Below are 53583 nucleotides of genomic sequence, written 5' to 3'. Positions count from 1 at the left end.
AACCTTTGGGCTAAAGCCCAACTACGAACCTTTGGGCTAAAGCCCAACTACGAACCTTTGGGCTAAAGCCCAACTACGAAGCTTTGGGCTAAAGCCCAACTACGAAGCTTTGGGCTAAAGCCCAACTACGAACTTTGGGCTGAAGCCCAACTACAAACGGGGTGGGAAATCACCCTTCAGTTCAGTTTTTCGCCCGCGTGATTTCAACGGTAATGTTGCCGGTAAAATCGGGGATGGGGGCAGCCGGCTTGCTCAAACGGACTTGGACTTGCCGCACCCGTTCGTCTTCCAACATCGCCCCGGCAATTTCCGCTGCCACTCTTTCTATTAAAGCAAACTTAGAGGTTTTTAGCAAGTGCTGCACCGTTGAAATCGCCTTGCGGTAATCGAGGGTGTCTTCGATGCGGTCGCTTTTGCCTGCCGGCGATAAATCCAGCCACAGGGTGACGTCGGCTTCAAACCACTGACCGAGGACTTGCTCCTCTGGCAAGTAGCCGGTGTATCCATAACAGCGAATGCCGGTGATTTGAATTGAATCCATTGCTAGCACTCTTAGGTCGGGAGCAAATCACTTGTATTTGAGCTTTCTAGCGCCACAAGCGGCGCACTTAAATCTTCAATATTGCCTTGGATAGTCTTGCAAAGGTCATCCAGGGGCAGGTCATTGGGGTCGTAACCGAAAGGATTTTCGATTTCATTGCCAATTTCTTCTACCCCAAACAGAACAAAACTAATTAAAATCACCATCAAGCAAGTCCCAAACTTCAAGTTTTCCACAAACTTAAAAGGCAAAGCAATGCAATAGATCAGCAAGACGCGCTTGAGGTAAATCCCGTAAGCCGGTGGGATTGGGGTGGTCAAAATCCGCTCGCAGCCGGTTAAAGCCTCGACCAGACTGTCGAGCAACTTATTCATAGCCATCAGCTGGTTGCTGTTCAAGCAATTGCGGTCGTGCTGCTGCTGCAGGTAAGCCCCAACCCAGCGAATTACTTCTAGAGGTGGGCTTTTCACACTGTTGAGCTGGAGAGAGAGGGAGGCGTCCACCAACTCCTCTAACTCGCCGCTCACCGGCTCTTGTCGCAAGCGCAACTTAGTCGCTACGGCAAAAGCCGCCAATACCCGCAGGACAGACGCTTTCTTCTCTCGGTCTGCCGGTTCAACTTCCGCAACCCCCACCCAGATTTGCCGCGCTAAGTTGCGGACACTCACAACAATAGTCCCCCAATTTTTCCGCCCTTCCCAAAATCTGTCGTAAGCCGTATTCGTGCGAAACACCAACAATAAACCTAAAATCAGATTGAAGACCACATTGCTAATGACACTCCCCAAGGCGCGCCACTCTAAAGGGACTTCAAAATAATAGAGTAGAGAGACGATAAATCCAAACCCCCCACACAATAGGGCGCGAGGAAAAACAGTAACAGCGACTGATCCGCGCAACTGAAAAGCAAGTCGAAACCATTCCATTTTACAGGTTTTAAGTGTTAGTTGTTAGTCGGGGTAGGAATGGGATAATTTGGCTTTGGGCAGGGGAAGTCAGGAACGGAAACAATTCCCAATCCCCAAATCCCCAAATCCCGGCTCAATTTCCAATTCCCAATTCCCCAATACCTATCTTACAGATCCTTGTGACAGAAAGGCTTAGCATCCTTACCCGAATAGGTAGCCACAACCTGACCGTCACCGGCAAGCTGGTATTTGTACGTCACCAGACCTTCCAAACCCACAGGTCCGCGAGGCGGCATCTTCTGGGTGCTAATGCCCACTTCTGCGCCAAAGCCGTAGCGGAAGCCGTCCGCAAAGCGCGTTGAGCAGTTGTGGAAAACACCGGCAGCATCCACTTGCGCCAGGAACTTGCCAGCCGCTTCCCTGTCTTCCGTAACAATCGCATCCGTGTGTTTCGAGCCGTAAGTATTGATGTGGTCAATCGCCTCTTCCAGAGAATCCACCACCTTAATCGCCAGAATCAAATCGCTGTACTCCGCCGCCCAGTCTGCTTCTGCTGCCGGCGAGACGCTGACAGTGGCGCGGGTGCGCTCATCCCCCCGCAACTCGACGTGGCGCTCTCGCAGCGCCGCAACAGCCACCGGCAAGAAATCGGGGGCGATGCGGGAGTGGACAAGCATCGTTTCAATGGCGTTGCAGGCGGCAGGGTACTGGGTTTTAGCGTCAACGGCAATATTCACCGCCTTTTCGATGTCAGCGGACTTGTCCACATAGAGGTGGCAGATCCCCTCAGCATGTCCCAGCACGGGGATGCGGGTATTTTCCTGCACGAAGCGGACAAACGAATTAGATCCTCTGGGTATAATCAGATCCACACACTGATCCAGTTTCAGCAGCGCCAGAGTTTCCTCTCTGGTGGCCAGCAACTGCACTGCAGCGGGGTCAACCGCACTTTCCGCCAGCCCTTGGTGGATCGCCCGAACCAGCTGGGTGCAAGAGAGTGCTGCTTCCTGTCCGCCTTTGAGGATAGCGCCGTTGCCCGACTTAATCGCCAGACTGGTAATTTGAATCACCGCATCGGGGCGAGCTTCAAAGATGACGCCCAGGACACCGAGCGGACAGGCGACGCGCTTGAGGACGAGCCCATCATCCAGCTGCCGGTGAATCCCCACCGCACCGACGGGATCGGGGAGTCGCCCCACATCTCGCACGCCGGCAATCGCGGCTTTTAGCTTGGTTTCATCCAACTTCAGCCGGTTGTAGAGCGGTTTGGGGATGCCGGCGGCCTCAGCAGCTTGGCAGTCCGCTGCATTGGCGGCCAAAATCTCATCAGTGGCAGCTTCTAGCGCCCGAGCAATGGCAACGATTGCTTGATTTTTCTCGCTGGTCGAGAGAATGGCCAGCCGCCGCGCCGCTTGACGGGCCTGCTGAGCAAGTTTAACTAGGGGAGGGGTTCCAACTTGGACTGTGGTCATGGTTTCGCAATCAGGGCAAGCGCATCACCCAAAGTTTAACAAAAGATGAAAATTTTATGGCTGTCCCAGCGATAAAAATTCAGTATTTTTTAAGTTTCTGCCAGCCACTTTTCACCGTGATAAAGCCCCCGCTAGCCGGGGGAGAGAGGGGGCAGGGTGAGGGGAGCATGCCAATGGAAAGATCTTCTAAAAAGTCGCCAAACCCGGTTGTAAAGCGGCACAATAATCGGCAGGGAGGAGCCACTTATAGATAAGTTTAACAGCCCGCCTATGTCTTTAGACATAGAGTGGTTCTAGCTAGCGAGTGAGGCAAAAAATATGTGCGGTATTTACCATTTATAAATAAGGGTGTCTGCCAGTGGAAAGAGCTTTGCCCCGGGAGTTACTGATGAGGCTAATTGGTGCGCTGTCAGGGTTGCCAAACAATTTTAGAGAGAGTTTCACAAGTTATTCAGTTTTGAGCGCTAAGCAGGAAAATAGAGCCTGGAAAGGAACAGGATTGGACGGGAGTGGCGAGGTGGGCTGGGGACGGACCCTTTGAGGGGAATAGAGATCCCTCATGAAGCTCGGTGAAATCTCACTCGTTCAATGTCTTGAGCCGCCCCAAGACAATTGAGATTCCCGAGGTGCCGGTCGGGGAGTGGGCAAGCTGAACTGGTGTCACTTAACTGTCGCCTCTCACGGGTCGATCGCTACTCTAAAAGTTTGGGGAGGGGCGGGAATCTTGCAGGATATCTGGTGGTGGTAAATGATAGCTGCACCCCCAACCCTACAGATCGCCGGCAGCAATTCCCCACGAAACGGGCAGCCGGCAATATACCCAAAAGAGGGTGCCACTCATCTACCGCTCGCACACATCCTCATCACTGGCAAAGGAGGCCAGAAAAACAATGATAGCCCTTTCTGAGAGTAAATTAGCGAATTCTTCTTGCCCACAAATTAAGTCGATGGATTCTCGCTCAGTTTGGACTTCCCCGAAGCGCATCCTCGTGATTGATGATGAGGAGGATATCCGGGAAGTGACCAAACTGTGTCTGGAAATCATGGGAGGGTGGGAAGTCAGCACGGCAGATTCCGGCAGACAGGGGCTGGCACTAGCGGCAGCCGAGCAGCCCGACGCTATAATTCTAGACCTGATGATGCCCGAGCTGGACGGAGTGGCCACCTTGAGCCGGCTGCAAGCCAATCCCACAACAGAACACATCCCCGTGATTTTCTTAACCGCCCACATACAGGCATCTAACCGGCGCGGCTTCTCCCATTTGGGAGTGGCAGCGGTGATACCCAAGCCCTTCGATCCGATCGCCCTCCCTAGCCAAGTGGCGAGAATTCTCGGCTGGAGCCAGTCAGGCTACCGGTAGTGGCCAGTCCCCGCTGGCTCTGGCGGCAGGTGCCAAACGTGCAAATTTTTGTGAGCATTCCTGGTGGCTTCACAAGGGTACTGAGAAAACCGGGTTCGCCGAAGTTACCGGGTTTCTGGGCGTTGAAGGGCGGGGCTGCAGGGGCGGGTTTTGCCGGAAATTTTTTACGGGAAGCTTGCTTTGGGCCGGTGCTGCCAGACCCACTTGCCAGACAGCGAGAAATACCAGTAAACCGGCCCCCCAGCGCGGCTCCGCTGTGCGAAGTTATTTAAAGCAAATCGAAAGATTATCTAAAGGCAAGCGGTTTCGCTGTTAATTTGCTCAAAGCTAGGAGAAACTTCCCTTAATAAAACCAGAAGAAGAACGTCATGGTAACCGCCACCGCAGCAGAAAAGCAAGTAAAAATCGGCCCGACCCAGCTGCTAATAAACAACGAATGGGTAAACAGCGTCAGCGGTCGCCGGTTCGAGACGCTCAACCCCGCCACCGGCGAAGTTATCTGCACCGTCGCCGAAGCGGACGCCCCCGATGTCGATAAGGCAGTTCTGGCCGCCCGGGCGGCGTTCACCGGCGGCCAATGGCCAAAGATGACGGCCTCCCAGCGCGGTGAATTGCTCTACAAGCTAGCAGACCTGATTGAGCGCAACAAAGAAGAGCTGGCGCGTCTGGAAACCCTCGACAACGGCAAACCGCTGAGCGAGGCGCTGTATGACGACTTGCCGCTGACGATCGCCTGCTACCGCTACTACGCCGGCTGGGCGGACAAAATCCACGGCAAAACCATCCCCATCAATGGCCCCTATTTCTGCTACACGCGCCACGAGCCGGTGGGCGTCGTTGGCCAAATTATCCCCTGGAACTTCCCGCTGCTGATGCAGGCGTGGAAGCTCGCCCCAGCCCTGGCCACCGGCAACACCGCCATCCTCAAAACCGCCGAGCAGACGCCCCTGAGTGCGCTGCGTGTCGGCGAACTGATTGTCGAAGCCGGCTTCCCCCCCGGAGTGGTCAATATCCTCTCCGGCTACGGGCCAACTGCCGGTGCGGCTATCGCCCACCACAGCGATATCGACAAAGTAGCCTTCACCGGCTCGACAGAAGTGGGCCACCTGATTATGGAAGCCGCCGCCCGGAGCAACCTCAAGCGCGTCACCCTGGAACTGGGCGGCAAAAGCCCCAACATCGTCTTCGCCGACGCCGACCTGGACGCCGCCATCGAAGGCGCTCACATCGGGCTGTACTTAAACCAGGGGCAGTGCTGCTGCGCCGGTTCGCGGCTGTTTGTCGAAGAAAAATGCTACGACGAGTTTGTCGCCAAAAGCGTTGAGCGCAGCAAGCAGCGCACCGTCGGCGATCCCTTTGACCCCAACACCCAGCAAGGCCCGCAAGTTGACCAAACCCAGTTCGACAAAGTGATGAGCTACATCGAGTCCGGGATGCGCGAAGGTGCCCAACTGCTGTGCGGCGGCAAACGAGCCGGCGACCGGGGATTTTTCATCGAGCCAACCGTCTTTGCTGATGTGCGAGACGGCATGAAAATCGCTCAAGAGGAAATATTCGGGCCGGTGATGAGCATCATCAAATTCAAAGACATTGATGAAGTCATCCAGCGGGCGAACAGTACAATGTACGGTCTGGCCGCCGGTGTGTGGACAAAAGATATTACCAAAGCTCACGCGATCGCCAACAGCGTCCGCGCCGGCACCGTCTGGGTGAATTGCTACGATGTTTTCGACGCTGCTGCTCCCTTTGGCGGGTTCAAGCAATCCGGCATAGGCCGAGAACTCGGCGAGTACGGCTTGCAGCAATATACCGAAATCAAAACCGTCACCATCAAACTGTAGCGAATTAAAGAAACCCGGTTTCTTCAATAAACCGGGTTTCTTTGCGGTTTATTTATGAAAAACTAGAGGGAATGAACTCAAAACTCCCTATGTCTTACGATCGAGAAAAACAAGTAGCTATCTCGGCAGTTTTGGCTGCAGTCAAACTGTGCGAGCGAGTCCGCCGCGACATACCGGCTGCCATCGAAAAGAAGGACAAAAGCCCGGTGACAGTGGCCGATTATGGCTCCCAGGCGGTAATTTGCCAAGCCTTAGGGGAGGCGTTTCCTGACGACCCGGTGGTGGCGGAGGAGGACGCCGCTGAGCTGCGCCAGCCGGCAATGGCAGAAACCTTGACAAAAGTCACAAATTATGTTAAGGATTTACTTCCCGATGCCACACCTGAGAAGGTGGTGAGCTGGATAGATCGGGGGAATGGCCAGGTGGGCCGGCGCTTCTGGACGCTAGACCCGATCGACGGCACGAAAGGGTTTTTGCGTCAAGACCAGTATGCGGTGGCGCTGGCGCTGGTGGAAGCAGGTTCGGTGAGGGTGGGGGTGCTCGGCTGTCCGGCGCTGACTGTCCTGGGTGAGACCGGCGTGCTGTTTGTGGCGGTGCGGGGGGAGGGGGCGTTTGCGCTGTCGCTTGCCGGTGGGGAGCCGCGCCGGATTCAGGTTTGTGGCGCTGATGCAGATAATCTGCATTTTTTGCAAAGTGTGGAAGCGTCTCACGGGGACCCGTGGCGACAGGAGGCGGTGGCGAAGGCTGCCGGGATTACTGCGCCACCTATCCGCATGGACTCTCAGGCGAAGTATGGGGCTGTGGCGTGCGGGATGGGAGCTCTTTATTTGCGCCTGCCGTGGCAAGAGTTGCCGGACTACCGGGAGAATATTTGGGATCACGCGGCGGGGGCGATTGTGGTGGAGGAAGCCGGTGGGCGGGTGACGGATATGTACGGCAACCCGCTGAATTTTTCCGCCGGCACTAAGATGGTGGAGAATCGGGGGGCGATTGCGACTAATGGGGCGATTCACGATAGGGTGCTGGCGGCGCTGCGGGAGTTTTGAACTGATTGCTAAGCATTGAATTTACTGGGCGGTTGTAGCCGCCCTTGGCGGCTTCCCGCAGGGTAACCGCAGCTATACAGACAAAACCCGCTTCGGCTTGGGTTTTTAGATTCTAGCTCTTCTCTTAAGTCCTTGTCATGCGGACTTGGTTGTAGTGCCGCGATTTCAAGAGACTGTTGGCGAATTGATAGGGGGTCTGACCCCACCCCCAACCCCTCCCCGTTAACGGGGAGGGGAGCTTTCGAGAGAACCTTTCGTCCCCCCCTTTCCTCGTCTTTCCTCGAAAAAAACCGCGCTTTGGAGTGAGAATCTTGCTCTACTCTTAGCCCGCGTAGGCGGGCTTCGTCTGTATAGCTGCGATTTCAATCGCCAGGAACCTGGCCAACTAGCCTGAGGTCTAACCCCTCACGCATTCGCCAACAGAGTCTTTCAATCGCCAGGAGCTTAATTTGACACCAGTGGCACGGGGGCCCGCCCCTACAGGCTGGTAACGCCAAGCAAGCCGGCTCTGTTTCCTTCCAATAGATAAGCAAATTAAAAGTCAAAGAGCTTGCTTTTGCTTTGCCAGTTGGGCTTTGGCTCGCTCCCAAAGAACGTCTAGCTCTTCTAGGGTATAATCTGTGAGGGGCCGGTCGGCAAAGGCTTCGACTTTTGAGAGCCGGTGGATAAATTTGTGGTTGGTTTCCTGTAAGGCGGCTGACGGATCTAAATTAGACCACCGGGCGAGATTAATTAACACAAATAGGATATCTCCCAATTCGGCTTGCTGCTGGGCTTTATCTTCGTGTTCGAGGGCGTGTTTGAATTCTGCGAGTTCTTCTTCAAATTTCGCCCACACGCCGGCAATGTCATCCCACTCGAAACCGGCTGCTGCGGCTTTTTGGGAGATTTTCATTCCGGCTGTCAGGGGCGGGAGGGTGCGGGCGTACCGGCTGAGTTTGCGACTGAGGAGTTGGGATTGTTGGTCTGTTTCTCCTTTCTCTGCGGCTTTGATTTGCTCCCAGTTGTGGCGGACTTCCGCAACGCTGCTGACTTCGACATCGCCAAAGACGTGGGGGTGCCGGCGAATGAGTTTTTCTGCGATGCCGGTGGCGATTTCTGCGAGGGTAAATTGATTGGACTCACCGGCAATCTGCGCTTGCAGCACGACTTGCAGCAGCAAATCGCCGAGTTCTTCTGCGATTGCATGTTTGTCGGCGCTGCGAATGGCATCGACTACTTCATAAGCTTCTTCAATGATGTAGGGAATTAGGGTTTCGGGTGTCTGGGCTAAGTCCCAAGGACAGCCGCCGTCGGGGGAGCGCAATTTGGCGACTACTTCAATCAGGCGCTGGAGGGCGGTTAGGGCGGGGGAGAGGGTTGCGGGAATGGAGGTGTCAGGGCTGGACATGGGGGAATTTTCCGATTGGACTGCTTTTAATAATTGTTAACGCGATTTTGGGCCGGTGCCAATCTTGAGGGCAATTTCGCTTGGGGGAGGCAGATTAAGATGTTAGGCTTTTAATCTGTTGGTAGGAGAAAGGAGGCAGAGCCTCCTGCGGGGCGTTCCCAGGCTCTGCCTGGGAACGAGGGATAGAGGGGGATAGCGCAAATTAAATGGGGAATAGCTTAATTTTTGTGGCGGTGTTTGACCGGCACGGATTTCGACCGGCGGTTCTGGGGACTCTTGGGGGAGTGCCGGCGCTTGCTGGGTTTGGCTGCTGGGGTGAGGGAGTGTCGCTGTGTTTTGAAGCGCTTATAGGCTGAGCCGGCCCAGTCGCTGAGGTAGTGGCTCATTGCGCCGAGCTCTAAACCGGCAAACAGGGCGATCCACTCGCTATAGTGCTGCTGGAAAGACTGGATAACGGCAGTGCCGGCTGAGTGCCAGTTCCAGTGCCAGCCCCAGAAGAGTTTGCCGGCGGCGGCGGCAAAAATCCACAGGGCGGCGATCCAGGAAGCGAGGTAGAATACTCGCAGGGCGGTGCCGATGAGTGGCCCGTGGGAGAGAAAGGAGCGGTGGCGCAGGTTCTGCTGGTATGGCTGCCAGATCCAGCGCAGCCACCCCCAGCGCTGGTATTGCCGGGAGTGGATATCGAGGTCTGGGCCAAACATTAGGCCGCCAAATAAGAAGCCGGTGGCAACTAATAGGGTGAGGTTGCCATTGCGGGTGAGAGTGAAGCTCAAACCGGCCACTGCCGGCAAGGTCCACAGGGTAATGCGGTCATGGGTGCGACCTGAGGGCATTCAGGAGTTTGGGGGGTGGGACTTGGGGCGGGATTGTTGGGAAAAAATTAGCTGGGGGGTGCTTGCTTTTTTTCGTACAGTCTGTTATATTATCCTTCTGTGAGTCAAAGATGCTGTTGGCGAATTCCTCAGGGGTTAGACCTGCAGCTAGTTCCTCCGCGATTAGCCCAGGTTCCTGGCGATTGGAAATCGCGGCTATACAAACGAAGCCCGCCTTCGCGGGCTAAGAGTAGAGCGAGACTCTCACAATCTGCGCGGTTTTTCCTCCTCCGAGCTTGAGCTGGGAACGAGGAAACTTGGGGGTGGGATCTGAGCCCCCTATCAAGTACGCCAACAGTCTCGTCAAATCGGGCGGTTAGCTCAGCGGTAGAGCGCGTGCCTTACAAGCATGATGCCACAGGTTCAAATCCTGTACTGCCCATAAGTGTGTGGAAGGTTGGGGACAGGCGAGACGCCTGTCCTACGTCTATATTTTGGGACAGGCGCAGGACCGGCGGGACGCCTGTCCTACGTCTAGGAGAGGCGAGACGTTACGGTTTGCAGCAATTCTTCAAATAAGGGGTCGGCAAAACTCATCAGTCGCAGGGATGGCATTTGGTCAAATATTTCTGGATAAAAGGTAACTTTGCAGTTATAATTTCTGTAGGTGAGCTGCCAGGTGCGTTCGCCCGCCGGCTCAAAAATGGCTCCGCAAGTTTTTAAAAGTTCTGAATTGACGAACAGCTGCTCAATGGATTCTGGGGTGAGGGGTGCGGGGGGGATTTGCCGGCGAATTTCTTCCAAGTCTGCTTCCACATCCATTGCTGCGATTTCATCTAAATTTGGCCGCACCGGCGGGGCTTGGAGGATGTCCTCAAACTCCGCCAGCAGCACGCCTTCTTCTTCGGGATCGGCACTCATGGCGGCGCGTTCGATAAATGTGGGCACTTGCGCTAAAATGGGTTGCAAATTTCCCACAACTGCGGTAAAGATATTAATTCTTTCGCGCAGTTTCCTGTACACTTTTGCCTCTACTGTGCCATCATAGTAGAAGTTGTGAATTCTGACGGTGGGGTGCACTTGACCGATGCGGTCGATCCGCCCGATGCGCTGCTCGACTCGCATGGGATTCCAGGGCATGTCATAATTGATTAGGACGCCGCAAGTTTGCAGGTTCAGCCCTTCGCTGGCGGATTCGGTGCAGAGGAGGATTTTTATCTGCTTGTCTCGAAACCGGCGCTTGATTTCTTCTTTTGGCACCGCACGCCAGCTGCCCTCTCGGTACAGTTCTCCCCCTCTACCAGAATAGCACGCTACCTGCGGTCCGTACAGCTGCTGCAGGGCTGACCGCAGGTAGTCCATTGTGTCGGTGTACTGGGTGAAAACAAGGGCGCTTTCCCGCTGGGTGAATTCCTGGCGCAGCAGGGCGATGAAGTGGGACAGTTTGGTATCTTCGCCGGTGGTTTCAAACCGGCGCAGCAGGTTTTCCAGGTATTCAATCTCTTGGGGGTCGGGCGCAAAATAGGATTCTAATCCTTCTATTATAGCATCACCGGCATCTTCTAAATCGCCTAAGTCGTCGGGGGTGATGCTGATGCCTTCCAGGCGTCGCTGCAAGGATTCTTTAATGGCGTAGAAGGAACTGGTTAAGCGCTTGCGGTAGAGAGTCATCAAAAATCCTAAGGCTTTGCGGCTCTCTTTTTGCGCTAATTTGTAGAAGTGGCGGACATAATCGCTGACGGCTATGTAGAGAGGAATTTCGCGGGTGGGTTCGAGGGTAATGGCGCTGTCTCGCACTTCGCGGATGGGTATATCGCTGTCGAGGATTCCGCGCCGGCGGTACTCGCGCAAGGTGTGGCGGGTGTGGCGGAACATTAGGTCTTTCAGGGGGGTGTTGGCGGTGAGGTACTGGCGCGATGCGCTGAGGAAGGGGGTGTCTTCTAAATGGTGTAAATCGTGCCGGCTGTTGGCTATTTTCTGCCCCCGCATCCAGATGTCTCGCATTCGGTAGGCTAAGAGGCGGTCGGTTTTTTCTTGGTATTTCTGCAATCGCGGACAGGGCGATCCGCCGCGATTAAAGTAATCTTGGGACATCTGCTGCCAGAAGTCTAAAATGTCGCGGTTGGGCTGACCGGCAAGGGTGGTAAAATAGTTGCAGAAGTTGTCGCCATGCGCCCAGTGTCCTTGGAGTCCCAGCAGCTGCAGCAGGTCGAATATTTCTATGGGATCTATCTGCATGGGGGTGGCTGAGAGCAGGATGAGGGAGCGGGTTTTGTGTTTGAGCTGCTGCATTAATTGTAGCAGGCGATTGGGGGTTTCTTTCCGGGATTGGGGGGTTTGCCGGCGGGCGTGGTGGGCTTCGTCTAGGATGACTAAATCCCAGGGTTGTGCTGACAGCAGTTCTTCCATTCTATCTTGCCGGCGCACGAGATGGGAGGAGGCGAGGATTAGGTTTTGGGTGTTCCAGGGATTGGGATTGAGAAACCCGGTTTCTTGAAGAAACCGGGTTTCTTTCTGGCAGGGGGCTTTAAATTCGCCCCGGGTATAGCTCCAGAAGTGGAGGTTGAATTTTTCCCGCAGTTCTTCTTGCCACTGGGGCTGAACGCTGGCGGGGGCTAAGATTAATACACGGGTGGCTTTTTTTGTCAAGAGGCCGTAGCGCAAAATTAGGCCGGTGACAATGGTTTTGCCCAAGCCAACTTCATCGGCAATTAGGAAATTGTGGGGGAAGTGTTGCGCGACGCGGCGAAGTATTTTAAGCTGGTGAGGCCAGGGTTTTATGGGGATTGATTTCAGGCAGAAGTCGAGGCATCCGGGGTGCCGGTGGAGTTCGGCAAGTTGGGTAAAAAGCTCGCTCTCTTTTCTTGTGCCGGCGGGGAGGGGGTGAGGGGAATTTGGCAGGGGGGTGGTGTCGAATTCAGTGTGCCGGCTCCAAGTGGGTTGAGTTGCCGGTGCGTAGCGCAGCAGTTTTTTCTGGATGGCTTCTGGGATGTCAAACACGCGCACGTTGGGGGCAGAATTGCTCCAAAGCTGCTCAAACCGAAGGCTTTCTTCTCGCACTCGCTCCAGTTCTCGCCCTTCTTCCCAACTGCAATAAACGTGGAAGGATTCGACATTGGTTTCCCATCCGCCTAGGGATTCGTTGTTGGAACCGCTGAAGGCTAATTGCTCGCCGGCGGTGTCGGTGAAGATGCCGGCTTTTTCGTGGAAGATGTGATGGGGTTCGAGCTGGCGCTGGCTGTCTTCGGGGCTGCCATCTGCTGTGAGGGGAATGGCAATTTTGATATCTAGGCTGCAGGTTTGAATCAGCCAGCTGAGGATTTCAAAGTGTTTGAGCTGGGCGAGGTTTTCTGGCGGTTTTAAGTCTGCATGGAGGCGGGCGATTAGGGTGTCTCGCAAGGAGTACCCGCGCCGGATGGCTTGCAGGTCTTCGGGTGTGAATTGGCAGCCGAGAATCAGGCGCATTCTGCCTTTATTGTAGAGCATTGCGCCGATTCCGCGAGCGACTTTGCTGAGAATGGCGCTGCTGAAAAAGCCTGATTTGCGGTCGTACTGTACGGCGCATTCTAGGGCGGGGATGTAGAATTCGGCGACGGGATTGTTCTGGTTGCTGGCATAGCTGATTTTCCAAGGGCGATCTCGCAGTAAGGGGGGCATAGTATTCTGGGGAGACAGGAGTTACGCTAATCAATTGCTTGGAGCCGGTAGACTTTGAAGCCGCCGCCTGTTGGCAGGGGTTGGCGATCGGGACCCATCGGATAGGCTACCATTGGACTCTGGGGGATGAAAGGTTTGGGGGCGACGTATTCCCCTTCTATTATAACGCGCTTTCCGATATATTGCTGGAATATTTCTTTGGAAATCTGGTCGGAAGTCCGCAGGATGACTCCCTCCGCTGCTGTTGGCTGTTCGATTTGTTCGATGTGGGCGTCTCCTACGTCGAGGACGTAATACTGGTTTGAGCCGGCCATCCAAGCTTCGGGGGTTGGCATGCGCCTTTCCAGGTCTTTGAAAATAATCGTGCCGGTCAGTGTAACTAGAGATTGACTTTCTTTCATTTTAACTTCTTTTTGGGGTTGTGTGTGCGCCGGCGCGGCAAAAGAGCACCCCGCCTGAGTGCCGGTCAGCATGAGCGCCAGCAATAGCGTCAGAGACGGGAGGCGATAAGCGTTAAGTCTATTTTTGGCAACCATTTGCTGTTTTTTCACCTTTTTCTAAATATAGCGTTTCTCAGATTAGCGTGCTACGGAGAAACTGCTCCTAACAGAGCCGCTACGCTAACGGTATGGGCGGGCACGGGGGCATTAGTGTCAACTTAAGCTCCCGGCGATTGAAATCGCGGCTATACAAACGAAGTCCGCCTACGCGGACTTAAGAGAAGAGCTAGAATCTTAAAACCCTTGCCTTGCGGGTTTTGTCTGTATAGCTGCGGTTACCCTGCGGGAAGCCGCCAAGGGCGTCTACAACCGCCCAGAGACTACCGCCCAGAGACTACGGAACACAGCTTAAGTTGACACCGATGTCGTGCCGCACCGCCCCTACGAAATCCTCGTTCCCAGGCGGAGCCTGGGAACGCCTGAAAGGAGGCGGAGCCTCCTTTTATGGAACCTATTACATTGTGCGGTGGGTTCCCCTGGGAGGGGAACCCACCCTACTCTCCGGCATCAAAATTGAAACTCATTTGCCCGTACTGCAGGGGCAATTCCAGCTGCTCAACTGTGACTCTAGCCTTAATTTCATCCATTGCCAGCCACAAATCTAACAGGAGTTTCTCTTCCGGGATGCGCTTTTTCTCGTCCCCAATTCGGGGGATGACTTTCAGCGCTACCTCAATTGTGCGCATGAACATGTCATTGCTAACTAAGCCCGTAGCTTTCATAAACCGGCGCACCGGCTGGATGTCCTGTTCTTCCTGGTAAATCGCTATAATTGCGTGCAGTCCATCTACGAGATAGCGGGCGGAAAATTCCTGATCGCTCACAGAAAAGGCGCGTTTTTTCAGCCTCTGCAGGGGGGTGAGGAGTTTGCAAGTGCCGCTGGCGGAGTCGAGGAGTTTGTAGGTTTTCGCTAAATCTGCGACGTTGAAACCGCCAATTGCTAATGCCAGCTGTCGCGCTTCATCGAAGGGGAATTCGCGGGCGCGGAAGGCATCCCAGGCGAGGAAATACCACTGGGTTAGGGGGTCAAAACCGGCAGTGTCGGTTTGCGCTAATTTGCGGAAGCGGTAGGAGGCGATGGCTTTTCTCGCTTCGGCAAATGCTTGTTCTGGGCGCACTTCGTCTCCGCTGCTGCTGAGTACCGGCCAACTCCGGCTAAATACGTTCAAAGCGGGGCCAAAAGCGCTTAGATATAAGTCGATGCCGGTGATGTCGCTGGCTTCAAATTCGGGTGCTCGCTGTTCGACGAGATTGGCGACTTCCGGGCGCAAATCATCCCACCACGCTTGTCCTGCATTTAAGTCGCGCTTGCGGCACACTAAAAGCACGGTACTGGAGACAGAATTTTTCTGCGCTTGGTGCAAGTTTTGCGGGTTTTCGGTGCTCACCGCCCAAGAAGCGGTAATCTCGAAACCGGCATCGATGAGGGATTTTGCCAGCACATCCCACGCGCCGGAATCTTTGTGGTTGAACTGCACTGTCATTACGCCGTCATCGCGCAGCACGCGGTAGTGTTCGGCAAAGGCGAGCGCCATTTTTGCCTCGTAATCGCGGTTGGCGAGTTCTTCTGGGGATGCTCCCATATTGCGGAAGCGCCCGGGATTGGCGATAGCTTCCTTATCTTTATCTGTTAGTTCGTTTAAAAATAAGTTAGGGAAAATATCTAGTAGGTTTACCCTAAGCCACACATAAAAAAAATCGGATAATTCACCATATCTAACTGAGTCATAGTAAGGTGGGTCGGTGACGATGGCATCGACTGATTTATCGGGGATGTGATAGAGGCTGTCTGCTGAGGCGGCGTCGATTTGGATGGATTTTGGCTCGCAGTGTTCGATTCCCGGAATGCCGGTGGCGCTGGGTTGTGTGCCGAACAGTGAGCAAAGTTCTTTATACTCTGATGCAAGAGCATCAGCACACCAGTGCCACAGTTCACCAGCGCCACTAACTTCTGGATAATTCCAGAATAGATTAAGTGCGTGCTGTCCTGATGCAGCTTGTGCAAAAGCTCTAGATGCTTGCCAATGAGATAATCTTGAGTTTTTATCTATACATCTATCCAACACTAAAGCCAAGTAAGTCGCGATAGCCTCCGCCTTCTCCCACTCACACTCAGCCTGAATCAGCGCCTTGGCCTCATTGATAATTTCCATATAGGTGACAAGGGTTAAAAGCTGGCGCGGGTTAAACATCTCATGCCAGTGATAAATTCCATAGAGGTACATATCTGGCCCTCGATGGGTATTGGAAGGGATTTCCTGAATGGGTATAAATCCGGACGTTCCCCACTCAGTTCTTTTCTCTTGGAAAAACTTAGCTGCTTTTTCCACGGCATCCAAATCAATTTTGGCAGGTTTTTTAAACTCTAGAGATGCGTTGCCTTTCCGATAAGCAACTGCATACAATAGATGTCCAAGACCGCCAGACTGAGCTTGAGCTTTAATCACATCATCTTCAATCACACTCCCACAATTAGGACATCTGCCCACACCCCGGCTAATCGTTGTTGTCGTCTCCGGATCGTACTCACCCTCAGCGGTTTTAATCGCTGTGCCCTTCCCCTTCTTGCCCCTCACCACTTCAAAATCAACCCGCTTCTTCTCAGGGTTAGGAATTGGCTTCACCGCATACCAATCACAGGTAATTTTTCGCGCTTGTCCTTTCCCTGCATAATTGCTAGTCTTGCTCAGCCACCAATTCGGACTCAGCGGCACCACAGACTCGCACTGAGGGCACACCACGGTATGCGCCCACAAGTAATTCTGCACCGTTTCCCCCGGCAAAGATGGGAAAAACTCAGCTAACCGCTTTTCCGCCTCATCTCCCACCCACTTCACCCACTTATCAATATCCTGCTGCAAATCTGGCCCAAATTTCAGCGGATATTCCATCGCCGCTTTCATCGTCACCACCGCCACAGGATTTAAATCCGACGCCAGCACATTCAACCCGTATCGCGCCGCCTCAAAGGGAATACTCCCGCCGCCGGCAAAGGCATCCAAAACTGTAGGGGTGCGAGTGCCCCAAACTGTCTCGCAATACTCCCGCACTTTATTTATGCGCACCGGCGAGGGAGGGGTTTTGTAGAGCTTTATTTCCTTTCCGGGTTCCAACCCCAGCAGGTATTCAAACTCTTTGAGGGTTACAGTTGCCGGGAGTAGGGAACCGAGCACGCTGGCGCGACTGAATGACAGGGGTTTGCGCGAGTACCAGCGGTGCAACCCCTTGAAGGGATTGCCCCCATGTTCGTAATAAACCTGCTCGTTGAGCAGCTTCACCGGCATGATTTTCTCGATAAATACAGCGGGGCGTTTGGGTGTGGGGTTGGACATGGGTTGAGAGAAGTTGTTGAACTTGAACTGCTTGCGTCTACTATAGCACAATTTTCAGTTGGGTGCGTTAGGCGGAGCGTAACGCACCCAATTTTTTTCGGGAGTTGGAGGAAGGCACCCCCAATTCTTTTTCATGGGGGAGTTGTGGGGTGCGTTCCCTCCTTTTTTATGGGGGTGTGGGGTGGGTTCCCCTGGGAGGGGAACGCACCCTACTCCTCTACTGTAACACAATCAAAGCGGCTGTCAAGGGGGCGATAATATAATAATTCCATTCCGATGGGCTCCCCTGTTTGGGAATCTTTAATGAGAATCACCCCATCTCCGAGTTCCGTACAGATTTGATTGGAGCGAGGGGCTTGCCAAAAAACGGTTAGCAGCTCCATTGCCGGTTCATAAAAGGCTTTGATATGGGCCATGTCCTTTCCCCTTATTGCATCTCTTTCTAAATCTGTTTAAATAGTTGGCGAAAAGTCTCACTCATACCTCTCGGATTTTCATGGACTGCACCTCACCCGTTTCCGAATCGATTTTAAAGATTTTGTACTCTCGCTCATACTTAGGAGAGTCAGTCAGGTCAGCCAGAGGATTTTTTGCTTTGTATGCCGGTCGGCTGAAACCTAATGTAATCAGCCAGAATTTTTTATCATCCGACAGTTCGACTTCTTCAAGCCTTAAGTCCTCGATTAGCATCCCTATCTGATCTTTCAGAGACTGCAAATATTCCTTGGCCGCAATCACAGCTTGGCGCACATCAATTTTCATGTTTAGTTAACTCCCACCGGTTGTTTTTACCTCGTTCCTAGGGCAGCAGGGGGCATCGGTGTCAACTTAAGCTGTGTCCCGTAGTCTCTGGGCGGTTGTAGACGCCCTTGGCGGCTTCCCGCAGGGTAACCGCAGCTATACAGACAAAACCCGCAAGGCAAGGGTTTTAATATTTTAGCTCTTCTCTTAAGTCCGCGAAGGCGGACTTCGTTTGTATAGCCGCGATTTCAATCGCCGGGAGCTTAAGTTGACACTAATGCAGCAGGGGGCTGCCCCTACTGCCTGGTAACGAGAGATTAATCTTCAGGCAATTCGCCAAAGCGCTGGCGATAGCGATCTAGCAGTTCTTCCGGAGTCAAATACCTGACTCCTTGCTGATTGTACCAGGAAAGCACCTCCCGCTCCAATCCGCCGGTTTGGGTGCGGGTGCGCCCGATCCCCAAGCCGATTTCTGGCATCCAGAAAGGCTCGCCAATTTGCTGCCGGTAACTGCCATCAACCAGGCGATACACTTCAAAAGGCTGGTGCCGGTCACGCTGCCAGTAGTCGGGGCTGTACACTATATAATAGAGTACCCCCAACCGGGCATAAATTTCCATTTTCTCGTCGTACTCTCCCCCCGGCGTGCGAGAGACGACTTCCAGGGCAAGAATCGGGACAGTTCCATTTTCCTCCCAGACGACGTAACTTAAGCGGGAACCCCTGCCCTTGCGGCGCTCAACTCCCAAGCTCAAAAACCCATCGGGAACAACAGGAACAAGGGGGTTGACTCCCGTGGTGTGATAGAGCGCCATATCGACGCCAAAGAACCAGTCTTGGCGATTGCCCCAAATAAATTCCAGCAGGAATAACAGGAAATTCGGAATAAAATTTTGATTTTCGTTGTCCACAGGTCTGTCATCCGAACAAGGAAGTTCAGCGCTAGTTGGAAGGCGCAGCCCGAACTCAGATTGTACCATAGTTTCACTCTCCCAGTAGTATCCGCATTGCCTTGAGCGCCGCAGAGCGTTTGCCGCCGGCAATCTTGGCAAACCAGTAGTGGGCCTCCTCATCGCTCATGGCCATCACTCCAGCAGTGATATTAGCAATTTTATCAGGTTTGGAGAGCCGCTGCAACGCCTGGAACAGCAGCGCCAGATTCACGCCGGAGTCCTCAGAAAGAACGTAGGGAGTTTGCCGCTTGTTTGTCAGGGTTTTGGGGTCATAGTTATTCGCTTTTAATGCCGCATAAATGGCCTGTCGCGCCCGCACCAGAGCCTCCCCTTTGAGCCGGCCAATCCGCTTAGCTGCTGGGCGCTTCTTCTCCCCCGCTTTTTTGTAGGCGCACTGGTACAGTTCCAGGGCAAAATTGTTGTTATCCGTAGCCACTACCCGCAGTTGAAATTCTTGCATAATTCCTGGACATTATTTTTCTCGTTACCGGATGGGATATAGCGGTTCTGAGGGGCTAGAAACCCGAGGGGCTAGAAACCCGGTTTCTTAAAGAAACCGGGTTTCTTCATTTGGAGCGCAGTAAACCGACCTACTTTCTAGCTCCCCCTCCCCGCAAGCGGGGAGGGGGTTGGGGTGCCGGGTTCTCCAATCTAATAAGTAACCCGAGCGCTCAAAGAAAGCCGGTCTACCGGATTGCGGTTGAGCGCCTGTTTAATTGTGCTCATCTCCGCGCCTTCTGGCAAGACTGCCGGTTGAAACTCAAAAGTGAGTTTCAAATTCACATTCGCTTGCGCATCTGGGGTGTTGAGCAAAGCATTGACGGGGGGAAAGAAACTCTGGAATCCCCGTATTCCGCCCTGGTATTCCAAGCGCACAAATTGCTCGCCGGACTGAACCGTTATCGTCTGGTCAACCAGCAGAGTGAACCGGTTCAGAAGCGGCAAAGCTGTGCCGAGTTTGCGGTAGTCCACCACTTGCCCGACTGATAGCTCTAATGCTACAATACCCTTAACCTTACTGTCAGCACAGCGGTCGCTCAGAGCCGTAAAAGCACTGTTAATACTGCCCTCCAACTCAAAGGTTTCGGGTTTAACCTGGAAGAGGCTCAACTGCTCACCGGCAGCTGAACAGATGCCAGCGCCACCCGTTGGATAAAGGAGAGTGTTGGGCGCACCGGCACCCAGCACCACCTGGGTTTCTTTCGCCGCCGTCTCGCCATTTCCCCAGTCAGCCACCACGCGAAAAGAAGTGGTTTTCCCCACACTCCCCTCCCACTCATCAGAAGGGCGAAATAAACCGGGAACCGCCACCCCATCCTGATAAAGCGTGACAGTCAGCGCTCCTTTTGCTTTCCACCTGACGCGCACCGGCTTAGCCGGTTCCGCACTCGGCATCACCTGAGCGCTCAATTCAACCTCTTTCGGTGCCGGCGGTTGCAAAATTCCCCGGCGATATAGTACCATACGATCGGAGAATTCAATGGTTTCTGGCAGGCTGGGGTTGCTGCTATCCGTCTTGACAAAAAAGCGCTCGCCGGCTTTCATATCCCAGTGCCCGCTGAGCAACCCCTCGCGGACAGTATCCCGCAGTTTTGCCACTTCCGCATCCAGCAGGATATGCAAGCTCAAATCCTTGGCAAAAGCTTCTCGCAGCGCCTTCGATGTCCAGGAGTCCAGCCCCGCCGGCCACACCTTTTGCAAAATGTAAGCCGGTGCGTAAGGTTTATCCCCTTCCAGGCGAATTTTCTGGCACTCCTTGAGCGCCTTCAAAATCACCTCCTGCTGGTTATTCTTCCCCTTGACAGTGCTGCAATCTTCTGCCGGCAAGACATAGTGCATCAAGCCCTTGGGCGCTTTCACCGGATCGCTAGCGGGATAGAAAAGGTGCCGGTAGGCATTGGTTAAAGACACGCGCACCGCCAAATCCATCTCCCCTTCTTTTTGCCGCAATTGCTTCTGCTGGCTTTCCGACAAATCGGCGAGCCGGTTGGGACTCCTGAGGATATTCTGAATCGCCTTATACTCGCGGGCGTTGGCAATCGCCCGCTGCAATTCTAGCTTATTCGCCAGCAAAAACAGCAGCCGGTTGCGGAAAATGCGGAACTTCCCCGAATCGCCGGTGCTATTGAAAATCCGCTCCACTAAAGGCGTTGGGCCATCCGTCGAAGCCGACACGGTTTCCTCATCAAAATCAATGACGCACAGGGCCACATCCTCAGCGCTATCCCCCACATCAGAAGCCGTTTCCGGTGCGGGGACGAGGGTAAAAAACTTGCTGGCAAAAATGCTGTCCCGGCGACTCCTCAAATCCGCTTTCGCCTCACTTATGCCCACAAGATCCTTTTCTTCTGCTATAATTTTATTCAGAGAAGGTTCTTCCCTGAACCGGCAAATCGAAGTCACCGGGTCTTCGTCCAAATACCAGGCGACAGAACCCAGCTGCTGAAGGGCGCGGTCAACAAAACCAATTTCCAATCCCGGCGTCAGCAGGGATAAATTCAACTCAGCCCGCCGGATTCCCGATGAAATTCCCTGAGTCAGGGAGTGCAGGAAAATAGTCCGCGCCACCCAGGTAGAGAAAGGGGGTTTACCGGCAGCCAGCCATTCCTCATCTTGCACCTGAGCGTAAGCTTTCCTGCCATCTGGGTTGTAGATATCCGCTTGCACCGGCAAGCGCATCAGCGAGCGCTTCAGGCGAGAAGTTAAATCATCAGTCACCTTATTATCCAGCCCCACTGGAATGTGATGCGTGTGAATTGCCGGCACCCAGTCAGAGGGATTTTGCCAGAGGTAGCGCACCACTAGGGCGAACAGCCGCAGCGCCCCCCGAGTTCGCTGAAAATCAGGAATTGAGGCAATCTTTTTTGTGAGCAGGTTAAACAGTTCTGGATGGAAAGGGTAACTGGCAGAAATCGCCGCCGCATAGCTAGCATCCTTGCAGCCATCCGGCAAATTAATCCGGCTGGAACGGTAGGTGTTTAAATACTCCTTCGCCGCCTCTGCAGCAGCTTTTTCGCTGACACTAACAAACATCCGCTGCTTGACGATATTGTAGATTTCCACATCCGTGCTGGGATTCAAAATGCGCTCTTGCCGTGCGGAAGCGCTAACTAGCTCGTTGAGATCCGCTGTCTCTTCCCCGAAGGTATCCGACCTTGTGGCGAGGGAGTAGACAAACACCAAATTATTGCTAGCCGCCGCCAAATCCATCAGCGAGAACAGGAAAGCCACAACCTGTTCGGATAGGGTGCTCTCAGCAATCTTTTTCGCTTTAGCCGCTCGCAAGTGGCGGGCGATTTCATCTAAAATAATTAGAGTGGGTTTTCCCCCTGCCAGCCGCTCCAGCACCGGCGTGCCCGGACTGATCCCCTTCTCATCGGAGCCGCGCAACAGCTGGTAGCCCTCAATCCCGCCTATCTGGTAGGCAATTTCGCCCCAAAGCGTGTGAGTGGTGATGCCGGTTTCGGGATGGTAGACCCCATTTTCCGGGTCTAAATCGCGCCCGTCAATAGCGGCGACCTGAATGGGCCGGTCGGGAATTAAACTCAAATCAGCAAACTGTTCCAACTCCTCAATTTTCCGTCCCTGCTTGCAGATGTGCCAGAGGGCGATTTTATCGTGAGTTTTTCCGCCCCCAAAGCTAGTTTCCAGGCGAATAACCGGCGAGCCGGCAGAAGCCCCGCACAGGCGTCCGAACACTTCGCGAATCAGAGTTTTTAGACCCTCAGTCGGGAAAGTATTGGCAAAAAAAGTATTGGCCTCCCCATAAACGCGGGGGGCGCTGCCTTTGACAACAAACCGCAGTTTGGCTGCAAAGATTTCCTCCGAGATTTCTCCTAGTTGGATTGACTCTCTAGGAGCGCAAGTCTTAAAAATTGATGGCAGCATGTCAAACTCCTAACCCCGTACAGTGCAATATTACACCGGCTCGCCGTTCCTGGCAAGGGGGAGGGAGTGGGGTGAGTTCCCGGGGGTGCGCACCCCACTTCTGCTTATTCCGGCAAAAACCGGCAATCGCGCGTAGATATTAGCACAGCGAGGGAAAATGTTATGCTACAGCGGATTCATATTAACCAGCACCACATCAAAGCCAATGCCAAAGGCGCAAATAAACCGGTGATTTCCGTGAAGGCCGGCAAGTCCAGCACTTACGGAAATCAAGTAGAAATTCTCGATGAAGCCGGCAATGTAATTGCTACGGTAGTTTACCGCCCCGACAAGCCTCTGAGCTGTGGGGCGAGGGTTTGGATTGAAACCCGGGCAAACATCCGAGTTGACGGACAGCCGCTGGAGTGAGCCGGCAGCCCGCACAACTTAAAGAAACCGGGTTTGTTTAAGAAACCCGGTTTCTCACCCCCATTCTGCAAACCGGGCCGGCTGCCGGTGCAGCCGCCAACTGTGAAAATAATCTAAAATTATCCCACAAAACAGTCTTGAGGAGAGAGAATGAGTGAGAAGTCACTTATGTTTGAGAAAATACAGCCAACCCATGAATCGCCCTCTCCACACTCTAGGAGTTCCGCCCAATGCCTGGGCAGTTGATGACGCGATCGCGGATATCACTCGCCCTCCCCTCGACGCGCGACCGGTTACTTTGGCAACAGAAACAAAGACATTGCGCCTGGACTTGGCGAAAGCCGCGATTCTGGTGATTGACATGCAGAATGACTTCTGTCATCCTGATGGCTGGCTGGCGCATATTGGGGTGGATGTCACACCGGCACGGGCACCCATTGGCCCACTGCAGGCGCTGCTGCCGGCACTGCGCCACGCCGGCATTCCGGTGATTTGGGTGAACTGGGGCAACCGCCCGGATTTGCTCAATATCAGTGCCGGTTTGCGCCATGTATACAACCCGACCGGCACCGGCATCGGGCTCAACGACCCCCTGCCGGCAAATGGCGCTAAAGTCCTGGCTGCAGGCAGTTGGGCCGCCGCCGTAGTGGACGAACTGGAACAGCTCCCGCAAGATATCCGGGTGGACAAGTACCGCATGAGCGGTTTCTGGGACACCCCCCTGGACAGCATCCTGCGCAACCTGGGGAAAACGACCTTATTCTTCGGTGGAGTGAATGCCGACCAGTGCGTGATGGCCACCCTGCAAGATGCGAACTTTTTAGGGTATGACTGCATCTTAGTACAAGACTGCACGGCCACAACTTCCCCCGAGTATTGCTGGCAAGCAACCCTTTACAACGTCAAGCAGTGCTTCGGTTTTGTAACAGATTCTCAAGCCATTTTTAAGGCAATAAAAGAATGATAACAAGGGGCGCAGCCCCCGAATGAATGACAGCTGTATCGCCAAAAAATCCTTGCATTAAAAAGGGGAAATTAATATGATTACATCTCTGCGCTGCGTGATTCCGGTGGTCAAATCTCCTAGGGACTACCAAGCTTATCGCATTAGCCCTCGCGACACCAACCGGCTGGCGATTGTGTTTGAGCCGTCGAGCGCAAACGCCTCCCTAACCTATTGCGTTGAAATTTTCGATGTCGGCGGGAAGACACCCCCCAACCGGCATCTCTACGCAACTGAAATGTTTTTCATCCTCAAAGGAGAGGGGCGAGCCACCTGTGACGGCAAAAGTGTGCGGATAAAAGCCGGAGACAGCATTTTAGTTCCGCCCACCGGCACCCACGTGATTGAAAATACCGGCTCCACTCGCCTGTACGCTTTGTGCATAATGGTGCCCAATGAAGACTTTGCGGAACTGATTCGCAGCGGGACGCCGGTGGAGCTCGACGAGGAAGATTTAGCTGTCCTTTACCGGAAAGACGACCTCGTTGCATGCTAGCATGATTCAAGGAGCGAGAAACCGGGTTCCTTCCAGAAACCCGGTTTCTTGAAGTTGCGAAGAGGAAAGGCTGTGAGCGTTATTTTGCACATCACAAAGCGGGAAGAATGGGAGCGAGCCAAATTGGCGGGAGTCTATCGAGGCGATACGCTGGAATCTGAAGGCTTTATCCACTGTTCGGAACCGGAACAAGTTATCCCAGTGGCAAATACCTGGTTTTCGGGTCAAAAGGGACTGAAACTCCTTTGCATTGACTCGCAGAAGGTGGGAGCGGAGATTCGATATGAAGGGGTGGGAGGAGGAGAGCGCTACCCTCACATTTATGGCGCGCTGAACCTGGATGCGGTGTTCCAAGTTCTTGACTTTGAACCGGCAGAAGATGGTAAATTTGTAATGCCGCAAGAAATCAGCAATATCGCCTGACAGAAAGTATGAGCGAAAAGATGTTCGATCCAGCTGAATATGTGGAGCAAATGGCTCGGTTGGTGGATTTGCCACTGCAGCCCGAACACCGCGCCGGTGTGGTGGAGAATTTTGCCAGAATTCAGGCAGTCGCCAAACTCGTGACAGAATTCCCCCTGCCAGAGGAAATTGAAGCCGCGCCGGTGTTTGAGCCATGACTTTAGATTTAAATCGAGCTGATGCCGTATCGCTTGGCGCTGCAGTCCGCACAGGACAAGTCAGCGCAAAAGACGCTGTTTCTGCTGCGTTGAACCGGATTGCTGCAAGAGATAAAGCGCTCAACTGTTTTACCTCTGTAACAGCGGATACCGCTCTGGTAGCAGCTGAGGAAATTGACCGGAAAATTGCCAGGGGGGAAGACCCAGGTCCGCTTGCCGGCGTGCCGGTTGCTGTCAAGAACCTGTTTGATATTGCCGGTATTACCACTTTAGCCGGCTCGAAAATTAATGCCGAAAAACCCCCAGCGACTCAAGATGCCACAGCTGTTGCCCGACTGAAACAAGCCGGTGCGGTGCTGGTTGGCGCACTGAATATGGACGAATACGCCTACGGTTTTGTCACCGAAAACGCGCATTACGGCGCAACGCACAACCCGCACGATTTGACTCGCATCGCCGGCGGTTCCTCCGGGGGTTCGGCGGCGGCGGTTGCCGGTGGGCTGGTGCCGCTGACGCTGGGTTCGGACACAAATGGCTCAATTCGCGTGCCGGCTGCCTTTTGCGGGGTGTACGGGCTGAAACCGACTTACGGGCGTCTGTCGCGTGCCGGCACGGTGCTGTTTGCCGGCAGTTTCGACCACATTGGGCCGTTCGCCCGCTCGGTGCGCGATATTGCCACGGCGTTTGATATCCTGCAAGGGCGGGACGATCGCGACCCCGTTTGCTGCGATCGCCCTGTGGCGGAGACGCAATTAGCCGCGTCTTTGCAAGAGATTGCCGGTGCCCGCATTGCGATCGCAGGCGACTATTTCACCAGAGGTGCGGAGCCGGCAGCGCTGGAGGCGGTGGCACAAGTCGCCCGCGCTCTGGGCGCAACGCAGTATGTCACCTTGCCCGAGGCGCACCGCGCCCGCGCGGCGGCGTTTGTGATTACGGCTTCCGAGGGCGCTTCCTTGCACCTAGATGACTTGCGATCGCGCCCGCAGGATTTTGACTTCGCCACGCGCGATCGCTTCCTGGCCGGTGCCCTGATTCCGGCAAGCTGGTACATCGGGGCGCAGCGGTTCCGCAGCTGGTTTCGCGATCGCGTGCGCGAGGTGTTTCAGGATGTGGATTTGATTTTAGCTCCCACTACGCCTTGCCCAGCACCGGCAATCGGGCAGCAAAAGATGATTTTGGATGGGGTTGAGATTTTAGTCCGCCCCCATCTGGGGTTATTTACGCAGCCTTTATCTTTTATTGGGCTGCCGGTTTTATCGGTGCCAATTCAGCGCCCCGGCGATCTGCCGCTGGGGGTGCAATTGGTAGCAGCACCTTACAATGAAGCGCTGATTTTGCGGGTTGCCGGTGTGCTGGAAGCGATGGGGGTTGTCTCCGCGCCGGTGCCGGTGGTAGAATAGCGATATAGCGCGTCTAAATTCTTCTTGTAAATTTCAGAAACCCGGTTTCTTTAAGAAACCCGGTTTCTAGGCGCAACTGAAAAATGAATGTCAAAGAAGTCAAACTTGGCAAATACCTCACCCTTGAGGATTTCTGCACTTGCACGCAGACCTATCAAAAGTATGCCGGCAAAATCAATCCCTTTCCAGAAAACCTAGAGGAGACGATTCTTGCCATCCGAGAGTTAAACCAGTTTATCCTGGACCCGATTATTGACCAGTTCGGATTTGACAGCTTCCGGCTGACTTATGGCTTTTGCTCCAAAGATTTGAAGCGATATTTGGAGCAAAAAGACCCAGAGACAGGTCAGAAAAATGGCCGCGTCGCACCGGCACTCGACCAGCACATGGCCCATGAGGTCAATAAGAATGGCAAGTATTACTGCCAGAGACTCGGCGCGGCGTGCGATTTTTTGATTGCCGGACTTTCCACGCGGCAGGTTGTCGAGTGGGTGTTAGCCCAGAGATTGCCATTTGACTCTCTATATTATTATGGAGAGGACAGGCCGGTGCACGTCAGTTATGGCCCGCAGCACAAGCGAGATATACGGACATTTAACGCGCAAAACCTGCCCACCCAAAAAGGAATTGAAGATTGGGTTAAGCTAGCCAAACAGGTTTGAGATTTTCTCGTTACCGGCGAGCCTCCGGTAACGAGACTTTCAACTAATTGCTCTCTCCCGCTTCCCTGTTTTTCCGACGCGCCTTCCTAGCCGAAAGCAAATATTTAACGCGGTAGGGGTCAGCATCTTTGCGCCAATAAACCTTATGGTTGCGAATTTCCGCGCAGTGTTCTTGCAAACATTTCAGCCACCCCTTGCGCGTGCGAATGGCACTCAAATCATCGAGAAGCCCCCAGTTTTCTTCCTGGCGGGTGAGTTGGGCGAAGGTCTTGTAAAGCGGGTAGTCGGGAGTGACGCAAGCGTCTTTGCGGTGCAGTACCGGCGGATTGTCGGAGGTGTCGCAATCCCGGTAAGTGACGCGCCGGTGTTTCAAATCTATCTGCATGCTGGTGTGCAAGGCTGGATGGGCGTCTGTGTCGAAGTCGGGATAAAATAGGTAGGAGATTTTCAGCGCGTCGGTGTGAAATTTAACCAGAGTGGCTTCATCCATGCGCCCAATTGTGCTGCAAACCACGCCTTCGTAAATCCTCAGGATGGCGTGGAGTTCTTGCAGGGCGGAAACGTGAACGCAGAGGGCGTTGGGGAGTTGCTGACCGATTTTGCTGTTCTGACAAATTTTAGCGATTATGCTGAGAATGCCGGTGCTGTGGAGCAGTGCGGTAGCGGTGTCACACGCTTCTTGGTAGGTGCCGAAAAGTCCTTTGATGTCGTTTTGGATTTCGGGGGCGTGGTATCCGGGATAGGCGAGCGACCGGTCTTCGCCCAGACTGATTTGTTTGAGGGCGAGATACACCAAGGTGTCTTGCCGGCGGCGGTCTGCGATCGCTTCCCACTCTTGGGGGTCAGTGACTTGTAAAATCGTCTGAAAAGCGCGGCGAAAATAGCCAAATTCCGCCAGCAATTCCGCCTCACCGGCAAGTTCGCCTTTAACAGGCAGCCTTCCGCGCTCGGTAACAAAAGCCATCAGCGGTTGCAGCAATTCCTGATAATCTTCAAAGCGCTTGCTGGGGATTCGCACTCGGGGCGTAATGGCGCGGGAGCGGAAGCGCGACATCCGGAATATTTCGGCTTCCGCACTGTCGCGGAAGACAAAATAAATCCCCAGTGCCGCTGGAATTGCGTCAGTGCCTAGAATTCGGTCGATGTAGATTTTCAGCTCTTCCTGGTCGAAATATTTCTGGAAGGTGTTGCGGCGGGTAATTACGCCGTCACCGTAGGCAATTTGTCCGCTGTTTTCATCATTGATAATAACTTGGGCGGCGACGAGCAAAACTCTGCCGGTGAGCTCCCACGCTTGGATGAGGGCTTCCCTGCGCTCTGACTGGATTTCGATGACATTGATGACGTAGCCTATATTGACAATATCAGCGGGGGTGCGGGAATTGTTGGGGAAATAGTAGGGGTCCCAGCCGGCAGCGCTGTATCCTTGCTGCGCGATGCGCTCAACATCTCCGCCGTACCCGCAACCGTAGTCAAAAAATGTGGTATTTTCGCTAAAAAGACCGGCTTCCAGGGAGAGGCGCACGGGGCGAGAAAGTTCGCTGCGGACAATGGCGGCTTTGTGGCGCTCTATTTGGGGCACCAAAGAATTTGTTGAGCCATCGGGCGCGTCTCCAGCTTCCACCGGCACGCCTTCAAGCCGGCGAACAACGCGATGTTCCTGTATTTCTAACCCGTCGTCTTGCAAGCATCGCAGCCAAACCTGACGAGTTCCAATGGCGCGGGCGGGATCTAAAAGCCCCAAGGCTTCTTCTTGGCGGGTGAGTTGGGCAAATGTTTCGTAGTGCGGGTAGTCGGGGGTGACAAAGGCATCTTTGCGGTGCAGCACCGGCGGATTGTCGGAGGCGCTGTAGTCGCGATAGGCGATCCGCAGATCCGGGAGGTCAATTTGTAGGCTAGCCTGCAATACGGGATGGGGGTTTGTGTCGAAGTCGGGGTAGAATAGATAAGATATTTTTGGTTTGTCGGTGCTGAATTTAACGACGTTCGCACCGTCAATGCGTCCCGTGCTGGCGCTGGCGAATCCTTCGTAGATCCTCAGCAAGGGGTTGAGTGCTGGGAGGGCAGAAATATGGACGTAGAGGGCACCGGGAAGTTTTTTGCCGGTGGGGCTGTTTTGGCAGCAGGAGGTTATTATATTAGTGTCGCTCAAACTATTGAGCATTTCCCCCACAATTTCACCGGCTTGCTGGGGGCTGTCGAACAGGGCGCTGATGTCGTTTTGGATTTGAGAGGGCAGGGTTTCTATCGGGCGGCGCGTGCTGGCAAGGTAGACGAGGATATCTTGCCGGCGTTTGTCGGTAATGGCATCCCACTGTTGGGAGCCGGTGGCTTGCGAGATGAGTTGGAAGGCGTCTTTCAGGGTGCCGAATTTGGCAATCAGTTCCGGTTCTTGGGGGAGTTCGCCCGCGATGGGGAGACGCCCGCGCTCGCTGAAAAATGCCATTAAGGGGGCGAGAAGTTGGCGGTTTTCTTCAAATTGCTGGATGCCGTTTCTGGCTGCCGGGATGGGGATGGGGGAGCGTAAGCGGGAGATGCGAAAGGTTTCGGCTAGGCTGGAGTCTCGGAATACGAAATAGACGCCCAATCCTGCCGGTACGGCGTCAGTTTGCAGGACTTTTTCGGTGTAGGTTTTTAGCTGCCGGTGCTGGAAATATTTCTCGCCGGCTGCGCAAGGAGTGAAAGTGCCTTCTGCACAGACAAGTTTGCCGGTTTCTCTGTCATCTATGAGAACTTTTTCGGCAACGATTAAGACTTGGCGTGCCAGCGCCCAAGCGTGCTGCAAGGTGTTGCGGCGCTCATCTGGGGATTTGATGGAGTTGAGGGTGTAGCTGAGGTTGACAATATCTGCCTGGGTGCGGGGGGTGTCCCTGTCGCCAGAGCAGTCGAGGAAGGTGGTATCTTGGTTGAGGATGCTGGCTTCCTGGGCGAGTAGCACGGGGCGAGAGGGGGGAGGGCTTTCTGGGGGCAGAGGAGTGGGAGCAGCCATAGTCGTTTGACGGGGTAGGCGCAAACAGAGGGACAGATTATTGCATACCATAAAAGTGCTCCCCCAGGCTGAAAATCTCGCGGGATTGGTTGGGGAGTGGGTGGGCTGTACCGGGGCGAGCCAAATATTTCGGATGTGAGCGGTATGCTGTTGCCGGTGTGGATGGAATAATAGAAGTGAGCGCTCTGGCGGTATGTGGCTGCTGACGCCGGCCCGATGATAGGTTAGAGTTGGCTGTTAACCTGAGAGGGGTACTCCTCAACGAGTTGCATTTCTTTGCAAGGTATTGACAAAGGGTGCGACAGGAGAGATAATTGTTATCTGCCAATTCAAGATAAGTTTTGGCGAATCTCATCTCTATCGCAACCAAGTAGCGGATCTTAATGGGCAACGAATCCAGTCAGGAAAAAATCTATCACCCTACCGTCCTCGATTTATTCTGCGGAGCCGGTGGGATGAGTTTGGGCTTTCAGAATGCTGGCTGCGAAATTTTAGGAGGGATTGATAGCAACCCCCACGCAGTTAGAACTCATCATAAAAATTTTACTAACTGCAGGATGAGGCTAGTAGCGCAGGATATTACTTCTATTGACATCCAGAAGCTCCCTGTTAAACCGGGTGAAGTTGACATCGTGATTGGCGGGCCTCCCTGCCAAGTATTTTCCCTGGTGGGCGTGGGTAAAATCAGGTCTTTGGGCAGGATAATTGAAGAGGACAAGAGGAACTTCCTGTACCAAAACTTTGTGAGCTTTTTAGGCCACTATCGCCCCCTGTTTTTTGTGATGGAAAACGTTGACAGTTTAACGAAAAAGAAGCAGATATTTTCTCAGGTACTCAGCAGTCTTGAATTCGGACTGCCACGGAATCGAGAGAACTATCCTGGCTACAGGATTTACCATCGAATATTAACTGCTTCCGATTATGGCGTCCCTCAAATTAGAAAACGTCTATTTATCGTTGGCGTGCGCCTAGATTTGGATATAAAATTTGAGTTCCCCCAGCCTCTGACAAAAAAACCTATTTCCGTGGGTGAGGCCATTAGCGATCTGATACCGCTCACACCTCCGTACATACGTCTGAGCGAAAAAAGTAGTGGCCCGAAACAGACAGACATGAAACAGCCTTATCTTTGTCCTCCCCAGTCTAGCTACCAAAAAGAAATGAGGCGGGAAATAAGCATACGGCCAGAGCCGGATGGCGTAATGAATCATATATGCCGGTCTCACAACCCAGTTGATATGATTTGTTTCGCCATGCTCTCGCCCGGGGGTAAATATACGGATTTGCCTGAATTTATGAGGCGGTATCGGTGGGATATTTTTGATGACAAGTACAAGCGTTTACCCTGGGACAGGCCAGCTTGGACATTAACCGCGCACATGCAGAAAGATTGTCTGGCTTACATTCATCCAAAGCAGACTCGGAGCATTTCTGTGCGAGAGGCGGCTAGACTTCAGAGCTTCCCCGATCATTTTGTCTTTGACGCACCTATGACAAGAATGTTTGAGTTGGTTGGGAATTCTGTGCCGCCTCTCTTGGCTGAAGCGATCGCCAGACCGATTGTTAAAGAAGTACAGGCTTACCGTGAGGCTAACTAGAAAGTGTTCAACTCAGCTTATTCTAGTATGTAGAGTTAGAAAAAAAGGCTGGTCTGCCTGTGATGTTACAGGATAGCAATCATGGTCGGCAAGCAGACTGAGGGGAATGGCGACTGCTGCACACCGCTGCTTCTAGTTCGCAAGATCGGCTGGCAGATTTGGACAATATGAAAAGCGGGACGGTGGTGCTGTGGGAGTGTGTGGATCGGGTCGCCGGCGGGACAAAAACAGACGACCGGAAGGCTCATAACCGCTTTCTCGAACTTATTGAAGATGTGGAGAAACACCTAGCTATGGTGTTCCACAGATTCTTGGAGATCCGCTTCAGAAAGAAGAGCATTACAAGCTGGCTCGCATTCAGGTAGACCTGCCGAATTCAATGGACAGTGACTGGAATATCGATGTCAAGAAGTCTAGGGCGCGTCCCCCTTCATCTCTGAGGGAAGACCTCAAGCGCATCGCACGGCTGACCAGGCAGAAAGCGGCAGACATATATCGGCACCGGGGAAAGGCGATCGCCAGACAGTCCTCTGAAAATTACGTCTTTCCTTGGATTAGGAAGGTTAAGCAGGGCACCGACCAGCATCAATAGTCTCGATCAGCTCACAGACGAGATTCTCGAACGCTTGGAAGATCCCCAACGTGCAGGTGCTTGGGATCGAAGAGGAATGGTTGTGGGACAGGTTCAGTCTGGAAAGACAGCAAACTATACTGGTCTGATCTGCAAGGCAGTTGATGCTGGATACAAACTGATTATCGTTCTGGCTGGTATGCAAAACAGTCTGCGGAGCCAGACGCAGTTGCGTTTAGATGAGGGTTTTCTCGGATTTGACTCACAGTATTTCCAGCGAACGGCAGCTGGATGATACCGGCATTGGTCAGCTTATCCTGCTGCACTTGTCTCTCGATGCGGGGCAAGGGCGCGGTGAGTCTTTGCCAGAAATAGTTGCCAGTGTAAGGTCGCTAGTCGAAAACGATCCGCTAGCCAAGGAAGAACTGGAAACACTTCTCTTTGAAGTCGGCTATCTGGACACACACGCCTCGCGCTACGAACAAATTGGCTACACCCAACGAGAGGTCAACTACTTCAAAGTCGAGGGGGATTTTCCCCGAATTGTCGAAGCGGACTTGCGCAATGGAGTCGGCGATGTGCGATACACCATCAGTGTCGCTGAGTGCCGGCGTTTTTCCTTACCGGAATCCGAGGTTGTGTCTGTGATTGGGTGCGGCAATGAGTGATGAAACAGGATTAATCCAGTTTGCGGAAAACCTCAGACAAGAGGTGATTATCAGCTGTAATGGCGGAAGTGACGCAGAAGGTGGAGAGGGGGATTCCTTCCGGGAGGATGAATTCACCCGCCTGATGGTGGAATACCTCACCGAGGCGGGGGAACTGGAAGACGGAGAGGTATGCTACCACAGAACTCGCGGCATTAAGGTCAATGGCTACAGCGTCAACCAAGACGAGGACTGCCTGAATCTGTTTGTGTCGATTTATACGCAGATCGTTCCGCCTGTTACCATCAAAAAACAAGAAGTTGAAACAGCTTTTAGCCGGCTCGCCAGTTTTTTAAACAAGGCACTCAAGGGATATCACCAAGAACTTGAGGAAGCGTCCAGCGCCTTCGATATGGCGATTCGGATTCACCAGCTGAGACAGCAGCTGAGTCAAGTCCGGCTGTATTTGTTTACAGATGGTCGCACGACCCTTGAGCTGAAGCCTCACGAAACTGCAGACGGTTTAACATGCTCCTTTCACGTCTGGGATATTGAAAGAACTTACCGCTGTGTGAGTTCAGGGAAGCAGCGGGAACCCATCGAAATCGACTTTGAGGCTAAGTACGGTTTAGCGATTCCCTGTCTGGAGATGCCGGCATCTAACTCAGACTACAGCGCCTATATGGCCATCATTCCCGGTAATGTACTGTACCAACTCTATGCCGAGTACGGTTCGCGCCTGCTCGAACGCAACGTGCGCTCCTTTCTGCAAGCGAGAGGGAAAGTCAACCAGGGAATCCGGCAAACGATCCTCAAGGAACCGCATCGTTTCTTAGCCTATAACAACGGGATTTCTGCCACGGCTGAAGCCGTTGAGTTAACTGATTTGCCGGAAGGCGGTAAGGGAATCAAGTGGGTGCGCGACTTGCAAATTGTTAATGGGGGGCAAACCACCGCATCGATTTATCAAGCAGTCAGGAAGGATAAAGCAGATGTCTCTAATATTTATGTCGGAGCAAAGCTATCGGTGGTAGTTCCGGAACGGGTGAATGAAATTGTCCCGCTGATCTCTCGCTACGCTAACAACCAGAATAAGGTGAGTGAAGCCGATTTTTCCGCCAATCACCCCTTTCACATTAAAATTGAGCAACTCTCTCGCACTATATGGGCACCGGCAGTGGATGGAACGCAGCGGCAGACTCGCTGGTTCTACGAACGAGCGCAGGGGCAATATCTGGATGCTAAGGGGCGCGAGCCAACCCCAGCAAAGAAGAAAGCCTTTGAGGCGGTGCATCCCAACTCGCAGAAGTTCACTAAAACCGATTTGGCCAAGTTCGAGAACACTTGGAATCAGTTACCGCATATCGTGAGTCTGGGTGCCCAGAAAAACTTCCGCGATTTTACAATTCGGCTGGCTAAACGAGGAAGATTTGAAGTTGACGAAACCTATTTTAAGCGGCTCGTCGCCAAGGCTATCCTGTTCAGGTCGGCAGAACAGGTTGTCCAAGCACAGCAATTCGGGGGCTATCGGGCCAATATTGTGACCTACACGCTCGCCTATCTTAGCTACAAAACGGCGCAGTGCGTCGATTTGGATGCAATCTGGAAACAGCAGGAGATTTCACCGGCATTGCAGGAAGCCATTGCGGCTGTTTCCAGGCAAGTTCATCAGATAATTGTAAATCCCCCTGAAGGCAGAAATGTCACCGAATGGTGCAAGAAGGAGGAGTGCTGGAAGACTATTCAGGAGTTTGATATCGAGTTATCTGCCGCCTTTTTGAAAGAGTTAATCCCAGTCGGCACAGCAGCGCCACATCACATTGACAAAGGAATCGACAGCCCCGACCTCATAGATTTACAAATCATTGCCCGAGTTAAGGAGGTGCCGGCTGAAACGTGGTTCCAGCTTGCTCAGTGGGCTAAGGAAACCGGCAACCTTCAAGTCTGGCAGCAAAGTCTAGCTTTCAAGCTGGGAACGCTTGCTATTAACAAGAAGAATCCTTCACGACGACAGGCGAACGAAGGTTTCAAAATTTTGCAAGAGGCAAAGCAGCGGGGATTTAAGTTGCCGTCATTATGAAGGGACTTTGTATATACAAACATTCTTCCCCACCGGCACCTAAAAATGGAGGGAGGTGAGACGGCGCTCACCCCCCTCTGAAACCAAACTTTTGCTAAAGTTTCGCATTTTTGAGCAACAGCATCCACAAACCGAGTTGCGGCATCTAAGCTGAAGTTGGACAGATAGCTAGAAATCTCATCTAAGTCCTGACTGGCTTCCGGTGAGATGATGATGCTCATGCTCGCTCCTCACTCGCTTTGCGGAGTTTCTCGCGGAGTCTGGCAATCACAACTTTACCATCAGTCAATTGTACCCTGTCGGCTTGCTCAATTCGCACTGCTATTTTTTTCCGCGTTTCCTCAACCCACTTTTTATAGTGCCGGTCGCGTTCTTCCAGCAGCCGAAATGCCTCAGCAATCACCCGATCAGCTGTCTCATACTTGCCAGTTTCCAGTTTGGCTTGGATAAACTGTTCCTGTTCTGGTGTTAGGGATATGTTCACGATCTGCAACTCCTCAAATATGCCTGTAATGTCCCAGTTATCGCTTGGGGTTGCAAAATTTACCCAACCTTCTGACTTGCCGGTGGGCTCGAAGGCGAGCGAGCGTGACCCCACTATTCTATTTTACACCCAAAACAGGCCGGTGCGATCGGCTCCTGCAAGAAAAGTTAACCGGCAGCAGTTCCAGCACCGCCGGCAGCATAGAAAAACGCAGCTGAGAGGGCAACCGCCCTCCCAGAGCAGCGAAAACTTGCCGAAATGTCAAATCAACCTAGGCATTGAATTGGGTTTTGATTGCCTCTATTCTTTGCCGGTTCACTCCCAAATCCGACTCTCCCAGACGAGAGGCTGAGCGAACCTGAATCACTTTCGCCCCCTCATCCAGATAAAATTCCACATCATCAACAAATCCCATTATCGGACTGGTAAACTCCGCATAGAGGTAATTCTCGCCCTCAGCAATGATTTTAGCATTATTCTGACTTTGGAGAACAGCCTTGAGTTTAGAAAAAGCCTCTGCCGGCTCAGCCTCAAACGCCAGCGGCTCAATCTTGTGCGCCGCGTCGGCACTCTGGCTGGACACGCAATTAGGAGTTTTTGGGCACTCCGCGAGATGGCCTTCCTTTACCCCCAAATTCGCGGGACGTTTCCCTGAAAAAGAGAAAATACTGGCGATAAGTGCCGGCGAGGACGGCTGGGCAAAAACAGGAAGAGTCTGCCCAAACCAGCAGCCGGTGGCGAAGAGCAAAGAAAAGAAGAGTGTTAGGAATTTTAACCGGACTAATTTTTGCATGGATGACTTCTGGATTCAGGACAGTACAAGGAAGGGCAATTGCTCTTTACCTTAATTATACCAGCAAAGGGGAGCGCTGCCGTGCCGGCGAGAATTCAGAAACCTGGCTTCTTTAAGAAACCAAGTTTCTCAGCCCTGTGGCTCACCGGCTCCGCCACGGGGATTGAGCCGGCACCGCCACATCTATCAAATCCTCAATCTTCTTGATATTCGGATCGCCGGCGAGATAGCCAATCCCGCGATGCAGGTGGAGGCGAAATTGAGTGGCGAGAGTTTCCCTGTCAGTGCCCAAGCCATCATTGTAGCAGCGCTGTTTCAGGGCGACTATCAGGATATCAGACATGTCTCCCCCAAAAACACGCCAAGTCATCTCGACATTACTGTCAGCTGGAACCGGCACCGGCGAAGGGAGAGTTGGCTCAGCGAGCGAGCGACAAAACGCCCACCGGCACAGAATATTCCACTGGTCAATTTTCGTGACACGCTTAAGTTTAGTCAGCTGCTCTTTAGAAGTTTGAGAGAGGCGAATTCTGTCAACAGGTGGTTCCATAATATTAAAGCCGGGCAATCATTACCATTCAATGTCCATTCTTGATTCTTCCCCTCTCTCCCCCCCTGGGAGAGGGGGGTTAGGGGGAAGAGGGTGACAATCTTTGCAAAAATGGGATGCTCCCTACCAGAAATACCCCGGTGCTACGATTGTCTGGCGCTTAGCTGAGTGATATTTTAGCAGATATTCCCGCGCAATAGCCTCCTGTAGCCGCAACCGTTCCACTTCAGCTTCCCCAATCTCCGTATCGGTAGACAGCAGTATCACCTGATGGCTGGCTGCGGGGAAGTAGCGCTCTACCAGATTCTGCCGGTGGGAAGAATCCAAGCGCCCCAAAGGGGTATCAATAGCCACCGGCAAGTTGCGCCCAGACACGCGAGCTAGTGACCACAAAAAAGCAATCGCTAGCAGCTGTTTCTCCCCCGCAGAAAGCCGGTGTTTGGGCACGGGTTGCCCCTGCGGATCGTACAGGGAAAGGCTAAAGGTATTAATATCAATAGCAATCCGGTGCACTAAATCCGACTTGTGCAGGAGATAGCGGAAACACTCCGTCACTTCCACCTCTAATTTATTCAGTTTTCGGCGAGTCAGTCGCTCCCGGAAAAGTTTGAGGGTTTCTTGGACTTTAGCCGAAGCCGCAATGATATGCTCATCATTGAAGCGCTCAATACTTTTCTCGCTGTACGCTTCCAGGTCTTTTTTGGTTTTGGCAATCGCCGCCTCTAATTCATCACACCGGCGCTTCCCCGCGTCGTAGCTTCCCTGACTGCTCGCCAAGTCAGCTTGCGCCCGGTTAACCGCCTCCTGTAACTGTTCGTAAACCTCCGGAGAAGCCGCCCCTGCTAGCTGTTTCTCGATAGAGATAATCTCCTCTTCCTTCTTTTCCAGATAAACCTGCTTTTCTTGCGCCATCTTAACCCGATGCGGCAGCTCGTAGCGAAGCAGATTAGCGAGGGCATCTTTGGTTTCCTCATCAGCAGCTAGCCACGAGTCTTCATCCCAGCCAATCTCACGCTCCAGCTCTCGATTCTGCTCATCAATCAACCAGGTAATTTTCTCCACTTGTTCCGGCGTCAGCCCCAGCCCACCGATGCGCTCCAGCAAGCGAGCGTCACGCTCCGTCAAAACATCTCGCGCCATTTTAGCCTGTTCCCGTTTCATTTCTTTCTCAGCTTGCGCCTCCGCCTGCGAAAGCAGGTGATCAATCAAAACGAGCGGCAAACTGCCAGAAGCTAATTCTATCAGATCCTGACGCGAGCGAGCGGCATCCGCCTCAAAATCACCCTTTTGTTTTTCTAGATGCTTGCGTTCCGCCGCAATTTTGCCCCCCTCCAACCTGAACTTGTCCGAAGCTTCCCGCAGCTTTTTGCGGGCTTGGTCTAAACCATTTTGCAGCGTTTTTATCTCTTTTTTGGCTCCCTCATATTGCTCCTGCTGAGAAGACAGCTTTTTTTCAATCTCATCCAAACTGGCGAGATCCTTAGTATTGGCGAGCGCCTTGCGCTTGCGGCTGACGAGAATATCCAAATCCTTTGAGAGGCGTTCCGCGAGTTCCAGCCCCAGCAGCGACTGAATCGCCTCAACAACTTCTGGAGGCGGCGTATCCTGTTCCGCCAGTTCCTTCACCTGCTCCCCATCAAACAGGAACAAATTAGAAATTCCCAGAGGCAGCACATTTTCTATATACTCATCCCAGGTATTAACCAGGTGAGTCACCGGCCAGTCACCCTCCAGAATCCCCAAGGTATCTTTGCCGTCTTTCGGATTTGGATACCAATACCGGACAATTCTTAACTCAGTCAATTGATCTTCCACGATATGCTCAACAACCAGCTCAATGCGAGTGTCCTCAACGGGTGACGTGTGCTTGTTAACCGACTGCGTGAGAAATTCACTATAGCCCAAATTGCCACGGGTGGAACACTGGGCCCGCTGCCCGTAAAGAGCGAGGCGAATGGCATCCATCAGGGTGGTTTTCCCGCCACCATTCATGCCGCCAAATAGGATAATCGGGCGCGGATTGCCATCCTTTTCCGGACGGAGGTTGATGACTTGACGCCCCAGATAGGGGCCAAAGTTTTGCAGTACGAGTTCGAGAAATATCAAGGTTCTGCCTCAGATAATCATTTAGTGTTCCCCCTCTTCCCTTGTGCGGGTGGTGAGGGGGTGAGGGGCGCTACTCAGCAGTATCGTTGCTTTGGAATTTCAGACTAGCCCAAGTCAGCTGTTTAACCGTGGCAATGTTGCCCTCACCGGCAGCCGTTTTCAAGTCGCGCTTGTAGTGGGCGTTCTTAATCGCTTCCTCCTTGGAGCGAGAGCTGGTTTCAAAGCACTTCTCCAAGGAATCGTATATGCCGGTGCGGCGAGCTTTCATGTAAAACTGGCGTTCTGTGTTGAGCAGTTTCGCCATCAGTTCTTGGTGCATGGCATCGCCGGTGCAGATTTCTTCGAGCACCTCCCACTCATCGCTGCCCAGCAAACTCCTGCCCGCACCCGGGCGGGAATCTTGGAACTCTTCGCCTGTGACTTCTTTGTATATTTTGGGCAAGCTGTCATCAAATTCGTGTTTTTCCTCCAGCCAGATGCGGCGAATTTCGCTAAGTTCCTCCAGGGTAATCAGCGTGATGTCCCGCATCTCTTCTGGGCCGGTGCGGCGGATTTGTGTTTGAGCGGAGAGAACCTTACTCAGCCATGTTTCCCGCCATTCTTTAGTATAGGGCCCTGGCATCGGTTCTACGGATATCTTACCATCCACATTGCGCTCAAAAAGTTCGACCTTACCGTAAATGCGGCGAAAGTCTCTCTTGACGCGATCGTCCTCAATATCCAATTCATTGCGGATATCCAGCAGAGGCTGCATCCATTCTTTGTCCTCGTCATTCTGAATCATTGCCTCCATAGATTTATCTTTACTGACCATTGTGCAAACCCAGCAACCAAAGCGAGAATCGCCACAGCTAGGAGTCGAGGTATCAATCACTAGAGGGCATTCATTATCAGCAGTAGCGCCCCGATACATCGTAAGTAAGTCTTTGTTGCTGTTTCCCCAAGGGTTAGGCCACTGATTTAAGTAAATCCAAACTTCATCAGTACGCCAGTCTTCAATCGGGAGGTAAATCAGGGAGTTAGGGCGGCTTGGATTCGTGTTTAGGCGATCGCGGAGCCGCCACTCTCTATGTTTAGCCATATTTTTGGCCCGCTGAATACTTTCAGCCTTGCGAGTACCCAAAACAAGAATCACTTCACCGTTAGTTCTAATTACGTCACGAATGAAAGAGTCAGCAGGTTTAATTTTTAGGCGTTCTGTACACCACCTAAAGCGGTTTCTAGGTGCTGGATAGCCTTTCCCAATTAAGCACACCCAGAACGTGTCTTTTACTGCAGGATAAGTAAGGTGCGGTTCGATGGGCATTCCTTGATCTTGGGAAGCAACCTTCATCCGTTCCAGAGAATTGCGCACCCAAGCGGAAACAATTGGATTCTCTACGAGTGTATCATTTGTAATTACATAAATTGTTTTGGTTCGTTTTTCGAGTGGCAATTCAGAAATCGCATTCCAAACAAGCTGCAAAGCCGCCGTTGAATCCTTCCCCCCACTATATCCGATCGCCCAGGGAATATCGTCCAGACAGTATAACTCTTGGATTTCCTTAGTTAACATTTGTATGTCTTCCACTAGCTCCGCAACGGTGCGCGGTGGGAATAGTGATAGCTGGATCTCTTCTGTCATCTCTGCACCCTCCTTCCTGTATGGCTAGTTTTCAAGCTTTTGTTCCGCACTCATTGTGTCCTCCCTACTAGGGCCGGGGCGTTTGGCCTGGGTCGCTTGCTTCTTGGAAAAATACCATTCCTAGTTTACACCCCCTGAGATCGGTTATAATCCCTGCATAGATTTCTCTCCCATTTTATTGCTTTACATGTCAGAAGACAACCGCCCCCAGCCTGAACCGCTCCAGCAACTCAATGACCTGCTCAATCGATACTTCGCCAAGTATCACCGGCAGAAGTGCTATCCCGGGCTGATTTTCCAGCAGGGTCAGCGCAAAATGGTGCAAATCAATGTCCCCGCCCATGACCTGCCCACCCTTCTCCAGGCCAAACCCTCCACTGACAACGATCCCGATTCTGGCAAAAATCGCCCAGAGGTGCAGGGTCATGCTGCGGAAATCAAACAATATATTCTGAAACGCGCCAGCAAGGGCCACCCCTGGATTCTGGGGACACTGACGGCGAATATCGCTCCAGACAAGATTGAGATTATCGAATTGGGTAGGGGCATTTGCTTAGTGGCCATTCCTCGTGGCGTTCAGCTAGACATTACTGACGGACAGCATCGCAAGCGTGCGATTCACGAATTGATTGAAAGTCCTGACAGCGAGTTAATTGGACATGATGATTTTCCAATTACGCTGGTTTTAGAGGGAGACTTTAACCAGTGCCAGACTGATTTCCGAGATATGGCGCAAACCAGACAGCTGGATAAATCCTTGCTCCTGTCCTTCGGCGAATTTGAAGGTCGGGTTGGCATTACTAAAATTCTGGTAGAGCGAGTCCCAATGTTTCATGGCAAGACCGAGAAGATAAAAGGAACTCCCGACACTAAAAAGAAATTGATTTACACAACAAATTACATAGCTAGGGCTGTCAGCTGCGCTTTGGCGGAGGCTCCTGAGAATGAGCTTAAAGATTTTGATGTTTACACATCCTCGGAAGCTCTGGTTCGCTGTCTGAATCAGTTTTTCTCGGCATGCAGCCAGACTCGACATATTTTTGAAACCCCTCAAGACGACTTGACAGTTGAGGACGTTGGTGCATTTAAAGAAGACAATCTCTTGGGCAGGAGTGTGGGGCTGGAAATTTTAGGGCGCTTGCTCCACTGCGCTTATGACAAAGACAGCAAGTCTTTTGACGCTGAGAAAGTCTCAGAGATCGCTCAACTAGATTGGTCAAGAGAAAGCAACATTTGGAAAGATAATGTTGTGATTGTCGATCCTAACCCCAAAAATCCGGCTAAACCATACAAAATATCAGCCGGTGCCAATGCCGTAAGAATAGCAGTCACTAGGGCCAAAGCCACTTTGGGATGGTAAACCCTGACAAATTGGCAGTGGCCTCCCTCTTTCACCGGCACTGACTCGGCGCTCGTGTGTGTCATGGTTTTCTCTCTTATATATTCTGTGATTTGCCATTTTCTTGACAGAGTAGCACTTCTATGATAGGGTACGGCGCATCAAATCAAACAATTGTGGGATCTAACCCCTCTCGGTTCGCGGCCACCCCCGACTCGCGAAGAGAATATAAGGAATAAATTCCCACGCTCGAAGGGACAGCATTGCCCACCGGCTCGCCCCGCTCACGAGGAGGGCCTGGGGGTGGGGCTGTTTCATTCCCAGAAAAATCAGGATGTTGTAGGGAACCGGCACCCGCGCCCCCCCTGGGTGTGGCCACCCACGAGCTGTTCGGCGTTTTCGGGATCGGGGCAACCACGAGGGGACTGCCCCGAAGCGAGAATAAAACAGCTCTGGGGCTGGGTGTGGCCACCCACCGGCAGAATTTTTATCCCCCAAGATAGTTGACAGCACAGACATTATATGATAAGCACCGGCTCTCCCAGCAGTCCGACAATCTCATTATCGCACAGTTTGGACTTTTTAAAAACTTAACTATACTTTAACACATTTTAGTGATAATTTTTTAAAACTAGCCCCAGAGCCGAAAACCCGCACCATGAACAGCCCATCTAACCCGCCGCCTGACATAGCCAGCCAAATCCTGGAACAGGAAAACCGAGACAGGCAAGCCCTCGCCCTGCTGCTGGACAGATATCTGCTCAGAAACGACCAAATTCTCGTTCAGAAAACCCAGATGGGCAACACCGAAGCATTCATGGGCTCAGTCACCTTAGAATGGCTGGACAGCCGCATTCGCTTCGCCTCCCAACTGCCCCTTTTCCGGCAAAAATTCGACTCCGACACCGGCAACGTTATAAGAACCGAAGAAACCATCGACGAAATTGTCCAGCGCCCGCTTGATTGGTCGCGTCAGGCACCTTTAGCGCTCTATTTAGCAGCGCGGAAGTCCCACAAATTCCCAGCAGTTTTAGTCGTGCAAAGCCCTCCCTGGGTGGACGATCCAAACGCACCGGAATGGAATAAAAAAGGACAGGCGCTCAAGTCAGCAGCTGATTTCACCCCCCTAGACAAAAACCGCACAGTAGGGCTTTTGGATGTCTCCGAAACTGTTTCCCTTTTCGCCCTGGACGGACAGCACCGGCTGATGGGAGTCCAAGGTTTAATGGCGCTAATCAAAACCGGCAGACTCCAGCGATACAGCAAAACCAAAAAGCCGGTGGGCGCAGCCATTACAGTCGCAGACCTCCGAGAGCAGTACCAAGTCGCTCCCGCTCACTTGCAAAGCTTAGCCAAAGAGAAAATTGGCATCGAATTTATCCCAGCAGTCCTGAAAGGAGAAACCCGGGAAGAAGCGCGGCGGCGGGTGAGATCCATCTTTGTGCACGTCAATCTCATGGCTGTAAACTTGACCCAGGGACAGCTCGCCGCACTCAATGAAGATGACGGCTTTTCCATTGTAGCCAGAAAAATTTCCGTCACCCACCCCTTATTAAAAGATATCAAAGGTCGCAATCCTCGCGTCAATTGGGACAGCGCCACTGTAGCGGCAAAGTCCACCGTCTTAACCACCCTTCAAGCGCTCAAAGAAATGTCCGAGCGGTACTTGGGGCCAAAATTCCCCCACTGGAAACCCCTGGATAAAAAGAATCTCATTCCCATGCGCCCAGAAGATGACGAACTACAGGAAGGCATTGACGAATTTAACAAACTTTTCGACCATTTAGCCACCCTGCCAAGCTATCAGAGGATCGCTCATGGGGAAGAAACGCCCGACTTGCGCCGGTTTAGCTTTGAGAAAAATGGCGGCGAAGGAAATATGCTTTTCCGTCCAGTTGGGCAAGTAGCCTTCGCGCAGGCGATGGGAATTCTGGTTTTCAAGAAAAAGCTGTCCCTGAAAGCCATTTTCGACAAACTTCGCAAGTACGATGTGGACGGCGGATTCGGTGGAATGGAGTATCCGGAGTCTCTCTGGTATGGAGTTTTGTATGACCCCAATAAAAAGCGGGTGCTAGTTTCTGGAAGGGATTTAGCCGCGAGGTTGCTAGTGTACATCCTGGGCGGAATTCAGGATGGCATGGAGCGTGCGGAAATCCGCCTGGAGCTTGCGGAAGCGAGAACCATTGAAGGCAAAGCAGTCGGATTTAACGGCAAATTTGTTGAGCCGAAACAGGTCGGACTCCCACCGCTTTTGAACTAAGCTGTTAGGCTTTTAATATGCTAGCCTTTTGAAAGGAGGCAGAGCCTCCAGAGCCTCGTTCCCAGGCAAAGCCTGGGAACGAGGGGAGAGAAACAAACCGCGCAGATTTTGAGAGTCTCGCTCTTCTCGAACGCCTGCGCAGGCGGGCTTTGTTTGTATAGCCGCGATTTCTAAGATACTGTTGGCGAATTGATAGGGGGGTTTTACCCCACCCCCAACCCCTCCCCGTTAACGGGGAGGGGAGCTTTCTGGGAACCCTTGTTCTCCTTTTTCTCGTCTTTCCTCGAAAAAAAACCCGCACATTTTGAGAATCTCGCTATACTCTTAGCCCGCGAAGGCGGGCTTTGTTTGTATAGCCGCGATTTCCAATCGCCAGCAACCTGGCCAACTAGCCAGAGGTCTAACCCCTCACGAATTCGTCAACAGCTTCTTTCTAATCGCCAGGGACCTCCCGCCCCAAGCCCCCTTTCAAGACAGAAACCGGCTTAAATCAAACTCCTCTTCTGAATGCCCATCCTTCACCCGTTCAGACATGAGCATCAACAGGAGTCGCTCAGTATAGTCTACCGCCCCCCGCAGCTCATCGCGCAAAATCTCAAGCCCCCCATTCGCATACTCTTCAAAAATCTGGATGCGCTTATCGCTATAGTTTCCCTCAGAAGAAAGTATTTTTGCCTCTTTAGTATCAACAATAGCCAGCAATTTAATAACCATATCGTAGCCCCTCGACACAAAGATATCTTCGTCAATGGGTCCGGGCTCTTTTTTAGATATTTCCAGCACCGGCAAACGCTTTTTGTGCCTCGCCCCCAAAGCTGCCGCAAACAATATCACATCAGCATAAGTCGGAAAAGGGCCGGCTTTGCTGCCCTCTGAGGAGGTTAATGCTTTCACTAACTCTGCCTTATCTTTAGCAATCCTAATTCTATTCGCACCCATTTGTTTGTTATCTGGTTTGGCGGACTCTTAATTAAATGCTGTGAGCTGCCGGCGTCGCGGAGGCTCTTCCCATTATACTCTATTTTAGCGCATTTCCAGGGCATTCCAAAATTAAGCCGGTGGCACACACTTCTTTCCCCTCTCTTCACCCCCCTTTTTCAGGGGGGGGCAGGGGGGATCGTCGGAAGGCAGGCGAGTTGTGGAATGGCGTCACAGACTGATTTAGGACGTGCCGCGAGCGCCTTCTACAACCTCACCCAGCAGGTGCCGGCTATTTGGCGCAACAAGTCTAATTTCCCATAAATGTTTGCAGCAGCCAGCGATTAATCTCCCCATCATCCTGAGTTTGGCTGCGTGTTAGGGCTTCTTCAACCAGTGCGATCCATAAGCCGGGAAGCACCAGCGACTCCTGAATTTCACCACTGCGCCCCTGAGAAATCTCAAAGGCAATCGCCTCCCGGGCATTCGTATCAACCACCCAATATTCCCGAACTCCCGCCCGTTCGTAGAGCAACCGCTTTCGCCCCAAATCATCACTGATAGAAGTCGCTCCAACTTCCACCACAAGAGTTGGCGGATCGCACTCATTCAAATCAACGGGTGAATTGCTTTCAGGAGGCACCCTCAACCCAGAACCGATGTAGAAAGCCAAGTCGGGTTGAAATTCCTGTAAGCCGGCTTTCCTGAAACTCGTATTAACAAACTGGACAATTGGTATGTTGTTGAGAGCAGCGAAAAGAACAACCAAATAGGAAACAATCGAATTCAGACGACCGTGACGCGGACCAACTGCTGCCATTTCAACCCTCATATAGCCTTGATGGTAATAGAATCTGCCCCTCTCATAAGCGGGAGCATCAGCCAGCGCCAGAAAATCTTCCCAGCTCCCCGCACACCAGGTATCCGTCACCGCATCCCGCAACACCGGCTCCCGACTATAAACCATAACCCACCTCTATAATCTCCGTGTACTCAAACTCATTTGGACTCTGCCGCACCAAAGGATAGCGCTCGCCATTCAACTCAATCCCATCCTCCTCACAATCGGGCTTAGGAGAATTGTAAACCAGCACATATTCCCTGCCAATATAATCCGCCATCTCCTCAGCAACCTCCCCCCGCCACTGAGTCTTAGTCACCAAAACCAGCAGCTGATTCGCCAACCGGGGAATCGAGCGCGCCACCCGCCGCCGGGATATTTCATCCAAACTGCCAAACGGAGAATCCATCACAATCGGGAACGTACTGCTATCCGGTCCCATCAGCGCATTCTTTTTACTCCACTCGCGCACCCGATCGATAATCCCGGCAATAAACGACAGACTCAGGATTTGATTCTCGCCGGTAGAAGCCGCCACCGGCGCGTCACCTCCCGCCGTATTCTCCACCAGCGACAGCTCGTATTTCTCATTCAGCTTAGGAATGTAAGGAGTGAACGAAATTTCGCTAAATATCTCCTGCACCCGCTTTTCCAGCTGCAAGCGGAACTGTTTCTCCAGCCGGCTTTTCACTTCCGCCAGCCGCTCCACCGCCTCCTGAGCCGCCGCAATCCGCCGCTGCGCCAAAGCTTGCCGCAACTCATTCATTTTTTGCTTGTCAATTTGCTTCCCCAAGCCTTCAATTTCAACTTTCAGGCTCTCCCCTTGCTGCTTGTTCGAGCCGACTTCCCGGTTCAGCTCACCGAGCTTACTCTCAATCTCATCCAAGCGCGTCTGCAAATGGCTGACATCCTCATCCGGATAATTCCTCAACCTTTTCGTCGTGTCCTCCAGCTGCGTCTCAATCCGGGAAATTTCCGCTCTCCACTGATTGATATTCGCTTGCAGCCGGTCCACCTCCTCCCAAAATTCAGGCACCTGCTTTTCAACTTCACTCACCTGCGCGATCATGCGAATAGCCGTTTCCTCCACATCAGCCATTCCCGCTCTATCCATCCAAGCGTGAACCAGTACGTGCGCCGGCGTACCCTCTATCAGTTCCGCACCGCAAATACAGCGCTTCCTTTCCAGCAGCTCCCCCACAAATTGCCGCTTAATTCCAGCCGGCAGCTCCCCTCTCTCCCGCAACCCATCAACAATCCCTCGGAATTCCGCCATTGCCGGTGACAGCAAAACCGTATAGCCTCGCGCTGAAATCGCTCGCTTCAAAACTTCATTCGCCTGTTTCAACTGCTCCCGGATTGACTCTCTCTGGGTTTCCAGGTGGTTGCGCAAAGATTGTAACTCTTCCGCACCCCCCAACTCTAGCAACCGGCTGCTAATCGTCTTTTTCAACTCCGCTTGATTTTGCAACTCCTGCTCAATCTCCCCCTGACGCTTGGCCAGTTTCTCCCTCTCTTGCTCTAGCTTTTGCTTCTCGCGCAGCAGCTTTTTAGTCTGCGGATCGCCAATCCCTCTCAAATCAGTTTCCAGCGATTTCTTCGCCTCCCCCAAATGCCGGATGGCTCGCTCTAACACCTCCACCCCCAGCAGCACCTTAGTAGCTTCAGCAATTTCAGCCTTCTTTTCATCGCGGACAATCCGATCTATCCGCTCCCCATCAAAGAAAAAGTATTGATGCAAGCTCTCCGGCAAAATCCGATTAATTATATCCACCGGCTGTTGCGGCGGTGGCGGCGGCTGCCAGCGCCCCTCATCCCCCGCTATCATCATGTACAGCTCACTGTTGCCATGAGAGATGCCCTCTTCATTCCTGTAAGCGCGGCACAAGCGCTTAACCTGGTAGCGCTTGCTGTCATGCTCAAATACAACCTCAACCCAGCACGGCACCGGTTTCCCCGCTTCAGCCTCGCTAATCGCCCGCTTATTCACCAGCTGCTCCTCCGCAGCAAAAGCCGCCGTAAATCTCTCATACAGCACCCAAGTAAACGCATTCATCAGCGTCGTCTTCCCGGCACCGTTATTTCCGTGAATCACCGTGGTATTGCGCTCCCCCCGCGAAATAAAAATCTCCGGCGTCTTGCCGTAAAACTGCCGAAAGTTGCAGAGCTTCATTGAAATTAGCTTCATTGTATGGCTTCCTTGATAATTTTCAGGATGTCATCGTTAATGTGGCGGGGAAGTCTCATGTAGAGCTTGTCTTTCTCAGCCTGCAACACCCGCTCAATCATTTGGCGGATCTCCGGAGGAGCGCTCGCAATCGGCTCCTGAATCTCATCCATACTCCCTTCGTCACTCATCTGCCGGCACCCTAAGTCTAATTTATTTTATCAAATTATCCCCTCGTTCCCAGGCTCTGCCTGGGAACGCCGTGAGAGGAGGCTCTGCCTCCTTAAGTAGCAACAGGAGTTATTTTATCAAATTCTCAACATTGTTGGTGGCGCTTTTTCCCTGGGATGTGATAGGATGGCAGTAACAGCATAGATTGACTTAATCCTCGGAATCCCTGCGGAGGCGAAAAAAGCGAAACTGTCCCCTTATTAAACATCATACCGCATTCTACCGGCACGACATCTTTACAAAATTTTACCGCCAACCGCTGCGCTGCCTCTGGGTTCTCGCGCCGGCAGCGGCGAACCGGCTGCGGTCGCTCGGCAACCCTTGCGGTCGCCCGGAACGAGAGATGCCCACCTACTTATAGCGGTTTTCGCCCAGAAACCCGGTTTCTTAAAGAAACCGGATTTCTCAGTACCTCACTTATATGAAAAACCCTATAACCTCAAATATCTAACAGCCCGTATCGCGTTTGAAGCTCCAATAATTTTAGCCGAGCCTCACCGGCATTCTCAGCCAAATCAGCAAACTCCAAGAACCGCCGCAACTCCTTGCGCATCAGATTGCGCTCCACATCCAAACTATCCCGCCCCAAATCCGGAGGCATCACAATCATATCAAACAGAGTAGCCCGCTGCTTGCTGGGGTGAGGGCGCAAAATTCGCCCCCGGCGCTGAATAAACTGGCGGGGATTGCTGCTGCTGGCCAGAATCACAGCCGTCTGAATCGCCGGGATATCCACCCCCTCATCCAAACAGCGAATTGCCACCAACCCCTGCAACTCGCCCGCCTCAAATTGCCGGCGCAAAACCTCGCGCTGTTCCAGAGGCGTCTCCGCCGTATAAGTATTAACCCGATAGCCCATTTCCGACCCCAGAATCCGGGCAGTTTCTGCCAGTTGGCGGCTGCTTTCTTGACTCACCTCCCCCTCCACTGACCCGTCCCCACAATAAAACAGCGTGTGCCCAGTTTTCAGACGCCTTTGCATCAACTGCCGCAGCGCCTTTAACTTATTCGCCGCCGCCCCAACTAACCGAGCCCGCTTCATCAATAAAGCTTTTAACCCTTCATCCTCATAAATATCGGCATTTTCCTTCTTTTGAAGCGCCCAGCCAATTCTTGTCGTCAGCCTCGCATAAACAAGACTTTCCGATTCAGTCAGAGGCACCAGAATAGGATAGTAAAGGTAGCGCACCAGCGCCTCCAGCCGGATCGCATCTCCCAGAGTCAGTTCAGGCTGCAACACCGGCCCGAAATAATCAAACAAAACCTCAGTCCCGCGCTCGTCAAAATACCGCTCCGGCGTTGCAGACAGCGCCAACCGCAGCCCAATTCGGCGAGGCAAACTCTCCTCCAATCGCGGCGCTCCCAGATTGTGCGCCTCATCGCCCACAATTAAAGTTTTATCTGGGAAATACTTAAGCTGCGACTGCAACCCCTCTTTTATCAGCGTAGCATTTGTCGTAATAACCGTGAGGAAAGGTTGACCGCCGGCACGCACACTGTAAAGCTGGCTTGAGAGTTGGTGCTGCCAGCTGCGCACATTTTCAAAAGCTAAAATTGGCTGCAGTCCAAATTTCTCGCTCTCTCGCGCCCACTGCATCACCAGATGCCGGAAAGGGCAGACCACCAGCAACGCCTGCAAGCCGATTTTCTGGTAGAGTTCTGTCACCAGAGCCAGAGCTGTAATCGTCTTGCCGCTGCCGGTGGCCATCTTGAGAGTGCCGCGCCCCTTGTTAGCAAACCAGCTGTTTACCGCTTGTTTCTGATACTGCCGCAACTGGAGAGACGGTGGCATTTCGGGGCATCCCACCGGCGGCTGATTTACTGTGAGTAGATTCACCTCTGGTGCGCTCAGATGCTAGCTTTCCTGAAAATAAACGGGTCAGAATAATTTTAGCCGGCAGCAGCCACGCCTACCAGTGGCCGTTCGCAGTTGGGCTAATGCCCAAGGTTCGCAGTTGGGCTAATGCCCAAGGTTCGCAGTTGGGCTAATGCCCCCGTTCGTAGTTGGGCTAATGCCCAAGGTTCGTAGTTGGGCTAAAGCCCAAGGTTCGTAGTTGGGCTAAAGCCCAAGGTTCGTAGTTGGGCTAAAGCCCAAGGTTCGCAGTTGGGCTAATGCCCAAGGTTCGTAGTTGGGCTTTAGCCCCCGTTCGTAGTTGGGCTAATGCCCAAGGTTCGCAGTTGAGCTAATGCCCCTGGCCACCCTGACCCCAATGGCCACCGGCACAGCGGGTAAAAATCCCTATCCCCCCCAACCGGCGCGAGCGTCAATCCCAGAAGCCCAATTGAAACATTAAAGATTGTGAAAGGGAGATGCCATGCAAGGGGGGTGATAGGAGATAACTGAAAAAAATCCCTTCTCGCTTGAAAATCTGCCGGTGCATCTATGACCTACTGCCTGAGAGTTGCAGACATCCCCGTTAGCGAACGCCCTCGCGAGCGATTGATGGCGCAAGGGCCGAAAAATCTGGCCACAGCCGAACTGATCGCCATCTTGCTAGGCACCGGCCAAGGGCAGGGAAAGCTTTCTGCACTCGGACTCGGGCAGTACATCTTGCAGAAATTGAGCGAACACCAGCGCGATCCGCTGGAAGTCTTGCGCGATATCAGCGTGCAAGAGCTGACACAAATTCACGGAATTGGGCCGGCGAAAGCAACAACTATTCTAGCCGCCGTTGAACTCGGCAAACGAGTGTTTCAATCCCGCCCCCCAGAGCGCGCAGAAATAGACAGTCCCGCCGCCGCAGCAGCCGCCCTCAGCCACGATTTAATGTGGCAGTCGCAAGAGCGATTTGCGGTTTTGCTGCTGGATGTGAAAAACCGCCTGCTGGGCACCCAAGTGATCACCATTGGCACCGCCACCGAAACCCTGGCCCACCCCCGCGAGATATTCCGGGAAGCGATCCGCCAGGGAGCCACCCGCCTGATTGTGGCCCACAACCACCCTTCCGGGAATGTCGATCCCAGCCCAGAAGACATCGCCCTCACCCGCCAGCTGCTTGCCGGTGCCCAATTTCTGGCCATTCCCCTGCTGGATCACCTGATTTTGGGCTGTGGCAATCACCAGAGCTTGCGCCAAATCACAACCCTGTGGGATGAGTACCCCCAGGGGGATTAATCGGGAGGGGGGAGTGCGCCCGCGAGGGGGACAGGCCAGGGACAGGCCAGGGACAGGCGGGACGCCTGTCCTACGTCTTCTGGAATTGAAACAAAACTTTACTTGTTTTTTTTCCGCTGCCTGTGCTATATTAATGAAGTCGAGGGCGATTAGCACAGGGGTAGCGCGCTTCCTTCACACGGAAGAGGCCACTGGTTCGAACCCAGTATCGCCCATTTGAACAACTGTGTAGGGTGCTTTCCCCCTTGGGGAACGCACCCTACTTTTGCCGCCGGCTCACTTGACAGTGCTGCCGCCTCACTGGACCGCACCTCACTTGACTGCGGCTCACTTGAAAGCGCCGCCGGCTCACTTGACAGTTTGTAGTTGGGCTTTAGCCCAAAGGGCCTAACCCTCCCAGACGTAGGACAGGCGTCTCGCCTGTCCCCAGCTTGTAGGGTGCGTTACGCGGAGCGTAAATTTCAGAAACCCGGTTTCGTAGGGGCGGTGGCACCGTGCCATCGGTGTCAACTTAAGCTCCTGGCGATTGAAATCGCGGCTATACAAACGAAGTCCGCCTTCGCGGACTTAAGAGAAGAGCAGGACTTTTCAAACCCGCGCAGGCGGGTTTGGTCTGTGTAGCTGCGGTTACCCTGCGGGAAGCCGCCAAGGGCGGCTACAACCGCCCAGAGACTACGGGACACAGCTTAAGTTGACACTAATGGCCCCCGTGCCCGCCCCTTCCGGGTTTCTGGGTTCAAGCGCGGTTGCGCAAATCATTTAAAACTGCTATAGATTCTCCCCCTCAACCAGTCGCGAAAACTGGAATGATACAAACTGTAACAAACTTCCCCACCGGCTCGCCTCTCCACTAAAAACTCCAGCCAATTCTCCAGGACTTCCCCCACATCATATTCATCCTCATCAATCATTTCCGCAACCAACCCCACCGGCACGGGTTGCTCTTGCTGCGCCAGCGCCCTCAGCACGCCTAACTCAAGCGAAGACAAATTCTCGCCCCCCATTTTTTGCCAGTGTTCCTGGTAGTATGCTTCTAGCCCGGCAGGAAGCCGGTCAAACTGCAAAGGTTCCGGGTATAATCCCTCAGCAATCGCGGGTAAAATATAGCTCAGGTAGGCGAAATTATTCTCACTTTTCGCCGCCAGCTGTTGCGTGAAGTCTGCCTCGCTGATATAATGATCTGTTAGCCAGGATTTGAGAGCGCCCCTTAATAATGCCGGTGCGAGAGGCGAGTTTTCCTCTCCGGTTCCCTCGGAGGGATCGGAGGGATGGGTTAGGTATCCCTCAATGTACGCCCGCACATCGGCTTGGTTTTGTTCCGGGTAGTTGCCCAAGTCAAGAAGTTGCGAGGGACTTTCGATTAATAAGCCGGATTTCTCTCGCAAGAAAGGTCTGCGGGCGAGCAGGAAATACACCCGTTCCGGGAGATATCTGGGGAGATAAAACAGATTTGAGTCTGGGGATTGGCTGTTGGGGTCAATGCGGTCGAGCCCATCAATCGCAATAACGAGCCGGTCCTCAGGTGCGAGCCGGTCGCTGATTTCCTGAAGTAACAGACTGTAGGGGCGAAGCGTTGGCGCAGATAAGCTCTGGGGTTCAGCAGTTCTTGCCGGCAAAGCTTCGCCCTGACTGATCAATTGCGTGCAAATTGTCGCGAGAAACTCACCGGCATCATTTTTGCCCCCCACTTCCGCACTATAATAGATAGTGCCGGGATTGGAGGCGACAAACTTGGCGAGGATGGCACTTTTGCCGGTTCCCGGCGCACCGACAAGGGTGAAGTAACCGCGAGCGTGCCGGTGGAGAAAGCCGGCAATTTCAGCCAAGACAAATTCTCGCCCGACAAACTTGGCGCTCTTGTCTCGAATCAGTCTCTGAAATTCCGTTGGGTTGGGAGTTGGGGGTCTGGGAGTGATATTCACGGGTATACCTCTATCCTTTCCAGCAGCACGACTAAGCGCGGATGCGCGGATAGTTGCTACCTACAAGTCTAAGCATCTAGATACCCCCAAACGGGGCGGGCACGGGGCATTGGTGTCAACTTAAGCTGTGTCCCGCAGCCTCTGGGCGGTTGTAGCCGCCCTTGGCGGCTTCCCGCAGGGTAACCGCAGCTATACAGACAAAACCCGCAAGGCAAGGGTTTTAAGATTCTAGCTCTTCTCTTAAGTCCTTGTCATGCGGACTTGGTTTGTGTAGCCGCGATTTCCAAGAGACTGTTGGCGAATTGATAGGGGGGTTT

At 53.0% G+C, this 53583-nt stretch carries 43 protein-coding genes, 2 tRNA genes and 1 pseudogene; 19 read left to right on the top strand and 27 right to left on the bottom strand.

Features of this window, described 5'->3' with window-relative positions:
• Positions 1-181: 181 nt before the first annotated feature.
• The 4 genes from folB to OSC10802_RS51905 form a co-directional block, all read right to left on the bottom strand.
• Positions 182-541 (bottom strand): dihydroneopterin aldolase, encoded by a 360-nt coding sequence (gene folB / locus OSC10802_RS0133400; protein WP_017721112.1) that lies wholly within the window; start codon positions 539-541, stop codon positions 182-184.
• A gap of 11 nt (positions 542-552) precedes the next feature.
• Positions 553-1467: a bestrophin family protein gene (locus OSC10802_RS43045; RefSeq protein ID WP_017721111.1), complete on the bottom strand. Its 915-nt coding sequence runs from the start codon at positions 1465-1467 to the stop codon at positions 553-555.
• A gap of 149 nt (positions 1468-1616) precedes the next feature.
• The gene (locus OSC10802_RS0133390) at positions 1617-2921 is read right to left on the bottom strand and encodes a glutamate-5-semialdehyde dehydrogenase (protein WP_017721110.1); all 1305 of its coding nucleotides are present in this window, start codon (positions 2919-2921) and stop codon (positions 1617-1619) included.
• 678 nt (positions 2922-3599) lie between these two features.
• Positions 3600-3758, bottom strand: coding sequence for a hypothetical protein (locus OSC10802_RS51905; RefSeq protein ID WP_155969029.1), 159 nt, complete (start codon positions 3756-3758; stop codon positions 3600-3602).
• 110 nt (positions 3759-3868) lie between these two features.
• Between OSC10802_RS51905 and OSC10802_RS0133385 the strand changes: the two genes are divergently transcribed.
• The 3 genes from OSC10802_RS0133385 to OSC10802_RS0133370 all read left to right on the top strand — a co-directional run bounded on the left by OSC10802_RS0133385 (position 3869) and on the right by OSC10802_RS0133370 (position 7169).
• Complete coding sequence (locus OSC10802_RS0133385) at positions 3869-4282, top strand: response regulator (RefSeq protein ID WP_017721109.1); 414 nt, start codon at positions 3869-3871, stop codon at positions 4280-4282.
• 368 nt (positions 4283-4650) lie between these two features.
• Positions 4651-6123 (top strand): aldehyde dehydrogenase family protein, encoded by a 1473-nt coding sequence (locus tag OSC10802_RS0133375; protein WP_017721107.1) that lies wholly within the window; start codon positions 4651-4653, stop codon positions 6121-6123.
• A gap of 89 nt (positions 6124-6212) precedes the next feature.
• Positions 6213-7169: a 3'(2'),5'-bisphosphate nucleotidase gene (locus OSC10802_RS0133370; RefSeq protein WP_017721106.1), complete on the top strand. Its 957-nt coding sequence runs from the start codon at positions 6213-6215 to the stop codon at positions 7167-7169.
• Between the two features lie 541 nt (positions 7170-7710).
• Here OSC10802_RS0133370 and mazG read toward each other — a convergent pair.
• Together mazG and OSC10802_RS0133360 are read right to left on the bottom strand one after the other, a co-directional pair.
• Entirely contained in the window at positions 7711-8559 is an 849-nt protein-coding gene (mazG, locus tag OSC10802_RS0133365; protein ID WP_017721105.1) for a nucleoside triphosphate pyrophosphohydrolase, read from the bottom strand.
• A 218-nt stretch (positions 8560-8777) separates the two neighbouring features.
• Positions 8778-9392 carry a metal-binding protein gene (locus OSC10802_RS0133360; RefSeq protein WP_017721104.1) on the bottom strand — a complete coding sequence of 205 codons (615 nt, stop codon included), beginning with the start codon at positions 9390-9392 and terminating at the stop codon, positions 8778-8780.
• Positions 9393-9741: 349 nt separating this feature from the next.
• Between OSC10802_RS0133360 and OSC10802_RS0133355 the strand changes: the two genes are divergently transcribed.
• A tRNA-Val gene (locus OSC10802_RS0133355) sits at positions 9742-9813 on the top strand.
• A gap of 92 nt (positions 9814-9905) precedes the next feature.
• Here the strand turns inward: OSC10802_RS0133355 and OSC10802_RS0133350 are convergent.
• From OSC10802_RS0133350 to OSC10802_RS0133315, 8 genes are all read right to left on the bottom strand, one after another.
• Positions 9906-13028 carry a DEAD/DEAH box helicase gene (locus tag OSC10802_RS0133350; protein ID WP_017721103.1) on the bottom strand — a complete coding sequence of 1041 codons (3123 nt, stop codon included), beginning with the start codon at positions 13026-13028 and terminating at the stop codon, positions 9906-9908.
• Between the two features lie 26 nt (positions 13029-13054).
• A complete protein-coding gene (locus tag OSC10802_RS0133345) occupies positions 13055-13564 on the bottom strand; it encodes a hypothetical protein (RefSeq protein WP_044172159.1) in 510 nt (169 codons plus the stop codon).
• Between the two features lie 458 nt (positions 13565-14022).
• A complete protein-coding gene (locus tag OSC10802_RS0133340) occupies positions 14023-16860 on the bottom strand; it encodes a DUF1156 domain-containing protein (RefSeq protein WP_026099032.1) in 2838 nt (945 codons plus the stop codon).
• A 209-nt stretch (positions 16861-17069) separates the two neighbouring features.
• Complete coding sequence (locus tag OSC10802_RS0133335) at positions 17070-17276, bottom strand: hypothetical protein (RefSeq protein ID WP_017721100.1); 207 nt, start codon at positions 17274-17276, stop codon at positions 17070-17072.
• A gap of 61 nt (positions 17277-17337) precedes the next feature.
• Positions 17338-17622: a hypothetical protein gene (locus tag OSC10802_RS0133330; RefSeq protein ID WP_017721099.1), complete on the bottom strand. Its 285-nt coding sequence runs from the start codon at positions 17620-17622 to the stop codon at positions 17338-17340.
• A 296-nt stretch (positions 17623-17918) separates the two neighbouring features.
• Positions 17919-18581: a Uma2 family endonuclease gene (locus tag OSC10802_RS0133325; protein WP_026099031.1), complete on the bottom strand. Its 663-nt coding sequence runs from the start codon at positions 18579-18581 to the stop codon at positions 17919-17921.
• Positions 18582-18585: 4 nt separating this feature from the next.
• A complete protein-coding gene (locus OSC10802_RS0133320) occupies positions 18586-19014 on the bottom strand; it encodes a DUF7680 family protein (RefSeq protein ID WP_017721097.1) in 429 nt (142 codons plus the stop codon).
• A 191-nt stretch (positions 19015-19205) separates the two neighbouring features.
• A complete protein-coding gene (locus OSC10802_RS0133315; RefSeq protein WP_017721096.1) occupies positions 19206-22442 on the bottom strand; it encodes an ATP-binding protein in 3237 nt (1078 codons plus the stop codon).
• A 162-nt stretch (positions 22443-22604) separates the two neighbouring features.
• On the opposite strand from OSC10802_RS0133315, the gene OSC10802_RS0133310 reads away from it, so the two are divergent.
• The 7 genes from OSC10802_RS0133310 (at position 22605) to OSC10802_RS0133280 (ending at position 27031) form a co-directional block, all read left to right on the top strand.
• Positions 22605-22850 (top strand): hypothetical protein, encoded by a 246-nt coding sequence (locus tag OSC10802_RS0133310; RefSeq protein ID WP_017721095.1) that lies wholly within the window; start codon positions 22605-22607, stop codon positions 22848-22850.
• A 154-nt stretch (positions 22851-23004) separates the two neighbouring features.
• Positions 23005-23814: a cysteine hydrolase family protein gene (locus tag OSC10802_RS0133305; protein WP_232731872.1), complete on the top strand. Its 810-nt coding sequence runs from the start codon at positions 23005-23007 to the stop codon at positions 23812-23814.
• Positions 23815-23890: 76 nt separating this feature from the next.
• A complete protein-coding gene (locus tag OSC10802_RS0133300; RefSeq protein WP_017721093.1) occupies positions 23891-24349 on the top strand; it encodes a cupin domain-containing protein in 459 nt (152 codons plus the stop codon).
• A 72-nt stretch (positions 24350-24421) separates the two neighbouring features.
• Positions 24422-24772, top strand: coding sequence for a DUF952 domain-containing protein (locus OSC10802_RS0133295; RefSeq protein ID WP_017721092.1), 351 nt, complete (start codon positions 24422-24424; stop codon positions 24770-24772).
• A gap of 8 nt (positions 24773-24780) precedes the next feature.
• Entirely contained in the window at positions 24781-24969 is a 189-nt protein-coding gene (locus tag OSC10802_RS0133290; protein WP_017721091.1) for a DUF4089 domain-containing protein, read from the top strand.
• Entirely contained in the window at positions 24966-26369 is a 1404-nt protein-coding gene (locus tag OSC10802_RS0133285) for an AtzE family amidohydrolase (protein ID WP_017721090.1), read from the top strand. The genes OSC10802_RS0133290 and OSC10802_RS0133285 overlap by 4 nt, the downstream gene beginning before the upstream one ends.
• 83 nt (positions 26370-26452) lie before the next feature.
• Positions 26453-27031: a hypothetical protein gene (locus OSC10802_RS0133280; RefSeq protein WP_017721089.1), complete on the top strand. Its 579-nt coding sequence runs from the start codon at positions 26453-26455 to the stop codon at positions 27029-27031.
• Positions 27032-27074: 43 nt separating this feature from the next.
• Here OSC10802_RS0133280 and OSC10802_RS0133275 read toward each other — a convergent pair whose 3' ends face one another.
• Entirely contained in the window at positions 27075-30020 is a 2946-nt protein-coding gene (locus OSC10802_RS0133275) for a DNA phosphorothioation-associated putative methyltransferase (RefSeq protein WP_017721088.1), read from the bottom strand.
• A gap of 383 nt (positions 30021-30403) precedes the next feature.
• On the opposite strand from OSC10802_RS0133275, the gene OSC10802_RS0133270 reads away from it, so the two are divergent.
• The 4 genes from OSC10802_RS0133270 to OSC10802_RS0133250 all read left to right on the top strand — a co-directional run bounded on the left by OSC10802_RS0133270 (position 30404) and on the right by OSC10802_RS0133250 (position 34916).
• The gene (locus OSC10802_RS0133270) at positions 30404-31618 is read left to right on the top strand and encodes a DNA cytosine methyltransferase (protein ID WP_044172156.1); all 1215 of its coding nucleotides are present in this window, start codon (positions 30404-30406) and stop codon (positions 31616-31618) included.
• Positions 31619-31997: 379 nt separating this feature from the next.
• Entirely contained in the window at positions 31998-32210 is a 213-nt protein-coding gene (locus tag OSC10802_RS53630; RefSeq protein ID WP_017721085.1) for a hypothetical protein, read from the top strand.
• A gap of 236 nt (positions 32211-32446) precedes the next feature.
• A complete protein-coding gene (locus tag OSC10802_RS53625) occupies positions 32447-32857 on the top strand; it encodes a PD-(D/E)XK motif protein (protein ID WP_071593400.1) in 411 nt (136 codons plus the stop codon).
• Complete coding sequence (locus tag OSC10802_RS0133250; protein ID WP_017721083.1) at positions 32850-34916, top strand: AIPR family protein; 2067 nt, start codon at positions 32850-32852, stop codon at positions 34914-34916. Before OSC10802_RS53625 ends, OSC10802_RS0133250 begins: the two co-directional genes overlap by 8 nt.
• A gap of 104 nt (positions 34917-35020) precedes the next feature.
• Here OSC10802_RS0133250 and OSC10802_RS56025 read toward each other — a convergent pair.
• The 6 genes and pseudogenes from OSC10802_RS56025 to dndC form a co-directional block, all read right to left on the bottom strand.
• A pseudogene (locus OSC10802_RS56025) lies at positions 35021-35137 on the bottom strand (type II toxin-antitoxin system RelE/ParE family toxin); the annotation flags it as partial.
• Positions 35134-35514: a ribbon-helix-helix domain-containing protein gene (locus OSC10802_RS0133245; RefSeq protein ID WP_017721082.1), complete on the bottom strand. Its 381-nt coding sequence runs from the start codon at positions 35512-35514 to the stop codon at positions 35134-35136. The pseudogene OSC10802_RS56025 and the gene OSC10802_RS0133245, both read right to left, overlap by 4 nt.
• Positions 35515-35671: 157 nt before the next feature.
• Positions 35672-36193 carry a DUF1499 domain-containing protein gene (locus OSC10802_RS0133235; RefSeq protein WP_017721081.1) on the bottom strand — a complete coding sequence of 174 codons (522 nt, stop codon included), beginning with the start codon at positions 36191-36193 and terminating at the stop codon, positions 35672-35674.
• Positions 36194-36335: 142 nt separating this feature from the next.
• On the bottom strand, positions 36336-36743 hold the full coding sequence (dndE, locus tag OSC10802_RS0133230) for a DNA sulfur modification protein DndE (protein WP_044172402.1): 408 nt from the start codon (positions 36741-36743) through the stop codon (positions 36336-36338).
• 123 nt (positions 36744-36866) lie between these two features.
• The gene (dndD, locus tag OSC10802_RS0133225) at positions 36867-38849 is read right to left on the bottom strand and encodes a DNA sulfur modification protein DndD (RefSeq protein WP_017721079.1); all 1983 of its coding nucleotides are present in this window, start codon (positions 38847-38849) and stop codon (positions 36867-36869) included.
• A 70-nt stretch (positions 38850-38919) separates the two neighbouring features.
• Complete coding sequence (gene dndC, locus OSC10802_RS0133220) at positions 38920-40473, bottom strand: DNA phosphorothioation system sulfurtransferase DndC (RefSeq protein ID WP_017721078.1); 1554 nt, start codon at positions 40471-40473, stop codon at positions 38920-38922.
• Positions 40474-40660: 187 nt separating this feature from the next.
• Here dndC and OSC10802_RS0133215 point away from each other — a divergent pair, with 187 nt between their 5' ends.
• Both OSC10802_RS0133215 and OSC10802_RS0133210 read left to right on the top strand, forming a co-directional pair.
• The gene (locus OSC10802_RS0133215) at positions 40661-41833 is read left to right on the top strand and encodes a DNA sulfur modification protein DndB (RefSeq protein ID WP_017721077.1); all 1173 of its coding nucleotides are present in this window, start codon (positions 40661-40663) and stop codon (positions 41831-41833) included.
• Positions 41834-42470: 637 nt separating this feature from the next.
• Entirely contained in the window at positions 42471-44072 is a 1602-nt protein-coding gene (locus OSC10802_RS0133210) for a DGQHR domain-containing protein (protein WP_017721076.1), read from the top strand.
• Positions 44073-44540: 468 nt separating this feature from the next.
• Here OSC10802_RS0133210 and OSC10802_RS0133205 read toward each other — a convergent pair whose 3' ends face one another.
• The 5 genes from OSC10802_RS0133205 to OSC10802_RS0133185 all read right to left on the bottom strand — a co-directional run bounded on the left by OSC10802_RS0133205 (position 44541) and on the right by OSC10802_RS0133185 (position 50021).
• Positions 44541-45011: a DNA phosphorothioation-associated protein 4 gene (locus OSC10802_RS0133205; protein ID WP_017721075.1), complete on the bottom strand. Its 471-nt coding sequence runs from the start codon at positions 45009-45011 to the stop codon at positions 44541-44543.
• Between the two features lie 289 nt (positions 45012-45300).
• Entirely contained in the window at positions 45301-45957 is a 657-nt protein-coding gene (locus OSC10802_RS0133200) for a Uma2 family endonuclease (protein WP_017721074.1), read from the bottom strand.
• Positions 45947-48019: an AAA family ATPase gene (locus OSC10802_RS0133195; protein ID WP_017721073.1), complete on the bottom strand. Its 2073-nt coding sequence runs from the start codon at positions 48017-48019 to the stop codon at positions 45947-45949. The genes OSC10802_RS0133200 and OSC10802_RS0133195 overlap by 11 nt, the downstream gene beginning before the upstream one ends.
• Positions 48016-48189: a hypothetical protein gene (locus OSC10802_RS53620; RefSeq protein WP_017721072.1), complete on the bottom strand. Its 174-nt coding sequence runs from the start codon at positions 48187-48189 to the stop codon at positions 48016-48018. The genes OSC10802_RS0133195 and OSC10802_RS53620 overlap by 4 nt, the downstream gene beginning before the upstream one ends.
• Positions 48190-48668: 479 nt before the next feature.
• On the bottom strand, positions 48669-50021 hold the full coding sequence (locus OSC10802_RS0133185) for a DNA phosphorothioation system restriction enzyme (protein ID WP_017721071.1): 1353 nt from the start codon (positions 50019-50021) through the stop codon (positions 48669-48671).
• Positions 50022-50612: 591 nt separating this feature from the next.
• Between OSC10802_RS0133185 and radC the strand changes: the two genes are divergently transcribed.
• Together radC and OSC10802_RS0133175 are read left to right on the top strand one after the other, a co-directional pair.
• Positions 50613-51344 (top strand): RadC family protein, encoded by a 732-nt coding sequence (gene radC, locus OSC10802_RS0133180; protein WP_017721070.1) that lies wholly within the window; start codon positions 50613-50615, stop codon positions 51342-51344.
• Between the two features lie 143 nt (positions 51345-51487).
• A tRNA-Val gene (locus OSC10802_RS0133175) sits at positions 51488-51559 on the top strand.
• Positions 51560-52099: 540 nt separating this feature from the next.
• Here OSC10802_RS0133175 and OSC10802_RS0133170 read toward each other — a convergent pair.
• Positions 52100-53266 (bottom strand): ATP-binding protein, encoded by a 1167-nt coding sequence (locus tag OSC10802_RS0133170; RefSeq protein WP_017721069.1) that lies wholly within the window; start codon positions 53264-53266, stop codon positions 52100-52102.
• Between the last annotated feature and the right edge of the window lie 317 nt (positions 53267-53583).

This window comes from Kamptonema formosum PCC 10802, from assembly GCF_000332335.1.
Taxonomy (GTDB): Bacteria; Cyanobacteriota; Cyanobacteriia; order Cyanobacteriales; family Oscillatoriaceae; genus Oscillatoria.
This window is presented reverse-complemented; position numbering and strand designations above follow the sequence as displayed.

What these genes read in the sequence shown, in the direction of transcription:
- OSC10802_RS0133335 (WP_017721100.1), bottom strand. Translation starts at nt 17,276, where the DNA reads ATGGCCCATATCAAAGCCTTTTATGAACCGGCAATGGAGCTGCTAACC.
- OSC10802_RS0133215 (WP_017721077.1), top strand. Translation starts at nt 40,661, where the DNA reads ATGTCAGAAGACAACCGCCCCCAGCCTGAACCGCTCCAGCAACTCAAT.
- OSC10802_RS0133320 (WP_017721097.1), bottom strand. Translation starts at nt 19,014, where the DNA reads ATGCAAGAATTTCAACTGCGGGTAGTGGCTACGGATAACAACAATTTT.
- OSC10802_RS0133205 (WP_017721075.1), bottom strand. Translation starts at nt 45,011, where the DNA reads ATGGGTGCGAATAGAATTAGGATTGCTAAAGATAAGGCAGAGTTAGTG.
- OSC10802_RS0133375 (WP_017721107.1), top strand. Translation starts at nt 4,651, where the DNA reads ATGGTAACCGCCACCGCAGCAGAAAAGCAAGTAAAAATCGGCCCGACC.
- OSC10802_RS0133370 (WP_017721106.1), top strand. Translation starts at nt 6,213, where the DNA reads ATGTCTTACGATCGAGAAAAACAAGTAGCTATCTCGGCAGTTTTGGCT.
- OSC10802_RS0133280 (WP_017721089.1), top strand. Translation starts at nt 26,453, where the DNA reads ATGAATGTCAAAGAAGTCAAACTTGGCAAATACCTCACCCTTGAGGAT.
- OSC10802_RS0133315 (WP_017721096.1), bottom strand. Translation starts at nt 22,442, where the DNA reads ATGCTGCCATCAATTTTTAAGACTTGCGCTCCTAGAGAGTCAATCCAA.
- dndE (WP_044172402.1), bottom strand. Translation starts at nt 36,743, where the DNA reads ATGGAACCACCTGTTGACAGAATTCGCCTCTCTCAAACTTCTAAAGAG.
- OSC10802_RS0133235 (WP_017721081.1), bottom strand. Translation starts at nt 36,193, where the DNA reads ATGCAAAAATTAGTCCGGTTAAAATTCCTAACACTCTTCTTTTCTTTG.
- OSC10802_RS0133325 (WP_026099031.1), bottom strand. Translation starts at nt 18,581, where the DNA reads ATGGTACAATCTGAGTTCGGGCTGCGCCTTCCAACTAGCGCTGAACTT.
- folB (WP_017721112.1), bottom strand. Translation starts at nt 541, where the DNA reads ATGGATTCAATTCAAATCACCGGCATTCGCTGTTATGGATACACCGGC.
- OSC10802_RS0133290 (WP_017721091.1), top strand. Translation starts at nt 24,781, where the DNA reads ATGAGCGAAAAGATGTTCGATCCAGCTGAATATGTGGAGCAAATGGCT.
- OSC10802_RS0133330 (WP_017721099.1), bottom strand. Translation starts at nt 17,622, where the DNA reads ATGAAAATTGATGTGCGCCAAGCTGTGATTGCGGCCAAGGAATATTTG.
- OSC10802_RS0133385 (WP_017721109.1), top strand. Translation starts at nt 3,869, where the DNA reads ATGGATTCTCGCTCAGTTTGGACTTCCCCGAAGCGCATCCTCGTGATT.
- OSC10802_RS43045 (WP_017721111.1), bottom strand. Translation starts at nt 1,467, where the DNA reads ATGGAATGGTTTCGACTTGCTTTTCAGTTGCGCGGATCAGTCGCTGTT.
- mazG (WP_017721105.1), bottom strand. Translation starts at nt 8,559, where the DNA reads ATGTCCAGCCCTGACACCTCCATTCCCGCAACCCTCTCCCCCGCCCTA.
- OSC10802_RS0133185 (WP_017721071.1), bottom strand. Translation starts at nt 50,021, where the DNA reads ATGCCACCGTCTCTCCAGTTGCGGCAGTATCAGAAACAAGCGGTAAAC.
- OSC10802_RS0133360 (WP_017721104.1), bottom strand. Translation starts at nt 9,392, where the DNA reads ATGCCCTCAGGTCGCACCCATGACCGCATTACCCTGTGGACCTTGCCG.
- OSC10802_RS0133195 (WP_017721073.1), bottom strand. Translation starts at nt 48,019, where the DNA reads ATGAAGCTAATTTCAATGAAGCTCTGCAACTTTCGGCAGTTTTACGGC.
- OSC10802_RS0133275 (WP_017721088.1), bottom strand. Translation starts at nt 30,020, where the DNA reads ATGGCTGCTCCCACTCCTCTGCCCCCAGAAAGCCCTCCCCCCTCTCGC.
- OSC10802_RS0133200 (WP_017721074.1), bottom strand. Translation starts at nt 45,957, where the DNA reads ATGGTTTATAGTCGGGAGCCGGTGTTGCGGGATGCGGTGACGGATACC.
- OSC10802_RS0133285 (WP_017721090.1), top strand. Translation starts at nt 24,966, where the DNA reads ATGACTTTAGATTTAAATCGAGCTGATGCCGTATCGCTTGGCGCTGCA.
- OSC10802_RS0133345 (WP_044172159.1), bottom strand. Translation starts at nt 13,564, where the DNA reads ATGGTTGCCAAAAATAGACTTAACGCTTATCGCCTCCCGTCTCTGACG.
- OSC10802_RS0133340 (WP_026099032.1), bottom strand. Translation starts at nt 16,860, where the DNA reads ATGTCCAACCCCACACCCAAACGCCCCGCTGTATTTATCGAGAAAATC.
- OSC10802_RS0133250 (WP_017721083.1), top strand. Translation starts at nt 32,850, where the DNA reads ATGAGTGATGAAACAGGATTAATCCAGTTTGCGGAAAACCTCAGACAA.
- OSC10802_RS0133270 (WP_044172156.1), top strand. Translation starts at nt 30,404, where the DNA reads ATGGGCAACGAATCCAGTCAGGAAAAAATCTATCACCCTACCGTCCTC.
- OSC10802_RS0133210 (WP_017721076.1), top strand. Translation starts at nt 42,471, where the DNA reads ATGAACAGCCCATCTAACCCGCCGCCTGACATAGCCAGCCAAATCCTG.
- radC (WP_017721070.1), top strand. Translation starts at nt 50,613, where the DNA reads ATGACCTACTGCCTGAGAGTTGCAGACATCCCCGTTAGCGAACGCCCT.
- OSC10802_RS0133350 (WP_017721103.1), bottom strand. Translation starts at nt 13,028, where the DNA reads ATGCCCCCCTTACTGCGAGATCGCCCTTGGAAAATCAGCTATGCCAGC.
- OSC10802_RS0133390 (WP_017721110.1), bottom strand. Translation starts at nt 2,921, where the DNA reads ATGACCACAGTCCAAGTTGGAACCCCTCCCCTAGTTAAACTTGCTCAG.
- dndC (WP_017721078.1), bottom strand. Translation starts at nt 40,473, where the DNA reads ATGACAGAAGAGATCCAGCTATCACTATTCCCACCGCGCACCGTTGCG.
- OSC10802_RS53630 (WP_017721085.1), top strand. Translation starts at nt 31,998, where the DNA reads ATGGACAGTGACTGGAATATCGATGTCAAGAAGTCTAGGGCGCGTCCC.
- OSC10802_RS0133310 (WP_017721095.1), top strand. Translation starts at nt 22,605, where the DNA reads ATGCTACAGCGGATTCATATTAACCAGCACCACATCAAAGCCAATGCC.
- OSC10802_RS0133300 (WP_017721093.1), top strand. Translation starts at nt 23,891, where the DNA reads ATGATTACATCTCTGCGCTGCGTGATTCCGGTGGTCAAATCTCCTAGG.
- OSC10802_RS53620 (WP_017721072.1), bottom strand. Translation starts at nt 48,189, where the DNA reads ATGAGTGACGAAGGGAGTATGGATGAGATTCAGGAGCCGATTGCGAGC.